46 protein-coding genes and 1 other RNA gene (1 of these 47 cut by a window edge) are annotated in these 57,671 nt (G+C 33.9%); 8 read left to right on the forward strand and 39 right to left on the reverse strand.

Annotated features, from left to right (window positions below; all coding sequences use genetic code 11):
• The 14 genes in view from AB8U03_RS02385 to pduA are tightly spaced (at most 49 nt apart) and all read right to left on the reverse strand, a layout consistent with a single transcriptional unit that may run on beyond the window.
• Positions 1-1,169: the 5' portion of an aldehyde dehydrogenase family protein gene (locus tag AB8U03_RS02385; RefSeq protein WP_369702923.1), read on the reverse strand. 241 nt of this gene lie to the left of the window's left edge; only the first 1,169 of its 1,410 coding nucleotides appear in the window; the start codon lies at positions 1,167-1,169; its stop codon lies off the left edge, out of view.
• Complete coding sequence (locus tag AB8U03_RS02390) at positions 1,153-2,175, reverse strand: cob(I)yrinic acid a,c-diamide adenosyltransferase (protein ID WP_369702924.1); 1,023 nt, start codon at positions 2,173-2,175, stop codon at positions 1,153-1,155. The genes AB8U03_RS02385 and AB8U03_RS02390 overlap by 17 nt, the downstream gene beginning before the upstream one ends.
• Before the next feature lie 44 nt (positions 2,176-2,219).
• Entirely contained in the window at positions 2,220-2,495 is a 276-nt protein-coding gene (locus AB8U03_RS02395) for a EutN/CcmL family microcompartment protein (protein ID WP_369702925.1), read from the reverse strand.
• A 31-nt stretch (positions 2,496-2,526) separates the two neighbouring features.
• Positions 2,527-3,306: a flavoprotein gene (locus tag AB8U03_RS02400; RefSeq protein WP_369702926.1), complete on the reverse strand. Its 780-nt coding sequence runs from the start codon at positions 3,304-3,306 to the stop codon at positions 2,527-2,529.
• 36 nt (positions 3,307-3,342) lie between these two features.
• Positions 3,343-4,188: an ethanolamine utilization protein EutJ gene (gene eutJ, locus AB8U03_RS02405; RefSeq protein ID WP_369702927.1), complete on the reverse strand. Its 846-nt coding sequence runs from the start codon at positions 4,186-4,188 to the stop codon at positions 3,343-3,345.
• A gap of 5 nt (positions 4,189-4,193) precedes the next feature.
• Complete coding sequence (locus AB8U03_RS02410; RefSeq protein ID WP_369703026.1) at positions 4,194-4,847, reverse strand: phosphate propanoyltransferase; 654 nt, start codon at positions 4,845-4,847, stop codon at positions 4,194-4,196.
• Positions 4,844-5,515, reverse strand: a complete 672-nt coding sequence (locus AB8U03_RS02415) for a BMC domain-containing protein (protein WP_369702928.1) — start codon at positions 5,513-5,515, stop codon at positions 4,844-4,846. The genes AB8U03_RS02410 and AB8U03_RS02415 overlap by 4 nt, the downstream gene beginning before the upstream one ends.
• Before the next feature lie 43 nt (positions 5,516-5,558).
• Positions 5,559-6,002, reverse strand: a complete 444-nt coding sequence (locus AB8U03_RS02420; protein WP_369702929.1) for a glycerol dehydratase reactivase beta/small subunit family protein — start codon at positions 6,000-6,002, stop codon at positions 5,559-5,561.
• 15 nt (positions 6,003-6,017) lie between these two features.
• Positions 6,018-7,850: a diol dehydratase reactivase subunit alpha gene (locus AB8U03_RS02425; RefSeq protein WP_369702930.1), complete on the reverse strand. Its 1,833-nt coding sequence runs from the start codon at positions 7,848-7,850 to the stop codon at positions 6,018-6,020.
• 13 nt (positions 7,851-7,863) lie between these two features.
• Positions 7,864-8,382 carry a diol dehydratase small subunit gene (locus AB8U03_RS02430; protein WP_369702931.1) on the reverse strand — a complete coding sequence of 173 codons (519 nt, stop codon included), beginning with the start codon at positions 8,380-8,382 and terminating at the stop codon, positions 7,864-7,866.
• 10 nt (positions 8,383-8,392) lie between these two features.
• The gene (locus tag AB8U03_RS02435) at positions 8,393-9,067 is read right to left on the reverse strand and encodes a propanediol/glycerol family dehydratase medium subunit (protein ID WP_369702932.1); all 675 of its coding nucleotides are present in this window, start codon (positions 9,065-9,067) and stop codon (positions 8,393-8,395) included.
• An 18-nt stretch (positions 9,068-9,085) separates the two neighbouring features.
• Positions 9,086-10,750 (reverse strand): propanediol/glycerol family dehydratase large subunit, encoded by a 1,665-nt coding sequence (locus AB8U03_RS02440; protein WP_369702933.1) that lies wholly within the window; start codon positions 10,748-10,750, stop codon positions 9,086-9,088.
• Between the two features lie 49 nt (positions 10,751-10,799).
• Positions 10,800-11,687 carry a propanediol utilization microcompartment protein PduB gene (gene pduB, locus AB8U03_RS02445; protein WP_369702934.1) on the reverse strand — a complete coding sequence of 296 codons (888 nt, stop codon included), beginning with the start codon at positions 11,685-11,687 and terminating at the stop codon, positions 10,800-10,802.
• 16 nt (positions 11,688-11,703) lie between these two features.
• Positions 11,704-11,985 (reverse strand): propanediol utilization microcompartment protein PduA, encoded by a 282-nt coding sequence (gene pduA, locus AB8U03_RS02450; RefSeq protein ID WP_369702935.1) that lies wholly within the window; start codon positions 11,983-11,985, stop codon positions 11,704-11,706.
• Positions 11,986-12,274: 289 nt separating this feature from the next.
• Here pduA and AB8U03_RS02455 point away from each other — a divergent pair, with 289 nt between their 5' ends.
• Together AB8U03_RS02455 and AB8U03_RS02460 are read left to right on the forward strand one after the other, a co-directional pair.
• Positions 12,275-13,495 (forward strand): sensor histidine kinase, encoded by a 1,221-nt coding sequence (locus AB8U03_RS02455; protein WP_369702936.1) that lies wholly within the window; start codon positions 12,275-12,277, stop codon positions 13,493-13,495.
• 24 nt (positions 13,496-13,519) lie between these two features.
• On the forward strand, positions 13,520-15,076 hold the full coding sequence (locus AB8U03_RS02460) for a response regulator (RefSeq protein WP_369702937.1): 1,557 nt from the start codon (positions 13,520-13,522) through the stop codon (positions 15,074-15,076).
• Positions 15,077-15,317: 241 nt separating this feature from the next.
• Here AB8U03_RS02460 and AB8U03_RS02465 read toward each other — a convergent pair whose 3' ends face one another.
• The 21 genes from AB8U03_RS02465 to AB8U03_RS02565 form a co-directional block, all read right to left on the reverse strand.
• Complete coding sequence (locus AB8U03_RS02465) at positions 15,318-16,187, reverse strand: methylenetetrahydrofolate reductase (protein ID WP_369702938.1); 870 nt, start codon at positions 16,185-16,187, stop codon at positions 15,318-15,320.
• A 236-nt stretch (positions 16,188-16,423) separates the two neighbouring features.
• Positions 16,424-17,803, reverse strand: a complete 1,380-nt coding sequence (locus AB8U03_RS02470) for a sigma-54 interaction domain-containing protein (protein ID WP_369703027.1) — start codon at positions 17,801-17,803, stop codon at positions 16,424-16,426.
• Positions 17,804-18,179: 376 nt separating this feature from the next.
• On the reverse strand, positions 18,180-18,746 hold the full coding sequence (locus AB8U03_RS02475) for a 4Fe-4S dicluster domain-containing protein (protein ID WP_369702939.1): 567 nt from the start codon (positions 18,744-18,746) through the stop codon (positions 18,180-18,182).
• Between the two features lie 3 nt (positions 18,747-18,749).
• Positions 18,750-20,147, reverse strand: a complete 1,398-nt coding sequence (locus AB8U03_RS02480) for a [FeFe] hydrogenase, group A (RefSeq protein WP_369702940.1) — start codon at positions 20,145-20,147, stop codon at positions 18,750-18,752.
• 33 nt (positions 20,148-20,180) lie between these two features.
• Complete coding sequence (locus AB8U03_RS02485) at positions 20,181-20,738, reverse strand: 4Fe-4S dicluster domain-containing protein (RefSeq protein WP_369702941.1); 558 nt, start codon at positions 20,736-20,738, stop codon at positions 20,181-20,183.
• Between the two features lie 108 nt (positions 20,739-20,846).
• A complete protein-coding gene (locus AB8U03_RS02490) occupies positions 20,847-21,602 on the reverse strand; it encodes a 2Fe-2S iron-sulfur cluster-binding protein (RefSeq protein ID WP_369702942.1) in 756 nt (251 codons plus the stop codon).
• 16 nt (positions 21,603-21,618) lie between these two features.
• Positions 21,619-23,418 carry an NADH-ubiquinone oxidoreductase-F iron-sulfur binding region domain-containing protein gene (locus tag AB8U03_RS02495; protein ID WP_369702943.1) on the reverse strand — a complete coding sequence of 600 codons (1,800 nt, stop codon included), beginning with the start codon at positions 23,416-23,418 and terminating at the stop codon, positions 21,619-21,621.
• Positions 23,411-23,908 carry an NADH-quinone oxidoreductase subunit NuoE gene (gene nuoE / locus AB8U03_RS02500; protein ID WP_369702944.1) on the reverse strand — a complete coding sequence of 166 codons (498 nt, stop codon included), beginning with the start codon at positions 23,906-23,908 and terminating at the stop codon, positions 23,411-23,413. Before nuoE ends, AB8U03_RS02495 begins: the two co-directional genes overlap by 8 nt.
• A gap of 100 nt (positions 23,909-24,008) precedes the next feature.
• Positions 24,009-24,797 (reverse strand): formate dehydrogenase accessory sulfurtransferase FdhD, encoded by a 789-nt coding sequence (fdhD, locus tag AB8U03_RS02505; protein ID WP_369702945.1) that lies wholly within the window; start codon positions 24,795-24,797, stop codon positions 24,009-24,011.
• Between the two features lie 53 nt (positions 24,798-24,850).
• Positions 24,851-26,047, reverse strand: a complete 1,197-nt coding sequence (locus AB8U03_RS02510) for a molybdopterin molybdotransferase MoeA (RefSeq protein ID WP_369702946.1) — start codon at positions 26,045-26,047, stop codon at positions 24,851-24,853.
• A gap of 59 nt (positions 26,048-26,106) precedes the next feature.
• On the reverse strand, positions 26,107-28,242 hold the full coding sequence (gene fdhF / locus AB8U03_RS02515; protein WP_369702947.1) for a formate dehydrogenase subunit alpha: 2,136 nt from the start codon (positions 28,240-28,242) through the stop codon (positions 26,107-26,109).
• A gap of 276 nt (positions 28,243-28,518) precedes the next feature.
• Positions 28,519-28,701, reverse strand: a non-coding RNA gene (ssrS, locus tag AB8U03_RS02520) — 6S RNA.
• 81 nt (positions 28,702-28,782) lie between these two features.
• On the reverse strand, positions 28,783-29,496 hold the full coding sequence (gene surE, locus AB8U03_RS02525; protein WP_369702948.1) for a 5'/3'-nucleotidase SurE: 714 nt from the start codon (positions 29,494-29,496) through the stop codon (positions 28,783-28,785).
• Between the two features lie 14 nt (positions 29,497-29,510).
• Positions 29,511-32,963, reverse strand: a complete 3,453-nt coding sequence (gene addB, locus AB8U03_RS02530; protein WP_369702949.1) for a helicase-exonuclease AddAB subunit AddB — start codon at positions 32,961-32,963, stop codon at positions 29,511-29,513.
• A gap of 150 nt (positions 32,964-33,113) precedes the next feature.
• Positions 33,114-34,052 (reverse strand): SPFH domain-containing protein, encoded by a 939-nt coding sequence (locus tag AB8U03_RS02535; RefSeq protein ID WP_369702950.1) that lies wholly within the window; start codon positions 34,050-34,052, stop codon positions 33,114-33,116.
• Between the two features lie 48 nt (positions 34,053-34,100).
• Positions 34,101-34,523, reverse strand: coding sequence for an NfeD family protein (locus tag AB8U03_RS02540; protein ID WP_369702951.1), 423 nt, complete (start codon positions 34,521-34,523; stop codon positions 34,101-34,103).
• 143 nt (positions 34,524-34,666) lie between these two features.
• On the reverse strand, positions 34,667-36,589 hold the full coding sequence (locus AB8U03_RS02545) for an NAD(+) synthase (RefSeq protein WP_369702952.1): 1,923 nt from the start codon (positions 36,587-36,589) through the stop codon (positions 34,667-34,669).
• A 263-nt stretch (positions 36,590-36,852) separates the two neighbouring features.
• Complete coding sequence (locus AB8U03_RS02550; protein ID WP_369702953.1) at positions 36,853-38,118, reverse strand: Ger(x)C family spore germination protein; 1,266 nt, start codon at positions 38,116-38,118, stop codon at positions 36,853-36,855.
• On the reverse strand, positions 38,102-39,208 hold the full coding sequence (locus tag AB8U03_RS02555; RefSeq protein WP_369702954.1) for a GerAB/ArcD/ProY family transporter: 1,107 nt from the start codon (positions 39,206-39,208) through the stop codon (positions 38,102-38,104). The genes AB8U03_RS02550 and AB8U03_RS02555 overlap by 17 nt, the downstream gene beginning before the upstream one ends.
• A gap of 15 nt (positions 39,209-39,223) precedes the next feature.
• Complete coding sequence (locus AB8U03_RS02560; protein ID WP_369702955.1) at positions 39,224-40,960, reverse strand: spore germination protein; 1,737 nt, start codon at positions 40,958-40,960, stop codon at positions 39,224-39,226.
• 103 nt (positions 40,961-41,063) lie between these two features.
• A complete protein-coding gene (locus tag AB8U03_RS02565; protein WP_369702956.1) occupies positions 41,064-42,176 on the reverse strand; it encodes an endospore germination permease in 1,113 nt (370 codons plus the stop codon).
• Positions 42,177-42,211: 35 nt separating this feature from the next.
• On the opposite strand from AB8U03_RS02565, the gene AB8U03_RS02570 reads away from it, so the two are divergent.
• The 3 genes from AB8U03_RS02570 to AB8U03_RS02580 all read left to right on the forward strand — a co-directional run bounded on the left by AB8U03_RS02570 (position 42,212) and on the right by AB8U03_RS02580 (position 45,702).
• Positions 42,212-43,660 (forward strand): spore germination protein, encoded by a 1,449-nt coding sequence (locus AB8U03_RS02570; RefSeq protein WP_369702957.1) that lies wholly within the window; start codon positions 42,212-42,214, stop codon positions 43,658-43,660.
• Complete coding sequence (locus AB8U03_RS02575) at positions 43,657-44,769, forward strand: Ger(x)C family spore germination protein (RefSeq protein ID WP_369702958.1); 1,113 nt, start codon at positions 43,657-43,659, stop codon at positions 44,767-44,769. Before AB8U03_RS02570 ends, AB8U03_RS02575 begins: the two co-directional genes overlap by 4 nt.
• A gap of 75 nt (positions 44,770-44,844) precedes the next feature.
• The gene (locus AB8U03_RS02580; RefSeq protein WP_369702959.1) at positions 44,845-45,702 is read left to right on the forward strand and encodes a CvfB family protein; all 858 of its coding nucleotides are present in this window, start codon (positions 44,845-44,847) and stop codon (positions 45,700-45,702) included.
• A 95-nt stretch (positions 45,703-45,797) separates the two neighbouring features.
• On the opposite strand, the gene AB8U03_RS02585 is transcribed toward AB8U03_RS02580, so the two are convergent.
• Entirely contained in the window at positions 45,798-46,991 is a 1,194-nt protein-coding gene (locus AB8U03_RS02585) for a hypothetical protein (RefSeq protein WP_369702960.1), read from the reverse strand.
• A 484-nt stretch (positions 46,992-47,475) separates the two neighbouring features.
• Here AB8U03_RS02585 and AB8U03_RS02590 point away from each other — a divergent pair, with 484 nt between their 5' ends.
• Positions 47,476-48,846, forward strand: a complete 1,371-nt coding sequence (locus tag AB8U03_RS02590; protein ID WP_369702961.1) for a sigma-54 interaction domain-containing protein — start codon at positions 47,476-47,478, stop codon at positions 48,844-48,846.
• Positions 48,847-48,850: 4 nt separating this feature from the next.
• On the opposite strand, the gene AB8U03_RS02595 is transcribed toward AB8U03_RS02590, so the two are convergent.
• Positions 48,851-51,472: a calcium-translocating P-type ATPase, PMCA-type gene (locus tag AB8U03_RS02595; protein ID WP_369702962.1), complete on the reverse strand. Its 2,622-nt coding sequence runs from the start codon at positions 51,470-51,472 to the stop codon at positions 48,851-48,853.
• Between the two features lie 398 nt (positions 51,473-51,870).
• Here AB8U03_RS02595 and AB8U03_RS02600 point away from each other — a divergent pair, with 398 nt between their 5' ends.
• The gene (locus AB8U03_RS02600; RefSeq protein WP_369702963.1) at positions 51,871-52,293 is read left to right on the forward strand and encodes a YaaR family protein; all 423 of its coding nucleotides are present in this window, start codon (positions 51,871-51,873) and stop codon (positions 52,291-52,293) included.
• Positions 52,294-52,402: 109 nt separating this feature from the next.
• Here the strand turns inward: AB8U03_RS02600 and AB8U03_RS02605 are convergent, their stop codons facing one another.
• Positions 52,403-53,674 (reverse strand): M14 family metallopeptidase, encoded by a 1,272-nt coding sequence (locus tag AB8U03_RS02605; RefSeq protein WP_369702964.1) that lies wholly within the window; start codon positions 53,672-53,674, stop codon positions 52,403-52,405.
• A 96-nt stretch (positions 53,675-53,770) separates the two neighbouring features.
• Positions 53,771-54,274 (reverse strand): gamma carbonic anhydrase family protein, encoded by a 504-nt coding sequence (locus tag AB8U03_RS02610; protein WP_369702965.1) that lies wholly within the window; start codon positions 54,272-54,274, stop codon positions 53,771-53,773.
• 322 nt (positions 54,275-54,596) lie between these two features.
• Here AB8U03_RS02610 and AB8U03_RS02615 point away from each other — a divergent pair, with 322 nt between their 5' ends.
• A complete protein-coding gene (locus AB8U03_RS02615; protein WP_369702966.1) occupies positions 54,597-57,638 on the forward strand; it encodes a vitamin B12-dependent ribonucleotide reductase in 3,042 nt (1,013 codons plus the stop codon).
• Positions 57,639-57,671 lie beyond the last annotated feature (33 nt).

Consider the following 57,671-nt stretch of genomic DNA (forward strand, 5'->3'; position numbering starts at 1 on the left):
TGTTCATCTTCTACGGCTAACTTTAAAGCTTCCTTAAAGTTCTTGGTTTTAACTATTGGCAGTATAGGCATCATTAATTCCAGCTGTACAAATGGATGGCAATTTTCAGTCCTGTAAATTAAACATTCTATTTCATCAGGGGCACTTTCACCTATACTTTCAAGCAAGCTCTTGGCATTTTTGCCTACAAATGTCTTGTTTATGGAATACTTTCCGGATTTATTATCCTGGTTTAAAACTGTTTTAACCAATTTATCTGCTTGATCATCATTTATTTCATAAACCGCCCTGTTTTCCTTCATATATTTAATCAGTTCTTCATATACATCTCCAACTACCAGTGCCTCTTTTTCAGCTATACAAGGTAAGTTGTTATCAAAGCTGCATCCAAGTATTATATCCCTGGCTGCCTTTTTAATATCTGCAGTTTCATCAACTACAACAGGAGGATTTCCTGCACCAGCACCTATAGCCTTTTTACCTGAGGATAATACCATTTTTACTATTCCAGGGCCGCCTGTAGCGACCAGCATCCTGATTCTGCCATCATTCAAAAGCATACTGGTGTTTTCCAAAGAAGGTTTTGCAACTGCTGTCAGCAGATTGTCTGGGCCTCCTGCTTCTCTTATGGCCTTATTTAAAACTTTCATAGTGGTTATGGATGAATTAAATGCACCTGGATGAGGTGAAAATACCACTGTATTTCCTCCTGCCAGCATGCATATTGCATTGCAGGCAACTGTAGCAGCCGGGTTAGTGGATGGTGTTATGGAGCCTATTACACCAAAAGCACCGCGCTCAACCAATGTGAGTCCCTTGTCACCCGTATAGGCTTCAGTTCTTAATATTTCTGTTCCCTGGGTTTTTTCAGCTACCAATTTTAATTTTAAATACTTATGATCAACCCTGCCCATTCCTGATTCTTTTACACAAAGATTAGCTATACTCATGGCATTTTCCATCAATGCTTTTTTCATAGAACTTATTAACTTTTCACGCTGTTCAAGAGTGTACTCTTGATATACCTTTTGAGCCTCATAAGCTGCTGCTATGGCTTCATCCATAGTATCAAATACTCCATCACTGACTTCTTTTTTTGTATCTCTCTCATTCAATTCTTTTAAGACTCTTTCTATTATTAAAGATAAATCATTACCTTTTAGTTCCATATTTTACTACCTCCTCAAAAACTTCTACTCCATAATGTGAAACACTGGTATCTTCATCTATAGTGCCTCCACTTACTCCTATGGCACCTACTATGTCATCTCCTATTTTTAAAGGAAATCCTCCTGAGAAAGTCACTATATCTTTTTCATGGTTAAGTCCATAAAATTCCCCTCCTGGAAGGGATGATTCATATAGATCTCCTGTAGGACTTTTAAGAGCTGCAGCGGTATATGCTTTTTTCAAGGCAACTTTTATACTTATTAGAAGAGAGTTATCCATCCGTTCCAACAATATGATGTTGCCATCAAAATCTACAACACAAATCACCATGGGCACTCCTATTTCACGAGATTTTTCTATGCATTTTCCAGTTATATATTCAGCAGTTTCTCTGTTAAGTACTGCTTTTGTCAGTAAGCTTTTCTTTAAATTACCCTTTGCATTGATTTTCCCATCACCCTTTAGCTCCGTTAACTTTTCTTCTGCTTTTTTTAAAATATCCTTATAATCAAAATACCTGGCTATAGCATAAACAGCATCGGATAATCTGTTTACATATTTCTGTAAACTATTATTTACTTCATAATAATTTTTCAGTTCGGATATATACCTTTCTGCCCTTCTTACATCTGTCCTGGCAACATCAAGGTGAGCAGATTCCATAGTACCGCCTGGTACTATAAATCCATTTTGTACCGGTCTCATTTTGTCCAGTTCATCTATGGTGTCCTCTAAAAATATGACCTCATCATCTTCTATTCTCGGCTTATAATCCTTAGTTCCAAGTGAGGCAAGTTCTGCTGCAACTTCAAAGAGAGTTTTTTGTATTTTTAAAAGTTTATCTTCTAATTTCTTATCTTCAATGCATGCCCTTGCCAGACCAATTGATGAATTTGCCTCATCTATACTTCCATAAGCCCATACCCTCAGGTCATATTTATTTGTCCTCTCACCACCCACCAAACTAGTATTTCCCTTATCACCAGTCCTAGTGTATATTTTCATAAATTTATCACCACCTAAAATGCCAATTTAAAAAAGGCAAGCAATTAGTGTTTGTTCCATTCCACCTCATCTACGATTCCTACAATAGATGCATCCGCCGGTATATTACTGCCTGACTCATTTGCGTTTCTCGCTCCACTTCCTGTAACTACAATCACAATTTCATTAACTCCAGCACCTACTGTATCTATAGCAACCAAAGGTTCACCTATTATGTTTTCATCCTCATCTATCTTTTTAATTATAAGCAGCTTACTTCCAATTAATTTTTCATTTTTTTGAGTAGAAACAACATTTCCAACTACCTTAGCCAAAAACATACTTATTCTCCTTTTCTTATAATTTAAGTGATCAGTAGTATTTTACAATTATATTATTATTATCCATATAATCTTTTGCCAAAGGAGTTATCAACGCACCTTGCTTTATATAAATTTCCTTTGATTTTCCCATATTAGCCAGAATGTCCTTTGCAGTTATAACACCAGATAATATCTTACTTTTGTCCTTATTCTCTACCTCCACTACTTCTTTCTTTTCTTCTTTTATCATGGATAAGTCATCATTATAGTTATTTAAAAGGACAAATTTACTTTTCAGGGTTTTTTTCAGTTCATCTCCTTGAATAAAATCAACCCCCAAGCTGCATAAATTATCTTTGTAATTCAATATAAATCTATTGTATGCCACATTTTTGCTAAATCCCAGACATATATTCCTAGGGTTCTCAGGATCAAAACTATCTGATACGGCCATAACCTTTTTATTCATCATAAGAGCTTCTGCTATTCCTGTAGTCACTAAATTATCTTCTATGCCAACTGCACATTTTGACAATGTATTTCTAGTCATCACCGGTATTAAAACCAGGTCATCTTCCCGCACTGCCTTAGTCAGTTCCTCCTTGCACTCTATCAACTTGCCATTGAGACTATTGATATATTTTTCAGGTATGACCTTTTTTGCAGATTCTGTCATAACTACATCATATTGTAAAATATTCATGGAGGCCAGTGTTTCAAATATATCCTTTAGGTTTACCGCTCCTCCTGATATAAATAAAAGTACTCTTTTATTTATCATACTTACAATTTGAGCAACTATAGGTCTTAATAAATCTTTTATATCCATTTATTTACCTCACTTATCTTGATTCTCATGTAATCCTTATTTTTTAATGTCATTCATAGCTATTCCCATAGGTGTTACAAGGAGAGGATTATAAGGCTTAATAGTTTTTATACCTATATATTTTTCAAATATACTCTCTATATTTTTTAAACAACAAGTTCCTCCTACTAGATAGATAGTATTTACATCATACCCCTTAACATTCTTTTTCACTATATCTGCCATTTTTTCAATTACGGGTCTCACTAGTGGAAATACTGTGTTATAATTTTTTTCATCAATTTTATATTTTTCTGCTTTTTCATAATCCATTTGAAGTGCTCCGGATACAACTAAACTTAAATGATGACCTCCTGTAGGCTCATCTGCCGAATATACCACCTTTCCATCTTTTAATATGGATATTCCAGTGGTTCCTCCGCCTACATCCACTACTGCACCTTCATTTATTTTTAGAACATTAGAAGCTGCAGTTGGCTCATCTATTATATTAGTAACCATAAAATCAGCAGCCTCAACTACATTTGCAATTACCTTTGTATTTCCTGAACTTATTCCCGGTGGTATGGCCGTAGCTGCATATTCCAGCTTTCTCTTTAAAGTGTCCTCCAGTTTTTCTTTTAAATTTCTAAGTATATTTACCGCATTTAAATATTCAACGACTATACCGTCCCTAACCACATTAGCAGAATATAATTCTCCAGCCACAGGTTTATTGTCTTTATCCAGTACTGTTATTACAATGTTAGAAGTTCCTAAATCCACCCCAACTTTTAAATCCTGATTTTTATTAATCTTATTGGGATTTTTAAATGATTTCTCCATTTCCATAATAAATGAATTAGCTGTCTCTAGTGTATTCTTCAAAGGTTTTTTTACCATTTATATCACCTGCTCAAGCCTAATATTCTAATTAAAGCGCTGCCCTTCATTTCTGATGCATTGGCTTCATCTGTATCCATATGAAATTCCAGTGCAGATGCATTACTTACACGTATAAGTACATTTTTGAATATAACACCCTTGACTCCCATAGTTTCCACATCTACTAAATCTCCATTTTTTACGCCATAGGATTCAGCCTGCTGTGGAAGCATATGAATGTGTCTGCTGGCACATATAACTTTATTTTTCAGCACCAAACTTCCTTTAGGTCCTATAACAGAAAGGGTTTCTGAATCTTCCAAATTTCCTGAGCTTCTAACCGGTGCTTTTATACCTAAAGCATAAGAATCTGTTCTGGATATTTCAATCTGGCTGTATTTTCTCACGGGACCCAGAATTCTTACCCTGGGGAAAAATGATTTAGGACCTGCGATAGCCACAGTTTCATTTGCTGCAAATTGGCCCGGCTGTTTTACCTGACTTTTAACTGTAAGTTCATACCCTTTACCAAATAAATATTCCAGATCCTGCTCAGTAAGATGAATATGTCTATTTGATATACCTATTGGGATAGAAAATTCTTTATTTTTAATTTTGCTTTCTCTTACAATATGTGATACTAAATCTTCTACGAATTTTTCATTAATCTCCATTATTCTCTATCGCCTTCCCATGCTTTTTTGTAATGAATGCATAAATTTCTCGGCTGTCCTTTTCTTCTAGGACACTGAGGATCATGACATATATTACATACTTCCTTATTATCTTCTGTGTTTTCTTCGGAAGGATCCATATCTTCAACCTTAATTACATGTTTTTTTTCAGGTACAGTTTCTTCAACTGCATCAAAAGATTTGTCCTTCTCAATTTCTTCATCTGAATTAGTTTCTTCCTGTTCATCCCTATTTTTTTCTTTCAACTCAGGCTCTTCCAAATCAGAATCTTTGTTCTCAGAATCTGCCAATTTCTCATTGTATTCCAACTTTTCATGAGAAACTATACTTTCATCTTTAACTTTATCATCAGTTTTTTCAAGTCCTACTGTTTCTTTTGACTCTATAATATTGTCTAAATCTTTAGCAGGTCTTGGTATAATAAGGGTAGCATATACCTTGTTAACCCTGCCTGCACTTACTTTTGCTGCACTGATTGCGGCTTTAACTGCTCCTACGTTTCCTTCTATTTTAATTGTTACAAGGCCGCTCCCTCTGGTAAGTTCGTAACCTATAAGGGTTACATTTGCTGATTTTACACAACTATCTGCGGCTTCTATTGCTGCAGCCATTCCAATAGTCTCAATAACACCAAGGGCCTCTCCATTCATAAAAATCCCTCCCCTGTTACATATGGAGTACATACATAAAATTTTAAGAAATATTTAAATTAAAGTTCTTTAAAACAGAAATAACTGCTGATTTAACCTGCTGCCTCAGCTCATTCTCACTGGTATCTTCAAAAGATTTCAACGGCATGATTTTATAAAGTCTGGCAGCATTACAACCAATTACCCTTGCCTTGTCTTTTTCATAATAATCAAGTCTGATATTTATAAGAGGATGATTTTCTTTAAGTTTACTATAATGGAGCACCACTTTATCATTTTTCATTGCAATAGCTATTCCCATCCTAGACTCTTCAGAAGCTTCATATGCAATTTTAATTATCTTATCATGGGTAAAATTTATATTTTTTAACTGGTATGGAATTCCTTCCTCTTCTAATCCGGCGAGAATCTCTTTTAAAAGAGATTCTACAGGATTATCCAAGCATATATTCACATGTGGTTTATCTATATTTGCATTATCAATCATATTAAACTACCTCTTTTATAAGTTATCTTGATGTAAACTCTGATAATACGCAATTACCAGACCTGTAGCTACTGCATTTCTAGGGCCCATAAATCCTCGTATATTACCACTTCCACATATAACTCCATAATGGGATAATTCATCAGATATCATTTCAGGTATTTCAAAATCCAGTGCGGATCCTCCTACAAGCACTACAAAATCCACAGATCTTATGTCATTGTTCGGAGCTATGTCCTTCAACGCCCTTTTAATATTGGTTACAAAGACCTTTTCCTTGGATTCCCTTCTGACCATTCTTATTTTCTCTATAGAATGTTTAGTTGGAATTGGAATCATTTCATCTTCATTTTTCACAATAACATTTCTTGCAAATAAAGAAGCATCCAGTTGATTTTGATAAAAGCAAACATTTCCGCCCTCATACCTTATATTAAACAGGCTTTCAACTTTAGCCAGTGGATATCTTTTTATATCTTCCGCAAGGCTTAAATCATTCAATCCCAACTCTGAATTTATAAGCATTGTAACCATTTGTCCTGCTCCTGCATGGTGAATGGATCTTATATCTCCATTCCTGCTTATATAGGCTGAATCCGTTGAACCTCCTCCTATATCAAGTATTACCAGCGGCTTATCTGTTCCTGGAGTAGTAAGTGCTCCCCTAACTGCTACATTTGCTTCAACGCCGCCTATTATAACTTTTACTTTTGTTTCATCTTCCAGCCTTTTGGCAATACTCTCCATTGGAAGTTTGCTGGTCTTTACCATAGCTGCCAATGCCACTGCATTTTCAAGAGAAAATTCACCAGCTACTCCCCCTTGAACTTTTTGAGGTATAAATGTATCTACAGCCAGAATGTCTTGAATTTTTACTTCATCTATATTTTGATTAGTAAGTTCCCCCATTACCTGCCTTACTCTCTCTAACATTCCGCCTACATTGGTTCCAGCTTCTCCTGTTACATCTTTAAGCGGCCATACTTTATCCAATTCCTTCATTATAGCTTCCGAACCGCTTTCTATTGGAAGTTCACCCTTTTGTTTTTCTCCCATAAGTATCAGATTTCCTGCAGGTATAACCCTCTCCTTTACGTCTCCTTCAGGAGTTCTTATAACAACGGCAGATCTATTTCCAATCAAGGCTCTTGCTATTGGAATTACATGTTTAGTTTCTTCTGGCGAAAGTTTAAAAACAGTAGCCAGCCCATAGGGATTGGATAATGCCTTTATGGTTTTACCGGGTGTTGCCACTTCCACTGCTGCCAACATACCCATAGGTACTTTATCAATATAGGACACTTCATCTACAATGGGAATCTTTCTTTTCAACCTGTTGCTTATTATCACACCATCATCACCCTGCACTATGGCAGCAGTTATATTAATATGATTATCAAAGGCTTCATTCAATCTTTTTGCAGCAGTTTCAAAATCAACTTTTCTAGGGACTACACAAATTACAGCTTCATTGCTTGACATATTCTCCAATTCATCCAAATATATGGTTTTTCCCACTCCTATCCCCATACCTCCGGGAGTATCTGGATTATGTCCTATCATAGTGGACTCTGTAATAACCGTTTCAGTTATGGTTTCCATAGCTACATCTCCAATAACTGGAGTTGCCTCATTTATACATATAACATTCAGATCCTCTACATTTATATGTATATTGTCACAAGCATCTCCTATAGCTTTTACTACTCCCACAACATTATCCAAAGTCCCTTTAATTCCTGTAGTCTTAACTATGCTACTTGTTTTAAATTCTAATTTGTTCTCTACATCCGCAATTGCAACTTCAGTAGTGGAATTTCCTATATCAACTCCTGCTACAAATTTCACTTATATCACCTGCCTAAGATCTAAACATATCTCTTTTTTCATATACTTCAGCTGCTTCTCTTACAAGTGAAGCATTAATATTTGCATTATATTTATTTTGCAGTTCATCTGCTATGTCCAGTAATTCCTGTTTTGTAGATCTGTGTGGTCTTAGAGCTCCGTAAATTTCAAGCACTCTAGCATCTGGTACTTTAGTGAGCTCAGCTGCTCTCTTAAGATTCGTTGCAAACTGATCTCTGCCAACTGACTCTGCTATTTGAGCTTGATATAAAAGTACTTCTGGAGTTATCTTTATATCATCTGGAGTTATTTTTCCATTCAAAACATCTTCAATTTTTATATCCTTTATATTTTTACCTGTATTCGTTTTTACAAGATCAGGTCTTTTTTGAATTAAAGGATAGTCCTCTTTAGTTAGTCTTTCTCCGCTACAGCTGTTTACTGCTGTCTTTGCTGTACTGCTACTTTTATTGGGATCTATGTTCTTTAAAACTTCACTAACTATCTGTTGTATTAAATCATTATTATCCATAATTTCACCCCTATTCAAAAATTACTTTTAGTGCTATAGGCTTAGCAGCTCTATTTACATGCTGAGTTTCTTTTATATGAAGAATTGCTGCTTTTGCTTGATATTTCGGTCTTGCCATTTGGTCATTTACAACTGGAACTGGATCTGGCGATTCACCTTTAGCATATTTAGCCGCATTTTTTCCTATTGCTCTGAAAGTCTTTTTATCTATTAGAGGTGCCTGTGAAAACAATTCAAGGTTATTCAATGGTTCCAAATCTTTTTGATGAATAACTGTAGTTCCCTTTGATTGTATTCCTATTCCAACACCTGAACCGCTTAATTTTGCTGCTGCATGAGCTATAAAAGCTACATCTGAAGTATTTAAGACTCTAATAAATCTTACGGCAATGCCTTCTTCTTCTATTCCTGCCATGATTTCTCTTAAAACCTCATTATGAGGTATTCCAATTATTGTTTCTGTTTGATATAATCCAAAAGCCGGCGCCAATGCTATTACAACTTCGTCGCTTCTCTTGCCCTTTTCTGCCGGTCCTACTTCCTCAATTTTCATATTTCCTACTTTCGCAGCAGGTGAATCACTGTTTGAAGAAGCACTGCTGTTATTAGTATTAGCTGGCAGCTGACTTAAAACCTTCTGCACTATAGATTCTATTAATTCTTCGTTGGATACTGAATTTACCATAACTAATCCCTCTTTCCTTTACATTTTTTCAGGATCTAGAGCAAATGTTATATCTTTTAATTGATTCCATCTTTCTCCTTCTACTCTATATCCAGTTCCAGGTCCCATATAATCATTTTTATCATTTACAGCACTTATAACATTGAACTTGTCATCAAATATTGAAGATGGATGTAAATAATCGCCAGCTATTCTCTGCCTAAGTATGCTGAGAACTCTTTCTGCTACATCAGTAAATCCGCCCTTATAAAGTCCTTTTACTATATCCAGTCCTGTCATGCCTCTTGTAAGCAATTCCTGAGCTGCCTTCAAATCCTCTACTACGTTTCTAGCCGGCATATCTTTACTTCCATGAGCATAAGTTGCTGCTTCAACTTCCTCGTCAGTTACAGCTGGTAATCCCAGTTCTCTAAACAGTGCCTGCATTGCTTTAGCCGCTTTATTTCTAACTGCTATAACATCTTCTTCTTTTACTGGTTGAAGACCGCCATCGACTTTTAAATCTCTTTGAAGAACTAGCCAATCATCATAATCTTCTGCATCCCAGTTTGAACCTGCAAACATATTGTCATAATTTGGAGTTGAACTATAACCTGAACATATGAAATCAGTTCCTGGTAAAAATTGCATCATAGTTCTGGCAGTTTTTCTTATCTGTGAATGTGTAAAGGTCTGGTCATTACTTGAAGCAACTTCAAGATCAAGCATTTCAGTTATAAGGTTTTCTCCAAGTACTGCCCTGATACCTCCCGGTACTGCTGCCGGCACACCTATACAACTAACTGATCCATTTTGAAGTCCCTGAACCCCAGCACCTTTTGTCATCATTACGCACCTGGCTTCCAGATAAAGCATGGATTTTCCTTCTGCATATCCCATTTGAACCTCAGAACCAGTACCTGAAGTAAATCTCATTTTAAGTCCTCTTGATGCATAAGCTGATGCAAGGAAGGTCTTGGAATATGGAGTATCATCACCATCTACAAATACATTTTCTGTACCGTATACAGATATTGTCTCCGCATAAGCTGTAAATCCAAGCATACCTAATTTAAGTTCTGTAGCTTCTTCCAGCGAACACTGTGTTAAAATTCCCGGTCTTCCTGTCTGGGATCCTACTAAAATTGAGATTGCATTAAATGGAGCATATCTTACTATACCTACAGTTGTTTCCATCTCTGCAAATCCTCTTATTGCAGCTTCTGCTGCATCTGCTGCAATCTGAACTGGATTATCTCTCAGATTGGTTACATGTGCTTGATTGGCAGGTGTTCTTCTTGCTCTCATCTTTTGAATAGCCATCATCATTTCAACTACATTTAATTTGTCAACTACTTCTACTAATTTTGCTGCAGTAAGAGCAGTTGTTACTTTTATTATTTCATCTCTTGAAACATTTATATCAACAAGCATTCTTGCGATATCAGTTGAATCCAATGCCATGGCTTTCTCAGTGTTTTTTAAATTTATTGAGTGATCTGCCAGAAAAGTATCTATAAAATCAAAATCTTCTCTCTTCTTTCCATCCATCTCAACTATTTTTCCATCTTCCAGCTTTATGCTTGGCTTTGGATCATTTGGACTTCCTATTGCTATAAGTCCAACTTCTGGCCATTCTTTAACATAACCATCTTGATGAACTGGTCTTTTCTCTAATACTTCAAACCTCTTAGATCTTTTCATTAATTGAAATCCTCCTTAAACATATTTAATCCCTTTAAATTTTTAAATATTAAACATAAGGGGTACCCGTAGTAGACACAGGGTTTTGACCCATTGATCTCGCAATGGACAATCCTACTTCCCTAGCAGCAATTACCGACTGCCTTACAGCACCTGAATCTCCAGTTACAGTTATGATAACTTCGTTTGTATATGAAGTTCCTCCGTTTCCAGGACTTGCATAAGTTACCAGATCAACATTTGCGGTCTTAAGTGCTGTATCTGCCATTACCACTCCCAGTCCTGCCGGCGCACCTACTATTATTCCAAATGACTTTCCTATTGGAGCACCGAAGGCCTTATTCAATGCCAGGCTTGCTCTTGCAGTATAATGTAATTCTACATGTCCTGCATCAAATCCATAAACATCTCCAAAAGTTCTGTCAGTATCTTTAAGGGCCACTTCTACTGCCCTTCTTGAATCAGATACATCTTCTGAAGCCAATATTATTAAGCAGCCGTGCCCTGCTCCACCTTTTGTATCTCTTGGAAGTTCAATACTTACAACCTCTGTATTGGTAGCCTTTACAGCTTCATCAGCAGCCATTATCTGAGGACCCGCCCCTGTTCTGTCACTTATGATTCCTATAGAACGATATTTCTTGTCAATACCCATTTTTTCATGCAATAGGCTATCAACATTTGCAATTACTAACCCAACTGTATCTCCATAATTTGCTGTTCCAACAAATTCAGTTATTGGTGATGGTGCACTCATTACATCTACCTCCCTCTTATTATCTATCTTGTTCTCTTTTTGAATATTATTTTGTGTTTGTATTAAATTTTCGGATGATGACTTTATAATTTTGTTTAATTGTTCCTGATCAAAATCTTTCAAATTTACTTTTTTCCTGATTTCCTCTAAAACCTTTTCTATTAACTCATTATCCATCATATCTACCTCTAATCAATTATTCTGAAATTTTAGGTAATATTTTCTCTACATCTGTATGCGGTCTTGGAATAACATGTATTGATATAACTTCCCCTACTCTCTTGGCTGAAGCTGCACCAGCATCTGTAGCAGCCTTTACTGCTCCCACATCACCTCTTACCATAACGGTTACAAGGCCCGATCCAATTTTTTCATATCCAATAAGTACTACATTTGCTGCCTTTACCATTGAATCAGCGGCTTCTATTGCTCCCACCAATCCTCTTGTTTCTATCATTCCCAATGCTTCCTGTCCCATAGGAACACCTCCATTAAATAATATTAATTCTTAATTTAATTGTATATTACTTTCACCTACTTATTTTGCAAATTATTGCTTAATTTAATACCTATATTAACTATTTTAATTTGTATTTTTTATATCTATTTATGTACTTTTTTTACATTTGAACTCGAATTTTATTTGATAAATTTATATTTCAGGTTATAATTATATATAAGTAATAAGTTAGCATGATTTAAATATTCCAAATTATCAAATAAAATTAATTTTTTGCATTAGATATGATTCCTAATGAGGTGTTAATATGTATGATTTAGAGCAATACACATTGGATAAAATTATAGATGTAGGTTCTCTTCAAGACATACAAGACAAGTACTCTAAATTAACTAACCTGTCTACAATAACCGTGGATAGAGCAGGTGTTCCTGTTATAAAGCCCAGTAACTTTTCAAAATACTGTAATCTTATACGAACTTCTAAGGAAGGTTATAGACGATGTATAGATTGCGATGCTGTCGGAGGCCTGAAATCTTCTAAATTAAAGAAACCCATAATCTATCGCTGCCATGCTGGACTTACAGATTTTTCTGCTCCTATAATTGTGAATAATGTTCATCTTGGATCGATGCTTTGTGGACAAGTTTCTATAAAAGAAGATAACACAAAAAATTCAATTGATTTAAAAAAACTCTCTAAAGAATTGTATTTACCACTGGATAAGTTAAAATATACTTTAAAAGAGGTAAATATTGTGGAATATGAGAAGGTAAAAAATGCTGCTGATTTTCTCTATATGTTTGCCAACCTTATTGCTAAAATGGGAATTGCCAATATTACACACTCTGAACTATTGCAGGAGACAAAAGAAAAAATGAAATTTCAGCAATTAGCCAGAGATATTCAAATAAAATCTATTCAAGCACAGATCAATCCTCATTTTTTGTTTAACACTTTAAATACCATGGCCAGCATGTCACTTTTAGAAAGTTCTAACAATACTGTAGAACTCATATATGCACTGTCGGATATATTGAGATACAGCTTAAGAAATTCTGATAAAATGGTGAATATATCTACTGAGATAGATAATATAAAGAAATATTTATTCATTCAGTCCGTACGATTTAAGGACAAGCTAGATTATGAGATAAATATATCAAGCAATGTATTGGATTGTAAAATCCCGGCCATGACTCTGCAGCCTATAATAGAAAATGCAGTCATACACGGCATAGAGCCCAAAAAAGAATTTGGAAAAGTTCGTATAATTTCTAAAATTTTATCTGAAAAATATATAGTTTTTGAAATTCAGGATAATGGAGTTGGAATGGGAGCTAAAGAATTAAAATCACTAAAAAATAAAATGAATTCTTCAAATAAAGATGATTCAAATATCAGTATAGGAATTCAGATAGTACAAGATAGAATAAAATACTATTTTGGTTCCCAGTATGGAATTGACATTAAAAGTTCCATTAATGTGGGAACAACAGTTTATATTAAACTTCCATTAGTTTATTAAAATTTGCTGGAGGTGATTATATTAATGTATAAGTTGTTAATTGCGGATGACGAAACATTAGAACGGCAGGCCATGAGGCTTATACTAAAAAGGACTTTTAAAAACTTGGATATTGTTGAAGATGCTAAAACTGGAAATGAAGCTATATTATTGGCAAAAAAATATAACCCTCATATAATTATAATGGATATTAAAATGCCTGAAAAGAATGGACTTGAAGCTCAAAAGGCAATATCTGAGTTTCTTCCAAATGTAAAAACTATTATTTTGACAGCTTATGATGACTTTAATTTTGCTCAAAATGCCATTAAGCTTGGGGTAAAAGATTATATTCTAAAACCGGCAAAACCTTCAGAATTGAAAGATTCAATAGATAAAATTCTACTTTTACTTAAAGAAAAGGATAAAATTTATTCACATTTAACCAATGGCAAAGAGGAGCCTGATAAGGACATAATCTATACTGCCATAGATTTTATAAATAGAAATTTTAATAAAAACATAAATCTGGAGTCCACTGCTGCGGAAGTTCATCTAAGTCCTCAGTATTTCAGCAGATATTTTAAATATAATACAGGTGTAAATTTTATAGACTATTTATCTAAAATTCGTTTAAAAGAATCAAAGCGCCTTTTAACTACTACAGACAAGAGCATGAGCAGTATAGCTCTTAGTGTGGGATATATAGATCCTGCATATTTCAGCAAGGTTTTTATGAAATATGAAGGGTTATCTCCTAATAAATATAGAACTCTGAAAAAAAGTATATATGTCAATTTAACTTATATGAATTTAGACGACGTACCGGAGAAGACATCCCCTGTATATAAGATTGAAAATATCATAAGGCAGGTAAACGAATTCACCTTGACTTCACCTTATAATAAAATTTCTGAATTAAATAATACAAGAATCTTCGATGCACCCCTAATAGGAGTTGCTCAGGCCGAAGATCCATTATTTTTGAGATTAAAGGATAATAAAATAATAGGTATCCATCATTTAACCCCTAAAGAGTGGATGCCTGAAGCGAAGTCAGTTATATCATATTTTCTGCCTTTTTCATCAAATATCAGAAATCTAATTAGGAATAAAAACTCCACCTCTTCACGAGAATGGATTTATAAAAAAATTGAAAATGTATCTTTTAACAATGCTCTCTGCAAATTCATAGCAAAAAAGATAGATGAAATTGGCGGAATTTCGGTTATTCCTTCCATGAGCTCCAGGTTTACAGTACAAAATTACAAAAGCAATTGGTCCGAAAGACACATAGCGTTTATATCCGGTCTGGGAACCTTAGGCTTGAGCAAGTCTCTTATAACCAAACGGGGATGTGCTGGCAGGCTTGGAAGTATAATTGTAAGTATACCCTATAAAACTACCAAAAGAACTTATGATGGAATTTACGATTATTGCAATTCATGTGGGAATTGTATTCAAATGTGTCCTGTCCACTCTATTAGCAGTCATAATAAAAAGAACACCTCCTGTAACAACTTTTTATGTCAGAAATGCCAGCTGTCAATGCCTTGCGAATGTAAAATTCCATTGGAGACTAGAAAGGGAATAGCAAAGTAATACCATAAGAAGGATTTATTGCTAAAAGTAATTTTTATTCAGTTCACACAAAATTTTATATGATTTCAAAAGATTGTAATGATTTATGCAAGTCATTACAATCTTTTTAATTTAAACTGCATTTTTTCTTTTATACTGCAAAAACGTCACATATAGAGGGTACACTTTTACAGTAGCAAGGTGAACTATGTTCGTCCTGGCAGGCCAGTAAAAACAGCTTTGACCACTCTGTTGTGTTGATTTATTTATTTGAATTTAGGATACCAGCGTCATTTAAAATATCAGTTATATCCTTCCATTTATTTAGAGAATAAATATGAAGTCCATTTATTCCTGCATTTATAAACTTGTAAATTTGTTTTACCGTATACTCTTTACCTGCTTTTTTGAAGTCCTCTGGATTGTCACTATATCTTCCAATTATTTCTGCCAGTTCTCTTGGAATTGCACTGCCGTTAGATACCGTCATACGAATGATAGGATCTTTCGAAAGTACCGGCATTACTCCTACATCTATTGGCAACGAAATGCCTGCTTTTCGAATCTTCTCCGCCCACCATTCATATTGCTCTACATCATGGCATAACTGCGTCATGATATAGTCGGCACCTGAATCTTGTTTTACACGAAGATGGACAATATCTTCTTCAAAAGAGGCAGCTTGAAAATGCTTTTCCGGATTGCCCGCTACAGCAATACAAAATTCAGGGAAATTCTCTTTAATAAATGTAACTAATTCATTCGCATAATTAAAATCGCCTCTTGTCCCTTCCCATCCTTTTGGAAAATCACCACGTAATGCTAAAATGTGGTCAACGCCCATATCTAGATATGTCTGCAAACTTTTTTTTATATTTTCCTTTTTATTGCCGATACAAGTAAAATGGGTTACAGGAGTGGCCTTTCCGCTTTCTTTAATTGCCTTGCAAACTTCGATATTCCGTCCCGCATTCGTTCCTCCAGCACCATAAGTACAGCTAATAAAATCAGGTCTAAAAGTATAAAGATGTTCTAAGGTGTCTAAAAGAGGCTCCATGGGCTGATCCGTTTTAGGCGGGAACACCTCAAAGGAAAAGCTCATTCTTTTTTTCATAATTTCAGATATTTTCATATTCAAACCTCCATCATGATTTTCCGTTTATCCTAACAGGATAATAGGCATTTTACCTATCATCACTCAGTTCGTTGAACACTTTCAAATATATTATTTGTACAAAACATACATATATAACCAATTATATCCTTTAAATTTATTATATCATGTATTCGTATTTTTTATTTGAAAATTTTGTATTGAAATAAGCTCACGCACCTTGTAATATAAAAATTATATATTTTTAGCATCAACTATTTCAAAGGTTTTTCATCATATATACTCAAATCTATACCATATTTGTTTATTTTCCTATATATGGTAGCTTTACCTATTTTCAATAGTTCAGATGCTTTCATGGCATTTCCCTGACAATATCGAAGTGCATCTCTAATACATTGTTCCTCTACAATTTCTAAAGGTAAGATTTTCTTAGGTAAATCACTTTTTATTGTGATTTCACTTTTTAAATTTTTTTCCATAAGATATTGTGAAGTTATCATTGTATCTTCACAAAGATAATAGGATCTCTCCACTATATTTCTAAGCTCCCTTATATTGCCTTCAAAACTATGTTGATTTAATCTTTTAATATATGATGGATCTATATACTTGGGTTCGGAAGGATTTTTAATGTTTAATCTATTTACAAAATGTTGTGCCAAAAGCTCTATATCCTCTTTCCTATCATTTAAAGGTAAAAGATGAATACTCATAACATTCAGTCTATAATATAGATCGCTTCTAAAATTTTTGTTCTCTATTTCATCTGCAAGTACTCTGTTTGTAGCTGCAATTACTCTAACATCAATTGGCTTCTCATAATTCCCGCCTACTCTCACTATTTTAAGGTTATCCAGCACTCTTAAAAGCTTGGATTGAATATCCAGGGGAAGTTCACCTATTTCATCTAAAAATATGGTTCCCCCATCTGCCAATTCAAATTTTCCCGGGTTACCTCCTCTTGCTGCACCTGTAAAAGCTCCTTTTTCATATCCAAATAATTCACTTTCCACCAGTTCCCTTGGTATTGCGGCACAATTCACCGCCACAAAAGGTCCTTTACTCCTACTGCTATAATTATGAACGGATTGTGCAAATACTTCTTTTCCCGTCCCACTCCTACCTTCTATAAGTATATTGCAGTTTGTTCTAGCTGCCCTTTTGGCAAGCTTTATAGTAGTCTTAACGTTTTCACTTCTTGTAATTACATCATCAAAAGTAAAAGATGCCTTGTATCCCACTACATTGTTTACCATTTTATGAAGATTCTTAGTATCCCTAATTGCAAGTACCAAACCTATTATTCTTCCCCTTAATTTTACAGGAACCAAATTTATAATACATCTTATCCTGCTTCCATTTATATAAAAATTGCAATCCTGTGAAAACTTATTTTCTCCCGTAAGCAATATGGATTTAAGCACATCATCTTTTAATATTTCATTTAAATAAGTTGTATATATTTCCTCTTCTTTTACGCCTAATATTTTAACAGCTGTTGTATTCACTTTTTTTATTAAAAGATTTTCATCTGTAATTATAAGTCCATCATAGCAGCAATCAAAAATAGCCTGAAGTATGAAGGACGATATATCATATTCCAATATGCTGTCCATATCAATTCTGCACATATTACTTTCCTCTTGAGCAAAATCCAGATTTTCCACTGCTTTACCCTCCTTTCAGACATAGTGAATATACGTTTAGCTAAAGTATACCATATTTTAGTATTGAATAAAAGAAAAACAGTATCAATATGATAACTATTTTTTATTTTATCATATTGATACTGTTTTTTTATCATTATGATATACTGCTTAAAACTCACTGCATATACGGCTGCCTTATGAGCTGGCACAAAAATTGCTTAATTAATATAATTAAATATACGTTTGAAAAGCATTTTAATAGTTCTAGACTTAAAAAGCCTAAAAATCTAAGATTATTTCTGTGTAAAATATTAAAGTACAGCTTGCCCACTGTACTTTAATATTATTCACCAAATTTTTAACCAGCTTTACATTCATTTTCAGATTTCTTTTTAATAATATTCTGATTATCATCATAAGTTACTAATTGAAGTGCTTTTGTTGGACAAACTTCTATACAGGCCGGCCCGTTCTCTCTATCTTTGCAGAGATCACATTTATTGGCCACTACCTTTTCTTTCTTATCCCCCAATGTTCCCTCATTACTCATTACTTTAAATTTATTTTGAAGTATTTTTTCTCCATTCTTATATTCAGTGATTAGCTCTATAACTCCATAAGGACAAGCTATTAAACAGGTTTTACATCCTATACAGATATTTTGATCCACAAATACATAGCCCTCTTCATTAGTAATAGCATTAACCGGACACACACTTGCACAAGGAGAATCTTCACATTGTCTGCACTGTACTGGTGCACTTATTTTCGCAGTTTTTATTACATTCAAACGGGGATTGAAATTGATTTTCGAAATATTTGCATTAAAAAAATCTTCTCCAGAATGTGCAATAGCACAAGCTGCTTCACAGGTTCTGCATCCTATACACTTGTTGGGATTTGCTACTACGAAGCAATTTTTCATCTCTTAATTCTCCTCTTTTCTGGACTTATATTTTGTATGCAATAACTCATGGGATCTATACCCTAGTGGTTCTTCTAAAAAGTCCTTGTATATTTTCCGTATTTCAGGATTTTCATGAGACTTTCTAAAAACTAGATTGGAATCATGCATGTACAATCCTGCTTTTCTTTTATCATAGGCTGATTCTTTATCCGATTCAAATATAATTTTTGGCTGACCTCCGCCGCTTATACATCCCTGCGGGCATGTCATAACTTCTATAAAATGAATATGACACCTGCCGTTTTTTACACTCTCCATAACTTCTTTTACATGCTGTAATCCTGAAACTACTGCTACTTTTAATTTGAAATCCCCTAAATCCACCTGTGCAACTCTAAATCCTTCTCCACCTCTTACCATAGTAAGATCTATTTTAGGAATGGGTTTTTTAGTATACAATTCATATCCTGTTCTAAGAGCTGCTTCCATAACTCCACCAGTAGAACCAAATATAGTTCCTGCCCCAGTATACATTCCAAGGGGAGTATCAAATTCCTCCTCCTTTAGATCATTAAAATCAATATGAGCATCCTTTATTAAATATACCAATTCTCTTGTAGTTATAGCCGCATCTACATCTCTATATCCACTGTCCTGCATTTCTTCCCTTTCACATTCAAATTCCTTGCATGTACATGGCATGACAGATACTGTATACATTCTAGCTGGATTTACTCTGTCAACCCTGGCCCCATAGGTTTTAAAAATAGCTCCAGCCATCTGCTGCGGTGATTTACAACTCGAAAGATGAGGGAGAAGTTCTGGATAAGTTTGCTCCACATACTTTACCCAGGCAGGACAACAGGAGGTAAACATGGGCAATATTCCTCCTTCTGTTACTCTCTTTAATAATTCACTACCCTCTTCCATTATAGTAAGATCCGCTCCGAAATTAGTATCATATACCCTGTCAAATCCAAGCTTTCTCAGTGCAGCCGCCATTTTTCCCGGACTAAGAGTCCCAAGAGGTAATCCAAAATCTTCTCCTATGGCAACTCTTACAGCAGGAGCACATTGTACTATCTTGAATGTATCTCTATTTTTTAATATATCTTTGATTTTTTTTACCTGACTTACATTATATGCCGCAAAAAGGGGTTCATCTACATCTTCTAATAATCCTCTGTCAAACAATCTTTTACTCATAGGAGTAGGAACTTCATCATATACGGATTCATAACCTTTGCACATTTGAACGCACTGACCGCACATTACACATTTATCTTTATTTATTGACTGAGGTTTGCCCTCTTCTCCTTCTATAGCATCTACCGGACAAACTTCTGCACATCTTCTGCAACCTGTACACAATTCTTTATCTATATTTATAATAGGAGTACCCGTGAGCATATCTAACATTCCCTTCTTTCCCTAATTTTTATAGCATATGAATTAAATATTTCCATTGACTTCAAGTAATTCCAAGGCTGCTTTAACACTGCGATCCTTCTTGTTTTCCCTAGGATCTACCACTCTCAAAGCATCTTCTGGACATTCTTTAACACAAGCAGGAGTTCCTCCTTCTTCTTTGCATAGATCACATTTATAAGCTGCAACTCTAACTTTAACCCCAATTCCACCTGTAATTGTATTGCTTTCAATTTTAGGCAGTAAATCCACCGCGCCTACAGGACATACCAATACACAAGTTTTACATCCTATGCACATTTTCTCATTTACAATTATGCTTCCATTCTTTTCAACTATGGCACTTACAGGACATGAATTTGCACAAGGTGCGTCTTCACAATGCCTGCATTGTATGGGCATAACAGTACCTTTATTCTGCACCAAAAATCTTCTTGGAGTTACAATACCATTCATGGTTCCAATAGTTTGCCCTTGATTATTTTTTTCTCTATGCTTTGCAGCACAGGCAATTTCACAGGCCCTACATCCTATGCATTTATCAGGATCTACTATTACAAACGAATTAAGATCTGGTTTCATTTAACTTACCCGCCTTTCATTTATTTAAAACTTAATTTGTAAAATCCTCTTCATAGTTATGCATTATTATAAAAAACACGTTATTAACAGGATGTTTATAGTATGAACTTAAACATTTTCAAACATATCCTTTATATCCTTAGCTGCAATTTTCTTTTTGCATTTACTGCATAGAAGCTTTTCCGGTTGTTCTATTCCCAATCTGTCATAGGCGTATTTAATATGCTCTTCTGTGGCAAAATATTCTCCACATAAATCACACTTCACCATCTTAAACTTTTTACCCCATATTTCTCTTTCTCCATCCCAGTCCTTTACTTCTATGGCATTTGTAGGGCATACATTGGCACAAGAGCCACAACCTATACATTCAGGTGAGGGTTCATTGTATGGAGTAGATACTTCCTTATATATACCTCTATTAACTGTGGATATAGCTCCAGCCCCAAGTTCCCTGCAGGCACTTGCACAAAGTCCACATAAAATACAGTTTTCTTCTGTATTTAATTTAAACCTTTTCACTCTTTTTTGTTCAACTTCAAAAGCCCTGGCCAATTCTGCCACTTCTTTATTTGCAGGGCATCGTGCCTGCAGCAGCATAATTATATTTTTCCTCATTCTATTTATCTTATGAGAATTAGTTACAACCTGTACTTCTTTACTTATAGGAAATATACACGAGGTTACAATTTTTGAACGTCCTCTATCTATGACCTCCACTATACAGAGCCTGCAGCTGGCAAGCCCTGGAAGTGCATCGCTATGACACAATGTAGGTATATATATATCGTTTCTTCTAGCTACTTCCAATATAAATTCTCCACGTTCAGCTTCACAAATTTTACCATCTATTGTAATTTTCATATTTGCCTTCACCCCCTTATAAAACTTTAACAGCATCAAATCTACATATATTCATGCAATTGCCGCATCTCAAACATTTATCCACATCTATTTCATGAGGTTTTTTGACCTCACCTGTAATACACTCGGCCGGGCAATTTTTCCTGCAAAGATCGCATCCTACACACTTACCTTTATCTATGCCAAATGTTGTAAGTTTTTTACAGACTCCTGCTCTGCATCTCTTATTCCTTATATGTTCCTCAAATTCATCTCTAAAATATCTAATGGAAGCTATTACTGGATTAGGTGCGCTTTTACCAAGACTGCACAAAGATGCCTGGCTGGTCATGGAGCATATTTCGAGGAGTTCTTCTATATCCCCTTCCCTGCCATTTCCATCACATATGTCTGTTAATATCTCCAGCATCCTCTTTACTCCCTCTCTACAAGGTACACATTTCCCACAAGATTCTTCTGCTAGAAAACTTAAATAATATCTGGTTACATCCACCATACAAGTTCTGTCATCCATTACAATCATTCCGCCTGAACCCATCATAGAGTCTGCTTTAACTAAAGTATCATAGTCAACTTGCAGATCCAGATAATTTTCTGGTAGACATCCACCGGAAGGTCCCCCTATTTGAACAGCCTTAAACTTCCTGTCATTTAAAACTCCCCCACCTATATCATATATTATCTCTCTTAAGGTAGTTCCCATTGGAACTTCTACAAGTCCTGTATTTTTAACTTTTCCCACCAATGAAAATACTTTTGTTCCCTTACTCTTTTCCATAGTGCCTATGGAATAATACCAATCTCCACCTTTTTCAACTATTATAGGCACATTAGCCCAGGTCTCCACGTTATTTAAAACAGTTGGCTGTCCCCAAAGCCCCTTTTCGGTAGTATGTATATATTTAGCTCTGGGTTCACCTACCATACCTTCTATAGAAGACATGAGAGCAGTAGACTCACCACATACAAAGGCTCCTCCACCCCTTACTATCTGTATATCAAAGGAAAAGTCACTTCCCAATATATTTTTTCCCAGCAAATTTTCTTTCCTGGCTTCATCTATTGCCTTTTGCATATTTTCTACAGCAAGTCCATATTCATCTCTTATATAAGCAAAACCGTTGGTTCCTCCCACTGCATAGGCACAGAGAGTCATACCTTCTATGACACTGTTGGGATCACCTTCCATTATACTTCTGTCCATAAATGCCCCAGGATCTCCCTCATCACCATTACAGACCACATATATAGGAGTAGTATCGATATCAGCAGCAGTTTTCCATTTACGTCCTGTTGGGAATCCAGCTCCTCCTCTTCCTCTAAGTCCTGATTTTGATATTTCCTCAAGAACCTGTTCAGGTTTCATAGTACCAATAGCTTTCTTTAAGGCTTTGTATCCACCTCTTTCAATGTAATCCTGAAGACTTGTTGGATCTATTTCTCCTACATTTCTAAGAGCAATTTTATTTTGTCTTTTACAGAATTCACTTTCCTTGTGATTTCTCAGCCTCTTTTTAGTAGAAGTTTCAAAGTAGAGCAATTTATCTATTATTTCACCATTAAGCAGGGTTTTTTTAACTACATCTTCTATATCCTCAACTTTAACTTTAAAATATGCAATATCATCTGGATATATTTTAAGTACAGGACCTTTTTCACATAATCCATCGCAACCTGTTGCCTTAAGCACAACATTTACGTCTGAGCCTGCATTTAATTTAGTTATTTGTGATTTCAATTCTTCGTATACTTCCATACTGCCTTTAGCCAAACAGCCCGTACCGCAGCATACATTGACAGTTTTTTTATCACTCATTATTCTCACTCCCATACTCACTAAGAATTTCTTCAACCAGTTTAGGTGTTAAATTTCCATAATATTTTTCATTTATCATCATAACAGGTGCTATAGCGCAACAGCCTATACAATTGACCGTATTTATTGAAAATTTAAAATCCTCAGTAGTTTCTCCCGGTTTAATTCCTATTACCTTTTCAAGCTCATCCATTACAACCATAGAACCTCCAACGTGACAGGCGGTTCCATCACAAACTGTTATTATATTTTCACCTTTTGGAGTAAGACTCAATGCCTTATAAAAAGTAGCCATGCCATATAATCTGCTTATAGGAGTGTCCAAATATCCAGCCAGGTTTTCTAAAGCTTCCCTGGGTATATATTTATATTTTCTCTGTATATCTTGAAGTATAGCAAGAGTAAATCTCTGTTCTTTAGGATATTTTTCAATTACATCCTGTGCAGACAAATTATCATTCTTTACATTTTGTTCCACTACATTTGCCATTGAACATTTCACCTTCCTTTAAATATTAGTTTTGATTTTATGTTAAAATTTAATGTTTAAATTTTTACTGATTCTTTAAACACATTGAGGCATAAAAAACTCACTTGATTCGCTGAGGATTTGTATAGATATTCATTCTCTGGCCTCTTACAAATCCAATTAAGGTAACATTTAGAGCCTCAGCAAATCTTATTGAAAGATCGGTAGGTGCAGATTTAGATATCATTATTGGAACTCCAAATCTGGCAATTTTAAATACCATTTCAAAAGAAACTCTACTGCTTACAAATAATATCTTATCTCTCAAAGGAATTTTTTTTATGAAGGATTCACCTATTAGTTTATCCACGGCATTATGCCTAGCTACATCTTCACAAATGCATATTATATTATTTCCATCACAAAGAGCTGCACAATGTGCTCCTCCAGTAGCCTTAAAAGCTTCGGAATAAGAAAGGTTTCTTCTCATTAAATCATAAATTTTTTCTGATTCTATGTGAACATTGTCCTCTGTTATTGTATTTATCCCCAAGGAATCTATAATATGTGAAAAAAACTCCATATCTTTATTATTATTAAAAGTATCAGGCAGTATCTGTTTTAAATACAGTGAACTGTCAAAAGTATCATCCTTCAATAATACTTTTGATATTCCATTTTCCTTGTCCACTTTTAAGGATTTTATTTCATGAAAGGATTTTATAATGCCTTGAAAAGCCAAAAAACCTACAGTCAATGCTTCTAACTTTTCAGGTGTACATAAAAGCACCGTTAAATGCTGACCATTTACAAATATATTCAGAGGGTATTCGCAAATAGTTGACTCAGTCATTGTTTTTTTACATTTTCCATCATATTTAATCACATTAAATTCTACAATTTTACCCATTATCTGGTCCCTCCATAAAATTGCTTTCAATAAAAGCTGTTATTCCATCTATTTTATTTAAATATAAACTTTCCATTTAAAGTCTCTCCAGCCCTTACAGTCTTAGTTCCTTTTTTTATAATTACAATACCATTGGATTGAGTCAATGTAAAAAGCGCATTAGAACTCTGTGATCCCATACTATAAGCATAATAATTTCCACCATTTTCTTTTATATTTACATAAGTATAATTTTCTCTGTCACCTTTGGATTTAAAGTCATCTTTTAAAATTACAGGAAATTCTTTAGTTATGATATCTTTTCTTCCCATCATCTTCTTTATAGCCGGAGCTACAAAAACTTCAAAAGTATTTACAACCGACAGTGGATTTCCTGGAAGCCCAAAGAATAATTTATCTTTAAAAGTAGCAAATGTAACTGGTTTACCGGGTTTAATTTCTACAGATGTAAATTTTATATCTGCCCCTATTTTCTTCAATACTTCCTCTATAAAATCATAATCTCCTACAGATACTCCACCAGAGCTTATAACTATATCCCCTTCTTCAAAAGCAGTTTTAACAGCATTAAAAATTTCATCTCTATTATCTTTAATTATTCCATAGGATTTTACGTGTCCATTTAAATTTTTAACAAGTGCAGTCAATGCGTATTCATTGCAGTTTCTCACTTTGCCCCTGGTTATTTTTTCATCTATGTCTACAAGTTCGTCTCCTGTACTTATAAGTATTATTTTGGGCACTTTATGACAATCCACTTTACCATATCCAAGGGAAGCCAGCATTCCTACTTCTGAAGGTCGCAAAAATTTTCCACTTTCAAAAACCATATCCCCATTTTTTATTTCTTCCCCTTTTTTTAATATGTTAGTTCCACAACAAACTTTTTCGAATACCCGAAGTTCATTTCCCTCCGCTTTTACTTTTTCTATCTGAATAACTGCATCTGCACCTTTTGGAACCGCTGCCCCTGTCATTATCTTTACAGCTTCTCCACTTTTTATTTCTTCATCTAGAAAATCTCCTGCCCTTATTGATCCAACAATTTTAAATCTGAATAATCCATCTGTGGTATCACTGCTTTTCAAAGCATATCCATCCATAGATGACTTGTCAAATGGAGGCAAATCATCTTTTGAACTTATATTTGCTGCTAATACTCTATTGAGAGACTCAATCAGGGAAACCTTTTCACCTTCCAGCACTGTTGTATTATTCAATACTATGTCTAAAGCTCTGCGTATTTCCATCAAAGTCTATTCCTCCTCAAGTTCTGGCTAATATCTTCATCTTATACATTTTTAGGTTCTTATACATTAGCATTCATCTTTTCTCTTATCTTCTCATATTCCTCTTTTATAAATTTTTCTGCTTTTTCTTGATCTATTATGGACTGTATTTTAACTGCACAATATTTTAATTCCGGAGTTTTCGATACAGGATCAAGATTGTTAGAGGTAAGTTCGTTACACGCTCCTACCCACCACTGGTAGGTCATATAAACCGCTCCCTTATTGGCCCTATCCGTTACCAACGCCCTGGCAACCACTGATCCCCTGCGAGAGCTTATTCTCATAATCTGATCATTTTTTATTCCATATTTATCCGCATCTTCCGGATTGATTTGTATATAACCCGGCTCATCCGCCAGCTGCTGAAGCGCCCTGCAGTTTCCCGTCATTGTCCTTACGGAATAATGACCTGCCTCCCTAACTGTACTTAGAACCAGTGGATATTCTTCATCTGTAGTTTCTACAGGTGGCCTCCATTCTACAGCAAATAAATTTCCCTTTCCCGTTGGTGTATTAAATTTATTATCTTTATATAGATAAGATGTTCCTGGATGATCCTCTGAAGGACACGGCCACTGAATTCCTCCTAGCTTATCCAATCTTTCATAAGTTACTCCTTTATAATTCGGGCACAAATTCCTAAGTTCATCCCATATTTCCTCTGTATTGTTATAATGCATAGGATATCCCATAGCAGAGGAGATTTCTGAAATTATCTGCCAATCTGGTTTCACATCTCCCTTAGGTTCTATAGCTTTGCGAAATCTCTGGAATCCTCTATCCGCACAGGTGAAGACTCCTTCATGCTCACCCCATGATGTGGCAGGTAAAATTACATCTGCATAAAGTGCAGTTTTATTCATAAAAATATCCTGAACTATTACAAGCTCCATTTTATCCAGTGTTCTTCTCATCTCTTCAGAATCGGGATCACTTTGAACCGGATCTTCTCCCATTATATAATAGGCCTTTATTTTATCTTCTTTAAGTGTCATACGTGGAACTTCCGTTAAATGACATCCAACTTTATTCGAAAGCTTGACCTTCCAGGCTTTTTCGAATTTGTCTCTAATCTTGTCATCAGTTACACTCTGATATCCTGGATACACATTAGGAAGTACACCCATGTCACAGGCCCCTTGTACATTATTCTGGCCTCTTACAGGACCTATGCCCACATTAGGTCTTCCAAAATTTCCAGTTAAAAGTGCAAGTGAAGCCAACCCTTTGACTACATCCACAGCTTGTGCAAACTGGCATACTCCCATACCATAAAGTATCATGGCGTTTTTAGCGCCAGAATACATTTTCATGGCCTCTATTATATCATTTGCACCTATACCAGTAATTTTTTCTGCATATTCCGGAGTATATTTTTCTACAATAGATCTATATTTTTCAAGACCCTCAGTATGATCTTTTACATAATCTTTATCATAAAGCTCTCTGTTTATAAGTACATTTGCAAAAGCATTTACTAAAACCATATTGGTTCCATTTTTTATAGGCAACCAAAGATCCGATATTCTCCCTGACTCAGTTATACGTGGATCTACAACTATTACCTTGGCACCCTTTTCTTTTGCCCTGACTATCCTCTTTGCAACTATAGGATGTGAAGCAGCTCCATTGTATCCAAAAATAAGCAATAAATCAGTATCATCTATCTCATGTATACCATTTGACATAGCACCATTTCCTAAAACGTAAGCCAGACCGGCTACTGAAGGAGCATGTCAAACCCTTGCACAGTGATCTACATTGTTAGTTCCCACTGCTGCTCTCATAAATTTTTGCATCACATAGTTTGCTTCATTGCCTGAACCTCTTGCACATCCTGTTCCCATTATTGAATCTGGTCCATATTTTTCTTTTATCTCTAACAATTTTGAAGCCGTAAAATCAACAGCTTCCTCCCAACTTACTTCCTCTAATTCATTATTCTTTCTTATCATAGGTTTTGTTAAACGTGATGTTAAGATTTTCGGATTATTCAGAAAATCCCAGCCAAAATACCCCTTTAAACACATAGAGCCCTCATTAGTTCTCCCATCAGCTGGTTCTGCCTTAATTATCTTATTGTCTCTCACATATAAATATAAGTTACACCCAGCACCACAATAAGGACAGACTGTTAAAACCTTCTGATCCATACCTAATCCCCCCTTTATAAAAAATATAAAACTGAAATACCTATAGTTTTACTCGAACATTAATAATTCTGGTATATATGTCCATCTTTTATATAAATTAATTTAGTATATAAATTCATTTTAAAATATTCAGAATTTAAAGTCAAGATCCCTTTCCAGTATAAATAAAACTTTTTAAGAACGCAGAATGTTTTTACCTGTCATATGAATTAAATTACTACTAAAATATAAAAAGAGAGATTAAAAATCTCTCTCACAATTATAATCTTCTAGATTATATTATCCAAAATACCGTTAACTTTATTTTGACACCTATGTCTCCACAGGTGGATGTTCCCACAGATGTTTCCATCCTCCTACAATCAAATTTTCCTAGGATACATGTACTCATCTAAATATCGAACTTCCGTTTAAATAATGTAGGTTCAAAACTAAAGTTTGCGCATATCTCAGAACTTTTATTAACAACATATTTGTTTTATTTATTGATGTAATTATACAACATGTATTTTATTATGTCAATTACCCGAAAACTATTTTTTAGAAATTTTCAGAAAATAGGCTGGTCACTTGTTCTATTATATGATAGTTTGTCAAATCATAATGCAGCGGAGTCAAGGTGACATAACCTTCTTTTACATAATATACATCCGTATGCCTGTAACTGTCTGTCATCCCTGAACATTCTCTATCATATTTAAACCCCATATTGCAGACCTTTATACCCTTTATCTTTTCTATAGGTAAAAGAGGAACATTTAGATTTAAAACAACATCATTTTTTTTATATTTATCTTTAATTATGGAAAATACTTTCAGCGCATATTTTGCCGCTATATTATAATCATAATTATCACCTTTAGTATCCAAAGATACAGCCATAGAAGGGACTTTACATATGGATGCTTCAATAGCTGCTGAAACCGTTCCAGAGTACAATACATCTATTCCCAAATTGTATCCGTTATTTATTCCCGAAATTACCATATCTATTTTTTTATCTTTAAATTTATTCAGCCCCACTCTTACACAATCTGCCGGAGTGCCATTTATCCTATATGCTTTTGAATAAATTTCTGGAATTTTTACTTCCTCAGCAGTTAAATCTCCCCTAGTAGTTATTGAATGTCCGCTGCCGCTTCTTTGCATATTTGGTGCAGCAATTATAACTTCATTGTCTTTTTCAAAATACTTGACTAAGGTGTGCAAGCCCTCTGCATTTATCCCATCGTCATTAGTGAGTAATAATCTCATATTTCATCCTCCTATCATTTATGAACCTCATTTTCAATATCTCTCCATACTTCTTCATCACTTTTATCTCTGACTATTTTATACCTGTTGCCCCTTATGGATGTATCAAACTGACATATTGCTGAATATATACAGTAACTGCATGCACTTCTATTTTTATTTTTATATGGGGTAACTTCTATGTTTCCCTCCAACATCTTTTCGCATAGATTTTCTATGGTGTCCCTCACATATTTTCTAAGAAGTTGAAACTGTTCTACAGTTGCCAAAGATGATTTTGACTTTGAAAGACTGCCGTCTTTTTTTACAGAGGCAGGTATAATATCTGAAGATTTCTCCATGTCTCTATCCATCTTTTTAACTAAATCCGGATCGTTAAGCAAAAGTCCATTCATCTTTAAACTTTTAGTTATCCTCTCCTCTATCTTATCATCCGGTATATCTCCTGATGATTTTATTATAGGATCATCCAGTTTAAAATATAATATACCTGCTGGGATAGCATCTACATTCATTTTTTCATCCAATTCTGTAAGTATTGCATCCAAATATATTAAAAGCTGCATTTGAAAGCCGTAATATATATCTGAAAGTTTAAATTCCTTAGTACCAGACTTGTAATCTATTATTCTAAGATATGTGACGCTGTTCTCTTCCATTGCATCTACTCTGTCAGCTCTTCCCACAAGACTAACTTCTTCACCGGAATGAAGTTTTATTGAAATAGGTGGTAAATCACCTTTATCTCCAAAAGACAGTTCATACGCCTTGGGTTGAAATTCCCCTCTTTTCATGTGTTCTGTTATGAGCCATAGGGATCTTACAAGAGTTTTTTTTATACTGTCCGTAAGATGTCTGTATCTTTTAGAACTGTTTAATATGGAACCTGGCATATTATTCAAAGTTTTACTGACTATATAATTTACATTTTCTTCACACCATTTTTTATCTATGTCTCTCCATGTCAAGTTTTTTTCTTTTAAATCCACAGAAAATTTTTGAAGTATGCTGTGCATAAAACTTCCTAAATCAGGCGGACTCAAATTATACATTTTCCTGTCCTTGGCCCCAAGTCCGTATTGTATAAAATATGCAAAAGGGCACTGGGCAAATTTCTCCAACCTTGAAACACTCACCTTTAAATGGCTTCCATAAAGTTTCCTCACCTTATTGGTATCTAAAATTTCCACTTCATTATTATAGGAAAAACCATTCAGAACAGTTTTTAACCTTGTGTTCCATTGATCATTTTTCCTATACCATCTGTAGACATCTAACCAGAGAGGATTTATACAATCATTGTATCCTATATTTTTTCTTATATTTAAAATCAATTCATTAAAAGTGGATTTGGGCGTATTTACAGCTTCTATATCCTCTTTATCTCCTGCTGCATCCAATACATTGCTTTCTTCCTCCAGCTCAGGAAATAACTTTTTTATCATAGAAATAACAATAGACGGCCTTTTGGTCTTTCCCTCTCCATCGCTCATGGAATAGCTCAACTTCAAATATTTATCCACTGTAGTCAGTGTACTATATACCAGGAATTGTTCCTGTAAAGCTCTACTTCTGGTATTTTCCTTCAGCTCTAATCCTTTTTCCCTAAGAACATCTCTGTCATCATCTGTAAAAACTCCTTCTTCAAGTACAGCCGCAGGGAAAATACCATCATTAACTCCTACAATATAAAGCACCCTTATGTCATGACTTCTGAGCCTAGTTACACTGCTCACTAAAACCTGATCTAGTGAAGGTGGAATCACTCCTATTTCGTATTGAGAAAAACTATTTGTCAACATTTCATTAAAAGTTTCCATTCCAAAGGCTTCATCTCCTCTTGAATCCACAATCTGATCCAATACATCCACCACTATATCCCATATCTGGCCATATTCATTTGCCTTATCCAATTTGGAATCATCTTTGAAATCTTCTATAATCTGTTTTATCTTTTCAGGAATTTGCAGCTCACATAAAAAATTATATAATCCCTCACATATTTGTACTCCCTTTTTCTTTCCTTTTATAGCAGTTGAAAGTTTGAGGATAGGCTCTCTCACCTTATCTCTTATAGAATTTATCTCATTTAAATACTCTGCCTCTTCCTCTGATATTTCTTCCTGGGAAGTATCATAATTCATTCTAAAATTCCAGGGTTCAGCCTGAATCCATCCTTTTCCCCTTATTCCATTTGCAAGTACATAGTTTTCCAGCATATTTATTTCATCAAATTTCAAATTCAAAATTCCTGTTTTTAAATATCTGAATACAGATTCATAAGACCAGTTTTTAGATAATATTTCCACAGCAGAAACTATCAAAATTATAATTGGATTATTGTCGATTTCTCTTTTTTTATCTATGAAATAAGGTATATCATACTCATTAAATACTGCTTTTATCAAACTTTCATATCCATCTAAATCCCCTGTTACAACTGCAATATCTTTAAATCTAAGACCTTTGTCTCTACATGTTTTTACTATTTCCCTGGCAGTATGCTCTATTTCAGTATACTTGTTTAGAGCCTTGTATATTCCTATATTTTTAACTGGCCTTTCATATACTTTATAAGGATATGAAAATAAATAACGTTGAAGATGTTGAAGTTCAGCACTGTCCTTAAATCTATGACATGGACTGCATTGTAAAATAACAGGCTTATCATAAACTATATTGCTGTCTTTAGCTATTTCCAAAAGTTTTTTTTCTGTAGTCCTGGTAGGCAAAAACAAATCCATACTTTCAACAGATGAACTCTTTCCTCCTCCGTCCATACATAATGTTACGTTCATTCTAGATGCCTTATACATAATTTTTTTTAAAATTTCATATTCCTGAGGAGTAAAACTGAAAAATTCATCCACCCATATTTCTGCATTGTCAAACATTCTGGATTTATCCAGATTTTCACTGAGTATATTCAGAGTATCCTCTAAATCCAGATATTTCTCATGAAGTATATTTTCAAATTTCGAAAAAATTATTGTAATATCCTCCAATTTATTTTTTAAATTGATACTTTCTATTCTATCCGCACTGTCTTTTAAAAGAAGAGGAGAGATATTATATTTTTTTAATTCAGTTATGGAATCCGATATGAAATTTATAAATCCCTGCTTTTTAGCAGCTCTGCCAAATACTTTTAATTTATTTCTATTTTCCTCTATTATCTTATATAAAAGTACACTTTTACCTGCATCATTTATACTTTTTCTAGTTCCTCCTCCTACTTCGTCAAGTACCTTTTCTGCCATTCTTCTAAAACTCAATACCTGTGCCCTTGACATTCCCCTTTCCCCAATTGTCTTTATTAAATTTTTTTCTGCCTGAAAGGAGAATTGTTCAGGAACTAAAATTATAAGACTTCTATCATTTCCCTGCTTTATTTCATTTTTTACGTTGTTAAGACAGTAATGGCTTTTTCCGCTGCCTGCCCTTCCATATATAAATCTTATGCTCATAAAACTAACACCTGCCTACACTCAAACTTAATTTTCAACTTAAACAATTGAAAGATTTCCGATTTACATCGAAAATCTTCATTAATTGCCAATTGTGAACTGTGCACTGTGAATTGTTAATTGTGAACTGTCAATTGTGCATTGTTTAAACTATTTTCTTTGAAGCATATCGGCTATTGCTGCCATATTTCCCAGGGAAGATACTGCCTCATTGGGAAGTATAAGTTTATTTGCAGGATTTTTTGCCATTTCCTTTAAAGCCTCTACCTGCTTCAAGGCTATTACCTTTTCATCAGTACCGGAATCTATTATAGCCCTGTTCACCATTTCAATGGCTTTTGATTCTGCCGCTGCCACGGACTCTATGGCCTTTGCCTTACCTTCTGCTTCCAGCATCTGAGACTGTCTAAGGCCTTCTGCCCTTCTGATATTTGCTTCTTTTTCAGCTTCAGCCTGCAGTATCTTGGCTTGTTTTTCCCCTTCCGCCCTAGCTATATCACCTTGCTTCTGACCTTCTGCCTGAAGTATTACCGCTCTCTTGTCTCTTTCAGCCCTCATCTGTTTTTCCATAGCCTGTTGAATTTCAGCAGGCGGCATAATATTTTTGATTTCTACAGATAATAATTTTATTCCATATGCATCTGTTATATCATCCACCACTTTCAAAAGTTCCCCGTTTATTTTATCCCTTCCAGAAAGAACTTCATCTAAAGTCATGTTACCTACGATATTTCTCATATTGGTGATAGTTGAAAAAATTATACCAGCCCTGTAATCCTCTATATTGTATATTGCATCTTTAGGGCTCAATACTTTATAAAAAATAACGTTGTCTATAGAGATCTTTACATTATCCTGAGTTATAACGCTTTGAGGTTCAATATCCAGTATCTGCTGCTTGGTGGAAACCTTCCTTCGCACAAAATCAGCAAAGGGAATTATAAAATGCCACCCAGGTTCTAGAGCTCTGTGAAACTGCCCAAGTCTTTCCACAATAGTCACATATCCGGTATTTACAATTTTAATAGAAGATATTACAGCTGCTAAAATAACTATCAGGACAATCAAAACAAGAATTTTACCTATCATAATTACATCTCCAATCCATATAATATTAATTTTTAAACTATAATAAATTTACAACTTTTTTATAACCAGTTTATTTCCTTCCATGCCCACTATCTTTATTCTGTCACCTTTTCTAAGCACATATTCCGTATCTTTTATATTCCAATAAACTCCGTCAACCTTAACTCCATTATTTTCCAGCATTTCCTCATCTACCACAACTTCCTTGCCCACATAAGTTTTTTCTCTAAGCAGTGTAGGTTTTACAGATTCTTTTATACTCTTTTTCACTATGGGGTAGCATATAATCATGAGTATAACACTGACAGCTACAAATACTATAAATTGCACTAAAAGTGAATAATTCAGTATCTGTGCTATAATTGCCCCAATGGCTCCAATTGTAAACCATACGAATAAAAACGTACTAGTTGTTATATCAATCAATAGTGCTATTAATCCAATTGCAATCCATAAAATAAGATTAAACATATAATCCCCCCTTTTTATCATTCTATAATATAATGATACACTATATACACCTAATTAACAAAGTTCAAATATCGAAATTCAAAAATGGCTGATTTTCAGTTCCCATCTAAAATCTTCATTATCTGTTATTTGAACTCTGTTCTTTAATCTTCAATTATGGAATCAATCCATAATTGAAAGCTGGCATCTGATGGCATTCTCCAATCTCCCCTTGGAGATAGGCTCACTGTACCTACTTTAGGGCCGTCAGGGATTGCAGATCGCTTAAATTGCTGGGTAAAAAATCTTTTTATAAATACATTAAGCCATTTTTCAATGACGTCGCTGCCATACTCATCTTTAAATGTGTGTTTGGCTAAAAACAATATTTTTTGAGGAGAATAGTTTAATCTTACAAAATAATACAAAAAGAAGTCATGGAGTTCATAAGGTCCTACTATATCTTCCGTCTTCTGGGATATCTCCCCTTTTTTATCTTTAGGTAAAAGCTCCGGACTTACGGGAGTATTTAAAACATCCATTAAAATGTCAGATATGTTTTTTGAGACTTCTTTATCCGCTACATATCTTACTAAATATCTCACCAGGGTTTTAGGTATGGAACAATTCACTCCATACATGGACATATGATCTCCATTATATGTACACCATCCAAGTGCCAACTCCGACAGATCTCCTGTGCCGATTACAAGGCCCCCTTCTTTATTCGCTATGTCCATTATAATTTGAGTTCTCTCTCTTGCCTGAACATTTTCATAAGTTACATCATGTATATCCCTATCGTGGGAAATATCTTTAAAATGCTGAAGGCATGCATTTACTATATTGATTTCTCTAAATTCGGTTCCCAAATTCTTACATAAACTTACTGCGTTGTTGTAGGTTCTATCAGTGGTTCCAAATCCAGGCATAGTTACAGTTATTATATTTTTCCTTGGAATCTTCAGAATATCAAAAGTCTTAACAACAACCAGCATTGCCAGTGTAGAATCAAGTCCTCCTGATATGCCCACAACGGCTTTTTTCAAGTTAGTATGACTTATCCTTTTTCCAAGAGCAGCAGTTTGTATACTGAATATTTCCTTACACCTTGCTTCTCTTTCACTTTTATTATCAGGTACAAAGGGGTGTTTATGAACATTTCTGTCAAACTCACCATAATCCATATCTTCAAATTGGAACTCTATATTTACTGGTTTTTGGGAAAATGTCTTTACATTATCCCTAAAGCTTACATTTTTTAAACGTTGATTATTCAATTTATCCAAATCTATAATAGAAGTGATAATCTCATTTTCCCTTTTAAACCTCTCATTTGAATTTAATAAGGTGCCATTTTCAGAAATACACAGATCACCACTGAATACTAAATCCGTAGAGGATTCAAATACTCCTGAAGAAGCATATATATAAGAGCACATGCATCTGGCACTTTGAGAACATATCAAATTTCTTCTATAAGAAGACTTACTTACAATTTCATTGGAGGCAGATAAATTTCCTAAAATATTTGCACCCATGAGACTTAGATAACTGCTGGGAGGTATTACCGCCCACAAATCTTCACATATCTCAAAAGCAAATTTCATTATTCCGCAGGTAAATATCAGATTTACTCCAAAAGGTATATTTTCCTGGAAATAAAAATCAACTTTTTCATCTATAACATGCAGCCCTTCAGTAAACCATCTTTTTTCATAAAATTCTTCATAATTTGGAATATAGCTTTTAGGAACAATCCCTAAAATATTTCCCTTAAATATTATACATGCACAATTATAGAGACAGTTATTGTATACAATAGGTGCTCCCACTGCTATGAGCACATCTTTGTTTTTTGAGTAATCACATAATTTTTTCAAGGCCTCCACAGTTTTCTTCAACAGCAGCTGCTGTTCAAAAAGATCTCCACAAGTATACGAGGTTATAGAAAGTTCCGGAAATACTACAAGCTTTGATTTTTTCATCAAAGCTTTATCTATGCATATTTCTATATTCTTCAGATTAAACTCTATATCCCCTATATTTGTTAATGGACAAGCCGATGACACCCTTATAAAATCCATTATATTTTACCTCCTAAAAATTTCTCAATTATTTATAATATATATATATTATAAGTAATCTTAATCAAATTGAAAATCATTTTAAGAATTATTGGAGATTTAATAATTACTTATGAGCATTATAATGGTAACCAAAGTTGAAACTAAAGCCAAAAGCCAGACTCCAAAAGCTGCCAATCTATTATTTTCCCTCATCCATATTGAAATTCCATAGCTAAATGTATAATACCCTGAGCATAGTATAAGGAAACATAAAATATATTTCATTTTTTATCCTTTCCACTGGAGTCCCAGATATCTGACGTATAAAAACTTATTCCCATTCTCCTCACATTTACAGTTAAATTCACATTGATCTTTGCCTGGTCGTAATGACTTAACCAGTTATACTTCTCCCATTCCTGAATTGTTTTAAAATTACCGGCTACATAATATCCGAATCCAAAAATATCAGATTTATATTCCTTCTGAGTCTTTTCAATAGTGGCATTTATACCTTTTAACAGAAAGGTCCTTATTTGTTCATTTAAATCCTTTACCATATATAATTTTTCATAGTTGATTTTATTCTGAATGGAACCTATATCTGCTTCTACTCTTAAATTCACATCAATTATAGGTTTTCCATTTCTGAAATGTGCCTTTACCCTAGGATTTCTGGATAATTTAATATACGTTACAATGACAGTATCAGGCTTATACTTGTCATTAATGGTTATAGTAGCACCTTTGAATTTGCCTTTCACAAGAAGAAAATATCTGGTTTCATAGCTATCCAAAGCCCCTACCATTTTATCTCCATTAAACACAGCCGTACCGGAGAGTTCTCTTTTAGCTGACCCTTCTCTTGGAATTTCCCCGGGTAAATACCCTTTCCCTGTAATAGGAGGAGTGTTTTCATTATTGTCCTCATTTCTTATATTTTCATAACTATTTACACCACCATAGGCTGCAACAGGTTGTTCATAATTTGAAAGAATACCCTGATAAAAATTAAAAAGTTGCTCTTGAGTAGAATAGGAATTATGTCTAGATTGAGAAAAAAATAACTCCACCATCTTCGGCAGGCTCTCTCCTATAATGGATATATTTTCTTTAATGAAATCTTGGGATTTTCCTCTTACCACAGTGATTGCCATAGTACTTCTCACCTCCCTGTATCTTTGAATTCCTAAAATCTGCTGGCCTATGCCCTGTACTGCAATTTCTTCTGAAAATACAATAACTTTTAAATGCTTCAAGGTAACCTGTCTTGATATCTCCTGTCCGAACATTTCCATAGCTTCAATTATACTAGGAGCCTCAACAACAGCTATATTGGATTGTGTCTGTTGAGTACCACTTTGATTTCTGTTTCCTGCACCATATACAGGATATTGTATGGTGATTTTAAATTTATTATTATATCCTTGATCCACTCCCAACATTACAGGATAAACTTCATCGTCAATTTCCACTGCATCATAACAGCCTGTCAGTGCAGTAAGTAATATAAAAAGAATCAGGAACAAACTAATTTTTCTGTACATTTGAACTCTCACCTTTTTTCTTTAATAGGATGGATATGACTAATACAACAGTAGGTATAAAATAATTTATAACCAGACTGTATTGACGGATGAACAATAAATTTATTGACGTCAACTCCAATACATTTTGAGGGATAATTGCCACAATAAAAACTAAAAAGGAAAAAGGCATTAAAAGAGGCCTGTGATTTTTTATATTAAATATTTTACAATAAATGCTTATACATATATAAAATGCTATAGATGTGGTTATCATAGAAGGTATAATCCATGTCACCAGGAATATTGTCTCTACCCTTTGAATAAATCTGTTAAAATAAATTGTCTTTGACAATTCAAAAATGCCTGATATATTTTCTTTGGCAAAAGCATAATTAAAAGAAGCCAAATAAAACATAAAACAAATTGATAATATAACTCCAGATAATACTATACTTATAGTGCCTACTTTTTTTATTTCCTTTAGATTGGGCAGTGAGTCTATTACAACAAATAAAACAATAAATTCGCTATAAGAAGAACTTCTCAAAAATTCAAAATACAAAGTGTTAAGAATTCCATATCCAAGATAAGGCTTTAAATAATTAAAATTATATGCCTGATATGCCATTGAAAATACTAAAACAAGACCTAGTATAACAGGTAAAAAGCATATTCCGCACAATTGTCCAAGTCCTTTAAATCCAAAATAGGAAATTAAAATTGCCACTAATAAAATACTTCCCATTATGAAACTTGGAGGGGTTTTGGGCAGATTGTATATCTTAATCATATCCACAAATTCTCTTAAATTAGAGCCTGCATAAAAAACACAATATGTGCAGAATATCATTCCTAAAATTTTTCCAAAAAACTTTCCAACCACTTCATCAAATATCTGAATTAAATTCATTCCAGGAAATCTCTCCATAAGCATGCATATAATATAAAAAAATATTATGCTAATAGCGCAGGATCCAATGGTAGAATACCAGGCTGCAGTTCCAACTTTCTGCACTACCAATGCCGCACTGGAGTAAAATATTTTATTTATAATAACTAAAGTGACAAGGCATACAGCTTGAAATACTCCTATATTACCTTCATTCATAAACTTACCCCTACCTTAAATATGCTTATTTTTACTATTTTCTTCAACATTGGCGTCTTCATTAATCCAGCCTCTAGAAACTTCGGGCTGCCTTTTTGAATCCATGGTATTCAACTCATCAGGCCTGAAATCTTGTTTCCAAACAGGGTAGTTTACAACGGTGTCCTTGCTTTTCCTTGTCTTAGGAGGAAAATTGGAAAGAAAAGGAACTCCAAAGGATTTCAAATTGATAAGTATGGTAATATAACTGACTATTCCTATACATATACCCAAAAGTCCCAATACATAACCAAGTAAAATAAAGGACAATCTAATTATTCTAGTACCGTAAGTTAAACTGAAATCAGGTATGGAGTAATTTCCCAGCACTGTAAAGGAAATAACTATAATTAAGATAGGGCTTATTATACTTGCCTGTACAGCAGCCTGACCGATTATCAGTGCTCCAACTATTCCTATGGTATTTCCTAAAATACCCGGTATCCTTATACCGGCTTCCCTTATAAGTTCAAAAGAAATTTCCATAAATATAACTTCTACAATAGTGGGAAAAGGTACTTCTTCCCTGGATCTGGCAATGGAGATTAAAAGAGAGGAGGGAATCATCTCCTGATGATAATTTATAAGGGCCACATACACTCCCGGAAGCAATAAGGATATAATTATTCCAAATACCCTCACAGTTCTCAGTAAAAATCCAAATTGCCATTTTAAAATATAATCCTCTGAGGTATGAAATAAAGTGAAAAATGTAATTGGCAGAATGATAACATAAGGAGTTCCATTGCAAATTAGCGCCACCCTTCCTTCCATAATGTAGTAGCACGTCCTGTCACTTCTTTCCGTTGACAGCACAGTTGGAATCAAAGACCAGGTATTATCTGCAATATACTCTCCTAACATTCCTGTTCCGGATATAAAATCTGTTTTTATACTGTTAATTCTCCTCTTTACCTCCTGTACTATTGCAGGATTTGTTATACCCTCTATGTACATAATTGCACATTCGTTGTTATTGCTGTCCCCGACCCTTAATTTCTCTGTAATAAGATCCTTGTTTTTTACAAGTTTCCTTATAAGTCCTACATTAGTTGATAGATTTTCTGTAAAAGCTTCATAAGAACCTTTTACAGAGCCCTCCGTTTGGGGTGTATTCACTAATCTTTTTTCAAAACCCTTAGTACCATATGCCCCATAATAATTACACCCATCTATATACATTGCTGTATTTCCTGAAATTATTTGATATATAACATCTTTAAATTTATTCACAACTTTCATGTCATTGATTTCAACTACATTATTTAAAATGAAATTTATCTTTTCCTGTTTTTTACCTGTATTTAAATTGTTCTCCTCTTGATCTTTACTTTCATTTTCAATTTTATAATTTAAAAGAGGTCTTAATATAAAGTTATTTACAAGATTATTGTCCACAGCACCATTTAAATAAGCTATAAATGCATTGTATTTTCCTGCAATTTTAATTTTTCTTATTACAATATCTTTATTAACAGGATAGTGGAACTCCTGTTGAATAAATTTTATATTGGAATCAATATCCGCTTGAATTTTGTCTCCATTATTCTGCTTGGAACCATTTTTTATACTTAAGGAATCATAATTATAACCTGTATTTTCAGAATTTTTATTCACTTCAGGTATATAAAATTTCTGTACCTCTTTTTTATGTTTATAGGTAATCAGAGACGTTAAATTTTTAAATATATTGCCCATTATCACACCTGCCATATATAATCTATTTTTGCATTTGTCATATTATCTGCAATTTGTACTTTTTTATCCCATGGGTAACATTGCTAATATCCCTATATACTTCACTTATAATATCTGTTTAATTACTATTTACTTTTTTACCTGATCTCATATTGAATACTGTAAAAGTAACCAAAGGCAGCAAAAACAGTGCCACAACACATGCATACACATATATATCCAAAAATCTGAAAAGCGTAAATAAATTTTTTGCAATCATATAGGATGATACATAGACCACACCTGTAAATGCAATTAAAAATATATTGGGGTTTATGACTTTATCAAATTTAACCTCTCTAAGCATTAAAATAAGTGCAAAAAATGTAGTTATATATTTTGAAAACCAACCGGATATTACCTGAAATATTACATAAAATTCACCGCTTGCTATAAATCCAAAATATGATATGAGCTGGGTCTGCACCAGCTTAGGATAAACAATGGTATTGGCTCTCTCCACGTTGAAAGTGGCAAGTACCCCCACTATGGCAATAATTATCATTTGTGCTACAAATAAGTTACCAAGAAAAGAATATTTTCTAACGCCCTTTTTAATATCCAACTGGCTTAAATAAGGTAGTGCAATGACAATGGATGAATACATGCCTATGGATTTTACAATAGACAAAAAAAAGTTGGCATTTATTCCATGCTCAAATAACGGAAACAGCCTACCATAATCTTTAAACTTTGATGTTAACACAGCTAAATTAATTCCATTAAATATAGAGATCACTATACATATCATAATAACTGCCATTACGGAATACCTACCCTTTTTTACCGTATAAAACCCTGGCATTACTACAAACAACAGTATGTACCATACGGGACTCTCTATAAAAAAATTAGTATGTATTACATTTGACTCTACAGAAGCACTTTCTATCAAAGATAAAAAAACCCCCACCGCAAATATAATTAAAAATACATTTCCAAACAGATTTCCAAAAGCAGCAGTAAATATTTCATGTACACTGTAACAATTGTTTTTCACACATATATTTATCAGATAGTCAAAATACCACAGCATTATTATGCAGGTTATTATAACAGCAACCCAGCTGTCCCTGCCTGACATATTCATAAATATTTGAGGATAAGTTTTCAAGCTGGCTATTGACAGGGCAGATATTATGAAAAATATATGTTTAAAACTGAACTTGCCCATAAATAATCTCCATTTCACACTAAATTTTACATACAAATATTATCTGCTAAACCATGAATGTTATTCAAGAAAATACAGATAATATACTTGGTGATGAAAATATGAATGATTATTTAAATTATATAAATGATAAACTAAAAGGCAACTCGGATTTAAAACATCGTGAAATAAAATGTGCTAAGGGAACTATATCTTTGCTGTTCATAGATGATCTATGTGATTCAAAATTTATAAGCCAATATATAATAGCCCCTTTAATAAAAAGCAGTAATTTAATTAGGGATACAGAAATAATAAAAAACAGGGTTCTCTACAGCAATTCCTTAGGGGATATAACCTCCAAGGAGGATGCACTGCTGCATATTCTATCCGGTGATGTAATAATTCTATCTGACTTTTATGACAATGCTATATACTGTGAGGCTAAAGGATTCAGCAAAAGGCCAGTATCCTCCCCTTTAACTGAGACAGTGGTAAAAGGCCCTAGAGAAGGTTTTAATGAAGCTATAATGGATAATATAGCCCTTATAAGAAGAAGGATAAAAAGCCCCCAGTTAAAAATAGAATATAAAATTATGGGCAGGATTTCCAATACAACTGTGGCTCTTTTATATATACAGGATTTAGTTCCACAGAAAGTATTAAAATACATCAATGATAGATTGGAGAAAACTGATATAGACTTTCTTCTGGATACAAATTATATAGAAGAGCAATTAAAAGATTCCGGAACTCTTTTTGACACTATAGGTTACACTGAAAAGGCCGACACTGCAGCATCCAAAATATTACAGGGACGGGTAGCCATTCTGGTGGATGGAACTCCCTTTGCCTTAAGTGCCCCCTATTTTTTTATAGAAAATTTTCAGATGGCAGATGACTATTATTTAAATATGTATTACACGAGTATAGTCAGAATAGTCAGGCTCATTGCTTTTGTCATTTCAGTATTTTTGCCGGGATTATATATAGCCCTTACCACCTATCATTTTTCACTAATACCTCTTATATTTGTTTTTAGGCTTTCATCCTCCAGGGCAGACGTACCCATCCCCACTATACTGGAAGTTTATTTGATGTTGTTCTTTTTCCAGCTTTTAAGGGAAGCTGGAATACGCCTTCCTCAACCTATAGGGCAGTCCATGAGCATAGTAGGTGCCCTTATACTGGGTCAGGCAGCAGTAAGTGCTGGATTGAGTTCTCAAAGTACAGTAATAATAGTGGCTGTTTCCGCTATATCTTCTTTTTTGACGCCTAAATTATATGGTTCTATACTTATTTGGAATTTTATAATACTTCTTTTATGTTCTTTAATTGGCATGTTGGGATTCTTTATGGGTTTATTCATCTTGATATCAGATATAGCTTCTCTGAACAGCTGTGGTTATCCCTATATTACTCCTATATTAACTAAAGATAATTTAAAATACAGGGATATTTTCTACAGGGGAAAATTAACCAATATATCTAACAATACTTTCAATAAGGGTGATAAGAGATGAAAAGATTTCTTTGTTGTTTTCTAATAATATGCACATCTTTCCTCACCGGATGTTTTAATTACAATGACATAGATAAAGTTATATTTGCAACAGCCTGTATTGTGGATATAGACAGCCATGGTAATCCTATAATTTATGTAGAGGCCTTCAAACCTCAGAGATCTGTCACCGGTTCTTCCAGCAGTGACCAGCGAATTCTTTTTAGAAGCTCAAGGAAAACCATGTTTGAAACCATAAGGGATATAAACTTATCCTCCAACTATAAATTAAATTACACTCAGAATATGGGAATTATATTTACTGAAAAAGCAGCTGGACAGAATATGCAGGATTTTATAGATTTTTTTGAAAGGGATCAGGAATTTGTCCTCAGGGCCAATATAGCTGTTTTAAAAGGATGTCCTGACAATTTTATCAATGTAAAATTAAAGGGACAGGAATATGTGGGGGTTTTTGTTCATGACTTAATAGAAAACATACCTGCATCCTCCAGAGAGGTCATAACCAGTTTAAATGATTTTTTAAATGGAATGCATACCAAAAGCCGTACGTCTGTAATCCCCATGATACAGATAAAACATGATCAGCCGGAAGATAAAATAGAAATCGGCGATGGAGCCATAATTAGCAATTATAAAATGGTGGACACATTGAGAAGGGAAAATGGGCAGGGTTATAATTTTCTGCTGGACAATATAAGAACAGGTTCTCTGGAGGTAACCAACCCAAATGCTCCCTCTAAATTTGTGGGACTTGAAATAATAAAAAATAATACAAAAACAAAAATGTACTATAACGGTAAAAAATTAATAGTAAAAAAAATAATCAATACAAAAGTAAGCATATCCGAAACACAGAGTAAGAGCAATTTAAACAGCAGCTCAATAAAGGCAATACAGACAAATGCAGAAAGGAACATAAATTATGCCTGTAAGAATATATTTGAAGAATATAAGGGGAAAGGATTGGACATATTTCATTTAGTAGAAGATTTTCAGAGGAGGTACCCTAGAGAGGACTCAGACAATATACTGCAAAAAAGTGAACTTCAGCTGGATATACATGTTTCAGTAGAAGGCTCTTCCACTAAAACAAATTTTAGGGATTAATTCACTGGTATCATTGATAATAATGGTATATAATAGGCGTTGAAACAAAATTTAAAAAAATTAGGAGTGAAATAGGTGATATTATTAGGAAAATTTAATCTCTTAAAAATAGTTCGAAAAACAAAATTTGGATATTACTTGGACGCTAAAACAGGCATTACCATGGACGATATACTTCTTCCAAACAAAAATACCATGGGAAATCAACTTTCCATAGGAGATGAGGTCAATGCCTTTATATACAAAGATTCGGAAGACAGAATAATTGCTACTCTCAAATCACCACTGGCCACAGTTGGTGAAATTACATTGTTAAAAACAGTATCCAACGTCAGCTTTGGCTGCTTCATAGATATCGGTTTGGAAAGAGATGTCCTTGTTCCAATATCAGAGCAAAAATACAAACTGATTTTGGGAAAATACTATCTGTTTTACCTGTATTTAGATAAAACAAACAGAATAGCGGCAACTACGGATATAGACAAATATCTTATGGAACTGGAAAAAGAAAATGAAAAATATAGCCTAGGCACAGAAGTAAAGGGTACGGTCTATGGTTTTCAAACAAACAACAGCGCTATGGTAGCAGTAGACAATATGTATAAGGGTGTTATATTGAATAATGAGTATTTTACAAAACTGGAGATTGGTGATGAACTCAATTTAAGAATAAAAAGAGTTTATGATGATGGTAAATTAGGCCTTACGCCTAGAAAAACTCCAAAATATGAACGGTTGTCCATGGAAGATATCATACTTGAGTATTTGAAGTCTCATGATGGATTTATGCCTTATAATGATAAAAGCTCTCCTGAAGACATAAAAAACACTTTTCATGAAAGTAAAAATTACTTTAAAAATGCCCTAGGTGGGCTTATGAGGCGAAATCTGGTTTCCCAGGATAAGGATGGAACAAAACTCATAAAAAAATAGAAACTGTATGCAGTTCATTTAGAATTGCATACAGTTTTTTTCTTTAAAACTATGTCATTGTTCACATGACAGCGACCCACGGCTTAACAAATAATTTATAATAATTTCAAGAATATACCTGCTATAACTACCGACGCAATAGATACTGTTACAAAACCACCTACCAGCATCCTTGGAAGCAATATATCCACAAGATAATTTCTCTCTTCCACTGTGGTGCCTACGGATTTACAAACTTCTGTAGTTATAATATAATCTGCCGGAAAACCAAAAAGTGCTGTAAGTGCACAGGCAAAAGCCATTTCCTTTGAGAATCCAAGAGGCCTTCCCACAATCATTGACATTACGAACATACCTATGATTCCCAATATTATAAGTACGATTATTGGCCCTAACATTCTTAGAAGCTGTATTGGTGTAACACTGGATAGTTGTGAAAATACATATGCCAAAAGTCCAACTATAAGCCAGTTAAAGACACCTGCTTTAACAAGAGATTGTTCTTCCAAAAATCCCAATTCACAAAAAACAACTCCAAGCACAAGACATATTACATACTGGTTCACAGCTCCACCAGTTAAATTAGACAACCACCCTGCAATCATTGATACAAAAATTACTTTTAAAAGTATCATAGGAGCAGTTTGATAAGCCTTTGGAAGTGCCGGTATAAGTTTTTTTCTTCCACCTTCTTCAGCTTGGAACATACTTCCTTCCTTTAACACCTTAGGATCAGGACCATTTTTTCTAAAATCTTTTATAACTCTTTTTCCTTCTTTCTTTAAGCACCATGAAGTAATAGGATACCCAAAGAAACTATGAGTTATAAACATTGCTATAGGAAGTACCGCAAGTGTAGTAATACCTTGAGCTTTTAACCCTTCCGACATAAGCAGTGCTGCCACTATTCCACCTGTAAGCGGTGGTGTTGCAGCTACAACTGTGTGCCAGTCAAACAATAATAATCCTATGGTCATAGTTAAGGCCATGATTCCACATACTCCACAGATTGCAACTACTACTGCCTTCCACTGATCTATTAATTTTCTCAGACTCATAAGAGTACCTAAATGTACAAGAAGCAGCCCCATTGCAATTTGTATAAATTCTTTACCAAAAGATGCCTGTGAAACTACGTCTTTTGGCACAAATGTCCAGAATCCTATTAAAAATAAAACAGCAGAAATAAATACTGAAGGAACATAAGCCTTCGTCTTTTGTGATACAATTTCCCCTATTAGTAAAAACAACATTACTAGTAGGAAACACTCCACAGATGTAAATTTCATTAAACTTCACCCCTTTTTAAATTACGAAAAAATCATTTCAGTAATCTTATTGTAAGAGCATTTATCATGCCAAGAAGTTTAATAAAATTTATTATAAAATTTATTATTCATATAAATAAGATATTGAATAGTAAATTTCATATATATTTTTTATCAAGCATTTTTATTTAATAAAATCACTACAATAATTCTCATTTGTCAAACATATTTTCTTCACAAAACCATTACATTAAATTTCAATTTTCAATCTTTTAATTTTTTTACTGTACAATAATAAAATATAGCTATTACATATTCATATATAATAGTTCTTGAATTTTAATAAGTCAAAAGCTTATATCAATAATATCTTTTCCCTGTTATTATTTTTTTTTAGATTGCAACTAAATGCATCAATATGTTACAATTTAAATGTAACATATTGATCCATTTAGTAATTATGATGTAGTATTTATTTTATACTTAAGAAAGGTGATATTAAAACATGAATGATAAAATCTCAAAATCAGAATTGGAACAGTATATATGCAGCGTAAATAACATGATATTTCATAATATTTCACTTCCCACTGTATTTGTAGATGTTAAGTGCAATATTTTAAATATAAATCCTGCTTTTGCAAAATATTTTGAAGTTGTATTTAAAGATTTGGAAGGCTGCTGTCTGGAAAACGTCATTCCCAATTCCAAACTTCCAGATGTAATTAAAACAAGAACTCCTGAAATAGAAAAAATATATAAATCCGATGATAAAGAAAATATTATTATTCACAGCATACCTCTTTTTTACAGAGACGAATTAGTAGGTGGTATGAGTTTATTGACATCTGAATCACTTGAAAATGCAGGTACATTCAATAAATTTGCCAATTCAAATACATCATTTCGTTCAAAATATACTTTTAATGACATCTTAGTAAATTCTGATGCAGGAAAACTATGCAAAAAAAGAGCGGAAAAATTTGCAGATACAAATTTCACTGTACTTATAACCGGAGAAAGTGGCGTTGGTAAGGAAATGTTCGCCCATGCCATTCATAACAAAAGCAAAAGACGACTTAAACCATTCGTAAAAGTAAATTGTGCCGCAATACCAGAAAATCTTGCAGAATCTGAATTATTCGGATATAATAGCGGCTCTTTTACTGGAGCTTCTAAAGAAGGCAGATGTGGAAAATTTGAACTGGCAAATGGCGGAACTATATTTTTGGATGAAATAGGAGATATTCCACTTTGCCTTCAGGCAAAGTTGCTTAGAGTTTTACAGGAAAATGAGATAGAACGTATAGGCAGCAATAAAATATTAACTATAGATGTAAGGGTGATAGCTGCAACCAACTGTAATTTAAAAGAAAAAGTGCTCCAAGGCACTTTTAGGGAAGATCTGTTTTACAGACTGAATTTTTTAAATCTTGAAATTCCTCCTCTTAGAACCAGGAAGGGAGATATAGCTGTTTTAGTAAAGTCTATACAAAATAATTTCTATAAAAAATATAATATAAAGAGGTTTTTTCCCGATGATATACTAAAGGCTTTATACTCCTATGATTGGCCGGGAAACATAAGGGAATTGACAAATATATTGGGGAGAATAATGGTAACTTCTAAAAACGAAATTATAACTATGGATGATTTACCTGATTTTATATTAAAAAACTGTCATCCAAATGATCCCAATAAAAATGTACATGATAAACTTTTAAAAGATTCCATATATAAAACTGAAAGTAAATTAATAATGGATACATTGATAAAAAATAATTTTAACAAATCAAAGACAGCAAGAACTTTAGGAATTCCAAGAATGACCCTTTATAGAAAACTAAAAAAATTATTTCCCGGTGAAAACAACTGATATTTTATTTTTTCTCCAGCTTTCTATAAATAAGTTTTCCAAGCTCATTTAAAATGAAAGGTATTATAGATAATAGGAATACAAATAACCAGTCATTTAATGTAAGTCTAAATGCTTTAAATACAGATGCCAGAAATGGTATCATAATTACCATATTTACCATAACTATCCCAAGGACTATTGCTCCGACTAAATATTTATTAGTAAATATCCCAATTTCAAATATGGACTTTTCACTATGCCTGATACTTAAAGTATAAAACAATTGAGATACGCTGAGCACTACAAATGCCATAGTCTGTGCATGCATCAGTGAATTTGGATATATCGTATTTCCTATATAAAAAGCAGCCAGAGTAATTACTCCTATCAAAATACCGTTGCCTATTAAGAATACTCCACTTTTTCCTGAAAATAATCCTTTTTTTGCATCACGTGGCTTTTCTTTCATTATATCCGGATCATCAGGCTCCACACCAAGTGCCAGTGCCGGGAGACTATCCGTTATTAAATTTACCCACAGAAGATGAATTGGTCTCAATACTGCCGGCCAGCCAAGCACTATGCCAATAAATAGAGCTATTATTTCTCCTATATTACAGGAAAGGAGAAATACTATGGACTTTCTTATATTATTATATATATTTCTTCCCTCTTTTACTGCTTCTACAATGGTTGAAAAATTGTCATCGGTCAATATCATATCTGAAGCACCTTTAGCTACATCAGTTCCTGTAATTCCCATAGCCACACCTATGTCTGCAGCCTTTAGAGAAGGTGCATCATTTACACCATCTCCAGTCATAGAAACTATATTTCCCCTTTTTTTCAATGCCCTTACTATATTTACCTTATGCTCAGGGGATACTCTGGCAAAAACTCTTAAATTATCAATTTTATCTTCTATTTCACTTCCAGATAATTTATTGAATTCATATCCCGACACAACTTGAGATGAATCTTCTGCTATACCAAGCTCTTTTGCTATAGCAAAAGCTGTATTTTTATGATCTCCGGTAATCATAACTGTTCTTATACCGGATTTTCTGCACTCTTCTATGGACTTCTCCACATTTTCCCTTGGTGGATCTATCATCCCCACCAGACCCACAAACGTCAAATCACTTTCCATGGAATCAATTTCAATTTCAGTTGAATCCACTACTCTAAAAGCTGTGCCCAGTACCCTAAGAGCATCATTTGACATTGAATCAGATGCAGCAGTAACTTTTGACTTTAATTCCTCTGTAAAAGGAACCATATTGCCATTTGCATATATGGACTTACAAATTTTAATTAAATTATCCACAGCCCCTTTTGTAATTATATTATATTTATCTCCAAATTTATTTAAAGTGGTCATAAGCTTTCTATCTGAATCAAAAGGTATTTCATCAACTCTGGAATGTAATTCATTTTCATTATCTTTGTATATATTAAATTTAACTCCTAATTCGAGTAGTGCAATTTCTGTTGGATCTCCAGTTCGAGAATCTTCAGAATAGGTGGCATCACTGCAGAGAACCATATCCTTTACAAGGGCAGAATGTACCCTGTTATTCATATCCAAATATGAGATGTCATTTAAAACACCATCCGCATAAAACCTTGTAACTGTCATCTTATTTTGAGTTAAAGTTCCCGTCTTGTCAGAACATATTATATTTACGGAACCCAATGTCTCTATGGCAGGCAGTTTCCTTATTATAGCATTCTTTTTTATCATTCTCTGGACTCCCACTGCAAGCACTATAGTGACCATGGCCGGAAGACCTTCTGGAATAGCAGCCACAGCTAAACTTATAGCTGTTAAAAACATTTCAAATAAATCTCTTTTTTGAATTACTGCAACAACAAACATAAGAAGACATATTATAAGAACTACAAATCCCAACATCTTACCAAGCTGTGCCAGCTTTATCTGAAGAGGTGTTGAATTTTTTTTATTTTCCTCAAGCATTTTGGCTATTTTCCCTATTTCAGTATCCATGCCAACAGCTACGGCAACACCTACGCCCCTTCCATAGGTAACCATGGTAGACATGAATGCCATATTTCGTTGATCTCCAAGAGCTATGTTTTCACTTTTCAGTATATTCTCCGCATATTTTTGTGACGGTACGGACTCCCCAGTCAGAGCTGATTCCTCTATTTTTAAATTTGCAGTCTCAATTAATCTTAAATCACAGGGTATATATTTACCTGCTTCCAAAATTACTATATCTCCTACTACTACATCCTCAGAAGATATTTCCATAATTTGTCCATTCCTTTTAACCAGTGCTTTCGGGAAAGAAAGCTTTTTTAAAGCTTCCAATGCCTTTTCAGCCTTTGATTCCTGAATTAGCCCTATTATTGCATTTAATACAACTATAATCACTATAATAACCGCATCACTTATTTCCTTAAGTAAGGCGGAAATTACAGCTGCTCCCAATAATATATATATCAATACGTCATTTATCTGTTCAAATAGGAGTTTTAAAATTGACTGCTCCTTTTTTTCAGCTAATTTATTTGGTCCATATTTCTCCCTTCTGATTAAAGCTTCTTCAGAACTTAACCCATTTACAACATCTGTATTAAACTCTTTTATTATCTCCTGGCTGCTTTTTTCAAACCACATAAAATCACCTACCTATGTTTTATTTTTTGAAAATACTATAATCTTATACATATTAAATAATTTATTATCACTGTTGCATAACAATTTTCGCAATATTTTATAATTTATCCTATAAATGCCATTGCCAAGAATCACTTTATTAGATATATATTACATATATGGTTATTGCTTATGATAAAATTATACTATATAGGATGAAAAAGCTCAATATATAATCACTTGTTTTATATAATGTGGTATTATTAACTGTATTATATTATTAAACTCAGTACCTTTTATTTATTTTTAATACAAATTTTAATACAATTCACTATGTTTTTATTAAAATATTATATATAATGAATATAATATATAATATTTAATCATCGATATTTTAAATAAAAATTCGGAGGTATATTATGGAAATTTCTAGAATTGGTGGAACCTCTCCTCATTCTTCAAGTAATAAAAATATAAAAGTAAAAAAAGATTTTTCCCAGAGTTTTAACTCTCAAATGGAAAAAAAATCAGAAGATCAACTTAAAAATATGTTTGATAATATTAAAAAGAAAGGGAATAGATTATCTGTAACCAAATGTTACACAGATGTTAAACTTTATAAAAAGATGATAAAAGAATATCTGGAATCGGTTTTAAAATACATGTACAATGTGAAAAAAGATATAAGTTTCTGGCAGACACAATATTTTATAACAGTGGACACTATAGATAAAAAGCTGGAGGATCTTACTGAGATGCTTATGAACGATCAGAAGAAAAACTTGGATGTGGCCGCTACCATAGATGATATAAGTGGTCTTCTAGTGGATATATATAAATAAAGTTTAGGGTCAAGAGTTTTAGATGATTTCTTCCATTAAAACTATATAACATCAAAAATTATCCATAACTCTTAACCTTTCATTTTTACTTTCTAACTTAAATAAATTGTTATATGACTGAGGCCAGCAGAAGGAGTTCTTCATTTTCATTATATATTTCATCAAATTGACTTATAGGAAGAGGATTAGTTCCCCTGCCTACTTCTATAGTAAATCCGGGTTTCCCATGATATTCTATAAACCAGTCCTTGTATCCTGAATAAGATGTTATACCAGTAGTCTCCTCCATAGTATACCCGCTTACACTGGAAAACATTTCCGCTATTCTCCTTGATTCTGGAGGAGTCAATGCATTATACTGCCAATAAATAACCCGTCCCTGACTATGATAAGCCAATACCAGTCTAAAATTATGGCTATTTGTAAATCTTACCATTGTCCTGGTTTCCGGTTCTGATTCAACATAAGGTCCTGAATATCTGGTAGGTCCCGGACCATACACACCATAAGAAGGTTCTGCCTCCTTTGAAAGCTGCCAGTTTGCATTATAATTATGATTAATATCAACCCCTCTGTTATTTGCTTCCCAATCTTTAGAGAAATCAGTACTACCACTATTCCATCTTATAAGATCCCTGTAAAAAGGATTGTCACTGGTTAATCCATTCAAAACAAGCTCTACTCCATCAGGGTTTACCATAGGTACTATATATATGCTGCTCCTGCTCCATATATCCCCTATATTGTATCCTCTTATATTTCTACCTTCAGAATAGGCTCTTGCAAAATTTTCTATAAATTTCATCAAAAGTGGAGTTGTTATCCACTCTAAAGCATGATGGGAACCATTATAGGATACCTGATTGTCCCCTACTCCAAGCCTCACATAATATAACTGTCTTCCAAGTACACTTTGTCCGGCACTTCCTACAGTCATAAATGGATATCTGGCTTCCAGTCCCATCAAATCCGTTTCCAGTACATTGTAAGTATAATTTATATTTGTATTCACTACATCCATGCTATAGGGTACTTTAATTGTGCTTCCTGGAATCAGACCCAAAGGTTCTATCAGCGGATTAGCTGTTATTATTTTATAAACTTGAGTCCCATATTTTTTACTTATGCTGTATAATGTATCTCCCGTTCTAATGATGTAATTATCATACCCCAGCATGAAACTTCTAAGTATCCTATAAGTATCCGGTCCTATTATTCCATCTGGCAGCAGACCATTGTTTCTCTGAAAGTCTTTAACTGCACCTTCAGTTTGTATGCCATACATTCCATCTATGGGTCCCGGATTGTATCCTGCCTTTTCTAAAGTAGCTTGTATCTGCATCACCTGATTATTTTTGGAACCTAATTTAAAATTGGGCATATTCAATCTCCAAATATTATTAACACTATATTTTATACTTAACTTATAAAATAAGTGATTAAATATTATCTGTGGACTCTATCCTTTAATAGCACACTACTTGTAGTTTTCAGCCTTTTTAATATACCCCTCTGCTGAATTCCTTAGAAAATTTTTTTCCTCTTCCGTAAGCTCTCTCACAACCTTTGCCGGTGATCCCATACACATCACTCCAGATGGTATCTTTTTATTCTTAGTTACAAGGCTCCCAGCTCCTATAATGGTCAATTCCCCAATTTCGGCATTATCTAAAATTATGGATCCCATACCAATTAAAGAATACTTTCCGACTTTACCTCCATGTATTATTGCATTATGTCCCACAGTGACATATTCTCCTATTTCTACGGGATTCATTCCTCCGCTGGTGTGAAGGGTACAATTATCCTGTACATTACTTCCTTTTCCCACATATATATAATTCACATCACCCCTGAGTACGGCTCCAAACCATATACTGGCTTTTTCATGAATTTTTACTTTTCCTATAATTTCTGCATTATCTGCTATAAAACAATCTTTATCTATTTCCGGCATGTAATTTTGAAATTTTCTTATCATATGACTTAATCTCCTTCGTATTGATATTTATTTATATTTTAACACTAATTATAAACTACTTGGAGTTGAATGAGGAAGTATTTTATAAGTTTATCTATCATAAAGTATAAATAAACTTATAAAAAGCATTCTATTTAAAAATCAGGGTGAAATATGCCATATATATAAATTGAACTTTTATGAAATATATAATATAATAAATAAGCACTATATGTAGTACTTATTTATTTAAATAAGTACTACATATAGTATTTGCTCTTTGAATATACATACAAAATATATAATTTCGATACAATAACTTATACAAGGAGGTAAATTATAATTGGATAGTATAAAGGACTTGTTCAAAAGATATTATACAAAATCCCTTGAAAAAAACAATAATAAAACAGTATATGATTTATTTAAATGGAAAAAAACAGATGTGTTTTTAAAAGATCATAAAACCCATAAAGTTCTGGTAGATATGAAAGATCTAGAATTTCCAGAGCAATATTCTCAAAATGCCTGTGACATAATAGCCTCTAAATACTTTAGAAAAGCTGGTGTTCCAGGAAAGCTCGGCTATGAAAACAGTATGAAATCAGTAGCCCACAGAATGGTAAATTTTTGGCGTGAATCTTTAAAAGATGAAGGATTGATAAAAACAGAAGAAGAAAGTTCTATTTTTTATGATGAATGTGTGTATGGACTTTTAAATCAAATGTATGCTCCTAATTCTCCTCAATGGTTCAATACAGGTCTTAAATTATCCTATGGCATAAAAGGTGTAAAACAGGGAAATTACTATTTTGATGATACCCTTAATAAAGTAATGGAATGTGAGGATAGTTATACCAGGACTCAGGCCTCTGCCTGTTTTATATTATCTATTGAAGATAAACTTTTAGGCCGCCATTCCATATCCGATCAATTTGTAACAGAAACAAAGTTATTTAAAGGTGGATCCGGAACCGGTACTAATTTTTCCACCATAAGAGCAAAAGGTGAAAAATTATCTGGAGGCGGCTCATCCTCAGGACTTATGAGTTTTTTAAAAGCATTGGACAGAAATGCAGGTGCCATTAAATCCGGGGGCACTACAAGAAGAGCTGCCAAAATGGTGTGTCTGGATGTAAATCATCCTGAAATCATGGATTTCATAAGCTGGAAATCAAAAGAAGAGGATAAGGTAAGGGCTCTTGGCAAAATGGGATACGATATGGATATTGATGGTGAGGCTTACGAAACTGTTTCGGGTCAAAACAGCAATAATTCAGTAAGATTTTCCAACGGCTTTATGGGTAAAGTAGACAGGTTAAAGGCAAATCCCGATGAGACCATTAATCTTACAGGGAGAGTTGACTCCAAAGTGGCAAAAACAGAAAAAGTAAAAAAAATTTGGGATATCTTTAATACATCTGCCTGGAAATGTGCAGATCCTGCCCCTCAATTTAGTGATACTTTTAATGCCTGGCACACATGCCCTGCTGGAGAAGACGGAAAAGTAAATGCTTCTTATAACAGTATTAATTCTACAAACCCCTGCGGTGAGTACGCTTTTTTAGATAATACTTCCTGTAATCTTGCTTCTATAAATATATATAAATTTTATGATACAGATAAAGATATTTTTGATATAAAAGGATATTTGCATATAATTAGCCTGGTTCAGTTAATTCTTGAATCCTCTATACATTGGGGACAGTTTCCTACTGAAGACATAGCAAGAAAAACTCATCTTTTTAGAACCACAGGACTTGGTATATCCAATATAGCATCATTATTTATGGTTATGGGCTATCCTTATGACTCAAATGAAGCCAGAACGCTGGCAGCTTCACTGGTGGGAATACTCACGGGTCAGTCCTACTATGTATCCTCTCTTATGGCAAAAGAGGTAGGATCTTTTGAAAAGTTTCAAATAAATAAGCCTTATATGATGAAAGTGCTTAGAAATCATGCTAGAGCAGCTTCTGTAGATATGGAATCATTTTCAAAAACCATAGGCTCCAGCTTTTCAAATGAATTTGAAGGATTAAATTATACCCCTTTAAAAGTAGATCATGAACTTCTGAAAATACAGAATCTATCCTATATAGGAGATAAATTGAAGAGCTGCTGGATAGATGCACTTAAAAGCGGTGCCAAATTTGGCTATAGAAATGCTCAAGTTACAGTTATAGCACCTACTGGCACTATATCTTTTGCCATGGACTGTGGTGCTACTTCAATAGAACCATTTTTTAGTCATATCGTCTATAAAAAATTATCTGGCGGCGGATTTATGACAATTATAAATCCGGTGATAACTATAGCTTTAAAAAAGCTTGGTTACACCACTGAACAAATAGAAGATATATTATCTTATGTACTTGAAAAAGAAACTGTAACTGAAAATGATTTTACTTACGAAAAAATACTTGATGGCAAAATAGAAGGCGCTCCTCACTTAAAAGATGAACATCTTGATATATTTGACACTTCAAATAAATGCGGCAGCGGTGAAAGGTATATTGATCCTATGGGACACGTAAAAATGGTAGCCTCCATAACCCCCCTTATATCAGGCTCAGTGTCTAAAACTGTAAATTTGCCCAAAAATGCTTCCATACAGGACTTTAAAGATGTAATCTTATCCTCCTGGAAACTTGGAATTAAAGGTATTGCTCTATACAGGGATTCTTCTAAAGCGGCCCAGCCTTTAAATACAAGTTTATCTGCCTCGGACAACATAAGGCTGGAAGACTTAACCTATAATCAACTTTTAAACAAGGCCAGAGATCTGCAAAAGGGGGTAAAATATTCCAAAAGGGATAAACCTGTGGGAATCCGCATGGGAACAACCCATCCTGCGCAAATAGATGATGTGAAAATATATACCACAGTGAACAGATCCTCCAGCGGAGAAATATCTGAAATATATATAACTACAGATAGAGAAGGAACTATAATAATGGGACTTTTGAATTCTCTGTCTAAGGCAATATCCGTAATGCTCCAGTATCACGTTCCAGCACAGGATATATCCAGGATGCTGCGAGGCCAGAAATATGAGCCCTATGGATTTGTTCAAAAACACCCTTATATAAAATACGTATCCTCTATATCAGATCTTGTAAGTAAGATAATAGATATAGAACTTGGAGATTTCTCCAAATGTCAAGTTAAACCTGAAAATTATGACAAAGACAGTTTGATTTTAGGTAATTCTTCCACTGAATTAAATTCTCAAAAAATTAATACTACTGAAATCAGATCAAAAAAAATAGATGGAGAAAGAATATATGGTTCAACCTGTCCTAATTGTTCCAGCACTAGAATGGTGAGAAACGGCACCTGCATGGTTTGCCTTGACTGTGGTTCCACTACAGGCTGCAGCTAAGCAGAGAACCTAAATCTTTGATTTGACGTGAAT

Origin of the sequence: Clostridium moutaii (assembly GCF_041205085.1) — a bacterium.
Taxonomy (GTDB): Bacteria; Bacillota; Clostridia; order Clostridiales; family Clostridiaceae; genus Clostridium_B; species Clostridium_B moutaii.

What these genes read in the sequence shown, in the direction of transcription:
- surE (WP_369702948.1), bottom strand. Translation starts at nt 29,496, where the DNA reads ATGAGATTATTACTCACTAATGACGATGGGATAAATGCAGAGGGCTTG.
- AB8U03_RS02540 (WP_369702951.1), bottom strand. Translation starts at nt 34,523, where the DNA reads ATGTTTAATCTTATTTTATGGATTGCAATTGGATTAATAGCACTATTG.
- AB8U03_RS02415 (WP_369702928.1), bottom strand. Translation starts at nt 5,515, where the DNA reads ATGAATGGAGAGGCCCTTGGTGTTATTGAGACTATTGGAATGGCTGCA.
- AB8U03_RS02495 (WP_369702943.1), bottom strand. Translation starts at nt 23,418, where the DNA reads ATGAGTGATAAAAAAACTGTCAATGTATGCTGCGGTACGGGCTGTTTG.
- AB8U03_RS02480 (WP_369702940.1), bottom strand. Translation starts at nt 20,147, where the DNA reads ATGTTAGATATGCTCACGGGTACTCCTATTATAAATATAGATAAAGAA.
- AB8U03_RS02490 (WP_369702942.1), bottom strand. Translation starts at nt 21,602, where the DNA reads ATGAAAATTACAATAGATGGTAAAATTTGTGAAGCTGAACGTGGAGAA.
- AB8U03_RS02435 (WP_369702932.1), bottom strand. Translation starts at nt 9,067, where the DNA reads ATGGTAAATTCAGTATCCAACGAAGAATTAATAGAATCTATAGTGCAG.
- AB8U03_RS02475 (WP_369702939.1), bottom strand. Translation starts at nt 18,746, where the DNA reads ATGAAAAATTGCTTCGTAGTAGCAAATCCCAACAAGTGTATAGGATGC.
- AB8U03_RS02400 (WP_369702926.1), bottom strand. Translation starts at nt 3,306, where the DNA reads ATGGATATAAAAGATTTATTAAGACCTATAGTTGCTCAAATTGTAAGT.
- AB8U03_RS02590 (WP_369702961.1), top strand. Translation starts at nt 47,476, where the DNA reads ATGAATGATAAAATCTCAAAATCAGAATTGGAACAGTATATATGCAGC.
- AB8U03_RS02595 (WP_369702962.1), bottom strand. Translation starts at nt 51,472, where the DNA reads ATGTGGTTTGAAAAAAGCAGCCAGGAGATAATAAAAGAGTTTAATACA.
- AB8U03_RS02420 (WP_369702929.1), bottom strand. Translation starts at nt 6,002, where the DNA reads ATGATTGATAATGCAAATATAGATAAACCACATGTGAATATATGCTTG.
- AB8U03_RS02560 (WP_369702955.1), bottom strand. Translation starts at nt 40,960, where the DNA reads ATGGCAGGTGTGATAATGGGCAATATATTTAAAAATTTAACGTCTCTG.
- AB8U03_RS02485 (WP_369702941.1), bottom strand. Translation starts at nt 20,738, where the DNA reads ATGAAACCAGATCTTAATTCGTTTGTAATAGTAGATCCTGATAAATGC.
- pduB (WP_369702934.1), bottom strand. Translation starts at nt 11,687, where the DNA reads ATGATGGATAATGAGTTAATAGAAAAGGTTTTAGAGGAAATCAGGAAA.
- AB8U03_RS02460 (WP_369702937.1), top strand. Translation starts at nt 13,520, where the DNA reads ATGTATAAGTTGTTAATTGCGGATGACGAAACATTAGAACGGCAGGCC.
- AB8U03_RS02465 (WP_369702938.1), bottom strand. Translation starts at nt 16,187, where the DNA reads ATGAAAATATCTGAAATTATGAAAAAAAGAATGAGCTTTTCCTTTGAG.
- AB8U03_RS02605 (WP_369702964.1), bottom strand. Translation starts at nt 53,674, where the DNA reads ATGCCCAATTTTAAATTAGGTTCCAAAAATAATCAGGTGATGCAGATA.
- fdhD (WP_369702945.1), bottom strand. Translation starts at nt 24,797, where the DNA reads ATGGGTAAAATTGTAGAATTTAATGTGATTAAATATGATGGAAAATGT.
- AB8U03_RS02585 (WP_369702960.1), bottom strand. Translation starts at nt 46,991, where the DNA reads ATGAAATTTACATCTGTGGAGTGTTTCCTACTAGTAATGTTGTTTTTA.
- AB8U03_RS02535 (WP_369702950.1), bottom strand. Translation starts at nt 34,052, where the DNA reads ATGATAGGTAAAATTCTTGTTTTGATTGTCCTGATAGTTATTTTAGCA.
- AB8U03_RS02395 (WP_369702925.1), bottom strand. Translation starts at nt 2,495, where the DNA reads ATGTTTTTGGCTAAGGTAGTTGGAAATGTTGTTTCTACTCAAAAAAAT.
- addB (WP_369702949.1), bottom strand. Translation starts at nt 32,963, where the DNA reads ATGAGCATAAGATTTATATATGGAAGGGCAGGCAGCGGAAAAAGCCAT.
- AB8U03_RS02550 (WP_369702953.1), bottom strand. Translation starts at nt 38,118, where the DNA reads ATGTACAGAAAAATTAGTTTGTTCCTGATTCTTTTTATATTACTTACT.
- AB8U03_RS02575 (WP_369702958.1), top strand. Translation starts at nt 43,657, where the DNA reads ATGAAAAGATTTCTTTGTTGTTTTCTAATAATATGCACATCTTTCCTC.
- AB8U03_RS02610 (WP_369702965.1), bottom strand. Translation starts at nt 54,274, where the DNA reads ATGATAAGAAAATTTCAAAATTACATGCCGGAAATAGATAAAGATTGT.
- AB8U03_RS02430 (WP_369702931.1), bottom strand. Translation starts at nt 8,382, where the DNA reads ATGGATAATAATGATTTAATACAACAGATAGTTAGTGAAGTTTTAAAG.
- nuoE (WP_369702944.1), bottom strand. Translation starts at nt 23,908, where the DNA reads ATGGCAAATGTAGTGGAACAAAATGTAAAGAATGATAATTTGTCTGCA.
- AB8U03_RS02510 (WP_369702946.1), bottom strand. Translation starts at nt 26,047, where the DNA reads ATGGAAATACGCAGAGCTTTAGACATAGTATTGAATAATACAACAGTG.
- pduA (WP_369702935.1), bottom strand. Translation starts at nt 11,985, where the DNA reads ATGGGACAGGAAGCATTGGGAATGATAGAAACAAGAGGATTGGTGGGA.
- AB8U03_RS02545 (WP_369702952.1), bottom strand. Translation starts at nt 36,589, where the DNA reads ATGGATTTTATAAGGGTGTCATCGGCTTGTCCATTAACAAATATAGGG.
- AB8U03_RS02570 (WP_369702957.1), top strand. Translation starts at nt 42,212, where the DNA reads ATGAATGTTATTCAAGAAAATACAGATAATATACTTGGTGATGAAAAT.
- AB8U03_RS02390 (WP_369702924.1), bottom strand. Translation starts at nt 2,175, where the DNA reads ATGAAAATATACACTAGGACTGGTGATAAGGGAAATACTAGTTTGGTG.
- eutJ (WP_369702927.1), bottom strand. Translation starts at nt 4,188, where the DNA reads ATGGTAAAAAAACCTTTGAAGAATACACTAGAGACAGCTAATTCATTT.
- AB8U03_RS02470 (WP_369703027.1), bottom strand. Translation starts at nt 17,803, where the DNA reads ATGTGCAGAATTGATATGGACAGCATATTGGAATATGATATATCGTCC.
- AB8U03_RS02440 (WP_369702933.1), bottom strand. Translation starts at nt 10,750, where the DNA reads ATGAAAAGATCTAAGAGGTTTGAAGTATTAGAGAAAAGACCAGTTCAT.
- AB8U03_RS02600 (WP_369702963.1), top strand. Translation starts at nt 51,871, where the DNA reads ATGGAAATTTCTAGAATTGGTGGAACCTCTCCTCATTCTTCAAGTAAT.
- AB8U03_RS02555 (WP_369702954.1), bottom strand. Translation starts at nt 39,208, where the DNA reads ATGAATGAAGGTAATATAGGAGTATTTCAAGCTGTATGCCTTGTCACT.
- AB8U03_RS02455 (WP_369702936.1), top strand. Translation starts at nt 12,275, where the DNA reads ATGTATGATTTAGAGCAATACACATTGGATAAAATTATAGATGTAGGT.